General features: G+C 63.0%; 50 protein-coding genes, 1 tRNA gene, 3 rRNA genes and 2 pseudogenes (2 of these 56 running past the window's edge). 30 read left to right on the top strand and 26 right to left on the bottom strand.

The features are described from left to right. Positions 1-545: the beginning of a PGF-CTERM-anchored ABC transporter substrate-binding protein gene (locus CP556_RS19425; protein WP_098727111.1), read on the bottom strand. The gene continues 559 nt to the left of window position 1, outside the view; only the first 545 of its 1,104 coding nucleotides appear in the window; the start codon lies at positions 543-545; its stop codon lies off the left edge, out of view. A 61-nt stretch (positions 546-606) separates the two neighbouring features. Here CP556_RS19425 and btuC point away from each other — a divergent pair, with 61 nt between their 5' ends. Together btuC and CP556_RS19415 are read left to right on the top strand one after the other, a co-directional pair. Next, on the top strand, positions 607-1,710 hold the full coding sequence (gene btuC, locus CP556_RS19420; protein ID WP_098727110.1) for a vitamin B12 ABC transporter permease BtuC: 1,104 nt from the start codon (positions 607-609) through the stop codon (positions 1,708-1,710). Positions 1,711-1,820: 110 nt separating this feature from the next. Then, a pseudogene (locus tag CP556_RS19415) lies at positions 1,821-3,176 on the top strand (ATP-binding cassette domain-containing protein); the annotation flags it as partial. 2 nt (positions 3,177-3,178) lie between these two features. On the opposite strand, the gene CP556_RS26125 reads toward CP556_RS19415, so the two are convergent. Beyond that, the gene (locus tag CP556_RS26125; protein ID WP_176548249.1) at positions 3,179-3,325 is read right to left on the bottom strand and encodes a hypothetical protein; all 147 of its coding nucleotides are present in this window, start codon (positions 3,323-3,325) and stop codon (positions 3,179-3,181) included. A gap of 394 nt (positions 3,326-3,719) precedes the next feature. On the opposite strand from CP556_RS26125, the gene gatE reads away from it, so the two are divergent. Both gatE and CP556_RS19405 read left to right on the top strand, forming a co-directional pair. Further along, complete coding sequence (gene gatE / locus CP556_RS19410; RefSeq protein ID WP_098727108.1) at positions 3,720-5,588, top strand: Glu-tRNA(Gln) amidotransferase subunit GatE; 1,869 nt, start codon at positions 3,720-3,722, stop codon at positions 5,586-5,588. A 282-nt stretch (positions 5,589-5,870) separates the two neighbouring features. Then, complete coding sequence (locus tag CP556_RS19405; protein WP_098727107.1) at positions 5,871-6,524, top strand: HTH domain-containing protein; 654 nt, start codon at positions 5,871-5,873, stop codon at positions 6,522-6,524. A gap of 73 nt (positions 6,525-6,597) precedes the next feature. Here CP556_RS19405 and CP556_RS19400 read toward each other — a convergent pair whose 3' ends face one another. After that, the gene (locus tag CP556_RS19400) at positions 6,598-7,620 is read right to left on the bottom strand and encodes a hypothetical protein (protein ID WP_098727106.1); all 1,023 of its coding nucleotides are present in this window, start codon (positions 7,618-7,620) and stop codon (positions 6,598-6,600) included. An 88-nt stretch (positions 7,621-7,708) separates the two neighbouring features. Beyond that, positions 7,709-8,470 carry an RNA methyltransferase gene (locus tag CP556_RS19395; protein ID WP_098727105.1) on the bottom strand — a complete coding sequence of 254 codons (762 nt, stop codon included), beginning with the start codon at positions 8,468-8,470 and terminating at the stop codon, positions 7,709-7,711. A gap of 997 nt (positions 8,471-9,467) precedes the next feature. Here CP556_RS19395 and CP556_RS19390 point away from each other — a divergent pair. The 3 genes from CP556_RS19390 to CP556_RS19380 all read left to right on the top strand — a co-directional run bounded on the left by CP556_RS19390 (position 9,468) and on the right by CP556_RS19380 (position 13,023). Continuing rightward, positions 9,468-10,697, top strand: a complete 1,230-nt coding sequence (locus CP556_RS19390) for a Cdc6/Cdc18 family protein (protein ID WP_098727104.1) — start codon at positions 9,468-9,470, stop codon at positions 10,695-10,697. A gap of 85 nt (positions 10,698-10,782) precedes the next feature. Further along, positions 10,783-11,976: a dihydropteroate synthase gene (gene folP, locus CP556_RS19385; RefSeq protein WP_098727103.1), complete on the top strand. Its 1,194-nt coding sequence runs from the start codon at positions 10,783-10,785 to the stop codon at positions 11,974-11,976. Positions 11,977-12,315: 339 nt separating this feature from the next. After that, the gene (locus tag CP556_RS19380) at positions 12,316-13,023 is read left to right on the top strand and encodes a 6-hydroxymethylpterin diphosphokinase MptE-like protein (RefSeq protein WP_098727102.1); all 708 of its coding nucleotides are present in this window, start codon (positions 12,316-12,318) and stop codon (positions 13,021-13,023) included. Between the two features lie 41 nt (positions 13,024-13,064). Here CP556_RS19380 and CP556_RS19375 read toward each other — a convergent pair whose 3' ends face one another. Further along, on the bottom strand, positions 13,065-13,253 hold the full coding sequence (locus CP556_RS19375) for a hypothetical protein (RefSeq protein ID WP_098727101.1): 189 nt from the start codon (positions 13,251-13,253) through the stop codon (positions 13,065-13,067). Positions 13,254-13,501: 248 nt separating this feature from the next. Between CP556_RS19375 and CP556_RS19370 the strand changes: the two genes are divergently transcribed. The 3 genes from CP556_RS19370 (at position 13,502) to CP556_RS19360 (ending at position 15,993) form a co-directional block, all read left to right on the top strand. After that, positions 13,502-13,942: a hypothetical protein gene (locus CP556_RS19370; RefSeq protein WP_098727100.1), complete on the top strand. Its 441-nt coding sequence runs from the start codon at positions 13,502-13,504 to the stop codon at positions 13,940-13,942. A 208-nt stretch (positions 13,943-14,150) separates the two neighbouring features. Continuing rightward, the gene (locus CP556_RS19365) at positions 14,151-15,560 is read left to right on the top strand and encodes a cryptochrome/photolyase family protein (protein ID WP_098727099.1); all 1,410 of its coding nucleotides are present in this window, start codon (positions 14,151-14,153) and stop codon (positions 15,558-15,560) included. A gap of 124 nt (positions 15,561-15,684) precedes the next feature. Further along, positions 15,685-15,993: a HalOD1 output domain-containing protein gene (locus tag CP556_RS19360; protein ID WP_098727098.1), complete on the top strand. Its 309-nt coding sequence runs from the start codon at positions 15,685-15,687 to the stop codon at positions 15,991-15,993. Positions 15,994-16,005: 12 nt separating this feature from the next. On the opposite strand, the gene CP556_RS19355 is transcribed toward CP556_RS19360, so the two are convergent. The 7 genes from CP556_RS19355 to CP556_RS19325 form a co-directional block, all read right to left on the bottom strand. Continuing rightward, entirely contained in the window at positions 16,006-16,974 is a 969-nt protein-coding gene (locus CP556_RS19355; RefSeq protein ID WP_098727097.1) for a sugar phosphate isomerase/epimerase family protein, read from the bottom strand. A gap of 112 nt (positions 16,975-17,086) precedes the next feature. Beyond that, positions 17,087-17,332, bottom strand: a complete 246-nt coding sequence (locus tag CP556_RS19350; protein ID WP_098727096.1) for a DUF7127 family protein — start codon at positions 17,330-17,332, stop codon at positions 17,087-17,089. A 150-nt stretch (positions 17,333-17,482) separates the two neighbouring features. Next, positions 17,483-18,568, bottom strand: a complete 1,086-nt coding sequence (locus tag CP556_RS19345) for a Gfo/Idh/MocA family protein (protein ID WP_098727095.1) — start codon at positions 18,566-18,568, stop codon at positions 17,483-17,485. Positions 18,569-18,902: 334 nt separating this feature from the next. Next, positions 18,903-20,090: an ABC transporter ATP-binding protein gene (locus CP556_RS19340; RefSeq protein WP_098727094.1), complete on the bottom strand. Its 1,188-nt coding sequence runs from the start codon at positions 20,088-20,090 to the stop codon at positions 18,903-18,905. A 4-nt stretch (positions 20,091-20,094) separates the two neighbouring features. After that, positions 20,095-21,231 (bottom strand): carbohydrate ABC transporter permease, encoded by a 1,137-nt coding sequence (locus CP556_RS19335; protein WP_098727093.1) that lies wholly within the window; start codon positions 21,229-21,231, stop codon positions 20,095-20,097. Then, positions 21,231-22,181, bottom strand: a complete 951-nt coding sequence (locus CP556_RS19330; protein ID WP_394340747.1) for a carbohydrate ABC transporter permease — start codon at positions 22,179-22,181, stop codon at positions 21,231-21,233. Before CP556_RS19330 ends, CP556_RS19335 begins: the two co-directional genes overlap by 1 nt. A 130-nt stretch (positions 22,182-22,311) precedes the next feature. After that, the gene (locus CP556_RS19325; protein WP_098727092.1) at positions 22,312-23,778 is read right to left on the bottom strand and encodes an extracellular solute-binding protein; all 1,467 of its coding nucleotides are present in this window, start codon (positions 23,776-23,778) and stop codon (positions 22,312-22,314) included. Between the two features lie 97 nt (positions 23,779-23,875). Between CP556_RS19325 and CP556_RS26830 the strand changes: the two genes are divergently transcribed. After that, positions 23,876-24,004, top strand: a complete 129-nt coding sequence (locus CP556_RS26830; RefSeq protein WP_255291507.1) for a hypothetical protein — start codon at positions 23,876-23,878, stop codon at positions 24,002-24,004. Between the two features lie 50 nt (positions 24,005-24,054). Here CP556_RS26830 and trmB read toward each other — a convergent pair. After that, positions 24,055-25,121 (bottom strand): annotated as a pseudogene (trmB, locus tag CP556_RS19320) (HTH-type sugar sensing transcriptional regulator TrmB). 139 nt (positions 25,122-25,260) lie between these two features. On the opposite strand from trmB, the gene CP556_RS19315 reads away from it, so the two are divergent. Together CP556_RS19315 and CP556_RS19310 are read left to right on the top strand one after the other, a co-directional pair. Continuing rightward, positions 25,261-26,271, top strand: coding sequence for a mechanosensitive ion channel family protein (locus CP556_RS19315; protein WP_098727091.1), 1,011 nt, complete (start codon positions 25,261-25,263; stop codon positions 26,269-26,271). Positions 26,272-26,368: 97 nt separating this feature from the next. Next, positions 26,369-26,809, top strand: coding sequence for a universal stress protein (locus CP556_RS19310; RefSeq protein WP_098727090.1), 441 nt, complete (start codon positions 26,369-26,371; stop codon positions 26,807-26,809). A gap of 53 nt (positions 26,810-26,862) precedes the next feature. On the opposite strand, the gene CP556_RS19305 is transcribed toward CP556_RS19310, so the two are convergent. Then, positions 26,863-27,273, bottom strand: a complete 411-nt coding sequence (locus CP556_RS19305; RefSeq protein WP_098727089.1) for a universal stress protein — start codon at positions 27,271-27,273, stop codon at positions 26,863-26,865. Between the two features lie 182 nt (positions 27,274-27,455). On the opposite strand from CP556_RS19305, the gene CP556_RS19300 reads away from it, so the two are divergent. Together CP556_RS19300 and CP556_RS19295 are read left to right on the top strand one after the other, a co-directional pair. Further along, the gene (locus CP556_RS19300; protein ID WP_098727088.1) at positions 27,456-27,695 is read left to right on the top strand and encodes a DUF5816 domain-containing protein; all 240 of its coding nucleotides are present in this window, start codon (positions 27,456-27,458) and stop codon (positions 27,693-27,695) included. A 213-nt stretch (positions 27,696-27,908) separates the two neighbouring features. Next, complete coding sequence (locus tag CP556_RS19295; protein WP_098727087.1) at positions 27,909-28,217, top strand: DUF7116 family protein; 309 nt, start codon at positions 27,909-27,911, stop codon at positions 28,215-28,217. A gap of 36 nt (positions 28,218-28,253) precedes the next feature. Here CP556_RS19295 and CP556_RS19290 read toward each other — a convergent pair whose 3' ends face one another. Then, complete coding sequence (locus tag CP556_RS19290; RefSeq protein ID WP_098727086.1) at positions 28,254-29,465, bottom strand: pyridoxal-phosphate-dependent aminotransferase family protein; 1,212 nt, start codon at positions 29,463-29,465, stop codon at positions 28,254-28,256. A 258-nt stretch (positions 29,466-29,723) separates the two neighbouring features. On the opposite strand from CP556_RS19290, the gene CP556_RS19285 reads away from it, so the two are divergent. The 4 genes from CP556_RS19285 (at position 29,724) to CP556_RS19270 (ending at position 32,387) form a co-directional block, all read left to right on the top strand. Then, complete coding sequence (locus CP556_RS19285) at positions 29,724-30,713, top strand: metal-dependent hydrolase (protein WP_098727085.1); 990 nt, start codon at positions 29,724-29,726, stop codon at positions 30,711-30,713. Between the two features lie 110 nt (positions 30,714-30,823). Further along, entirely contained in the window at positions 30,824-31,441 is a 618-nt protein-coding gene (locus CP556_RS19280) for a hypothetical protein (RefSeq protein ID WP_098727084.1), read from the top strand. Continuing rightward, the gene (locus tag CP556_RS19275) at positions 31,434-32,093 is read left to right on the top strand and encodes a DUF2238 domain-containing protein (protein ID WP_098727083.1); all 660 of its coding nucleotides are present in this window, start codon (positions 31,434-31,436) and stop codon (positions 32,091-32,093) included. The genes CP556_RS19280 and CP556_RS19275 overlap by 8 nt, the downstream gene beginning before the upstream one ends. A 93-nt stretch (positions 32,094-32,186) precedes the next feature. Next, complete coding sequence (locus CP556_RS19270; RefSeq protein WP_006180927.1) at positions 32,187-32,387, top strand: dodecin; 201 nt, start codon at positions 32,187-32,189, stop codon at positions 32,385-32,387. Positions 32,388-32,537: 150 nt separating this feature from the next. Here the strand turns inward: CP556_RS19270 and CP556_RS19265 are convergent, their stop codons facing one another. From CP556_RS19265 to CP556_RS19240, 6 genes are all read right to left on the bottom strand, one after another. Next, positions 32,538-32,912, bottom strand: coding sequence for a HesB/IscA family protein (locus CP556_RS19265; protein ID WP_098727082.1), 375 nt, complete (start codon positions 32,910-32,912; stop codon positions 32,538-32,540). 110 nt (positions 32,913-33,022) lie between these two features. Next, on the bottom strand, positions 33,023-33,235 hold the full coding sequence (locus CP556_RS19260) for a hypothetical protein (protein ID WP_098727081.1): 213 nt from the start codon (positions 33,233-33,235) through the stop codon (positions 33,023-33,025). A 90-nt stretch (positions 33,236-33,325) separates the two neighbouring features. Then, positions 33,326-34,618, bottom strand: a complete 1,293-nt coding sequence (gene hisD, locus CP556_RS19255) for a histidinol dehydrogenase (RefSeq protein WP_098727080.1) — start codon at positions 34,616-34,618, stop codon at positions 33,326-33,328. 126 nt (positions 34,619-34,744) lie between these two features. Further along, positions 34,745-34,966 (bottom strand): hypothetical protein, encoded by a 222-nt coding sequence (locus CP556_RS19250; RefSeq protein WP_098727079.1) that lies wholly within the window; start codon positions 34,964-34,966, stop codon positions 34,745-34,747. A gap of 150 nt (positions 34,967-35,116) precedes the next feature. Then, complete coding sequence (locus tag CP556_RS19245; protein WP_098727078.1) at positions 35,117-35,959, bottom strand: ABC transporter permease; 843 nt, start codon at positions 35,957-35,959, stop codon at positions 35,117-35,119. Continuing rightward, entirely contained in the window at positions 35,956-37,065 is a 1,110-nt protein-coding gene (locus tag CP556_RS19240; protein WP_098727077.1) for an ABC transporter ATP-binding protein, read from the bottom strand. The genes CP556_RS19245 and CP556_RS19240 overlap by 4 nt, the downstream gene beginning before the upstream one ends. Positions 37,066-37,441: 376 nt before the next feature. On the opposite strand from CP556_RS19240, the gene CP556_RS19235 reads away from it, so the two are divergent. The 8 genes from CP556_RS19235 (at position 37,442) to glmS (ending at position 48,257) form a co-directional block, all read left to right on the top strand. Then, entirely contained in the window at positions 37,442-38,074 is a 633-nt protein-coding gene (locus CP556_RS19235; RefSeq protein ID WP_098727076.1) for a metal-dependent hydrolase, read from the top strand. A 697-nt stretch (positions 38,075-38,771) separates the two neighbouring features. Further along, positions 38,772-40,244: ribosomal RNA gene (locus CP556_RS19230) — 16S ribosomal RNA — on the top strand. Positions 40,245-40,415: 171 nt separating this feature from the next. Beyond that, positions 40,416-40,487: transfer RNA gene (locus CP556_RS19225), tRNA-Ala, on the top strand. Positions 40,488-40,713: 226 nt separating this feature from the next. Then, positions 40,714-43,634, top strand: a 23S ribosomal RNA gene (locus CP556_RS19220). 129 nt (positions 43,635-43,763) lie between these two features. Beyond that, a 5S ribosomal RNA gene (gene rrf, locus CP556_RS19215) occupies positions 43,764-43,885 on the top strand. Together the 16S, 23S and 5S rRNA genes with 1 tRNA gene alongside form the textbook arrangement of a ribosomal RNA operon. Positions 43,886-44,063: 178 nt before the next feature. After that, on the top strand, positions 44,064-44,546 hold the full coding sequence (locus tag CP556_RS27590) for a DUF7344 domain-containing protein (protein WP_486187778.1): 483 nt from the start codon (positions 44,064-44,066) through the stop codon (positions 44,544-44,546). Positions 44,547-45,279: 733 nt separating this feature from the next. After that, positions 45,280-46,467 (top strand): sugar phosphate nucleotidyltransferase, encoded by a 1,188-nt coding sequence (locus CP556_RS19205; RefSeq protein ID WP_098727075.1) that lies wholly within the window; start codon positions 45,280-45,282, stop codon positions 46,465-46,467. Then, positions 46,467-48,257 carry a glutamine--fructose-6-phosphate transaminase (isomerizing) gene (gene glmS, locus CP556_RS19200; RefSeq protein ID WP_098727074.1) on the top strand — a complete coding sequence of 597 codons (1,791 nt, stop codon included), beginning with the start codon at positions 46,467-46,469 and terminating at the stop codon, positions 48,255-48,257. Before CP556_RS19205 ends, glmS begins: the two co-directional genes overlap by 1 nt. Positions 48,258-48,279: 22 nt before the next feature. Here glmS and CP556_RS19195 read toward each other — a convergent pair whose 3' ends face one another. Beyond that, complete coding sequence (locus tag CP556_RS19195; RefSeq protein WP_098727073.1) at positions 48,280-49,167, bottom strand: glycosyltransferase family 2 protein; 888 nt, start codon at positions 49,165-49,167, stop codon at positions 48,280-48,282. Between the two features lie 132 nt (positions 49,168-49,299). Between CP556_RS19195 and CP556_RS19190 the strand changes: the two genes are divergently transcribed. From CP556_RS19190 to CP556_RS19180, 3 genes are read left to right on the top strand one after another with little or no spacing between them, the layout of a single operon-like run. Then, a complete protein-coding gene (locus CP556_RS19190; protein ID WP_098727072.1) occupies positions 49,300-50,517 on the top strand; it encodes a substrate-binding domain-containing protein in 1,218 nt (405 codons plus the stop codon). A 1-nt stretch (position 50,518) separates the two neighbouring features. Continuing rightward, on the top strand, positions 50,519-52,171 hold the full coding sequence (locus CP556_RS19185; RefSeq protein ID WP_098727071.1) for an ABC transporter permease: 1,653 nt from the start codon (positions 50,519-50,521) through the stop codon (positions 52,169-52,171). Between the two features lie 3 nt (positions 52,172-52,174). Continuing rightward, positions 52,175-53,338: an ABC transporter ATP-binding protein gene (locus CP556_RS19180; protein ID WP_098727070.1), complete on the top strand. Its 1,164-nt coding sequence runs from the start codon at positions 52,175-52,177 to the stop codon at positions 53,336-53,338. 91 nt (positions 53,339-53,429) lie between these two features. Here CP556_RS19180 and CP556_RS19175 read toward each other — a convergent pair whose 3' ends face one another. The 4 genes from CP556_RS19175 to CP556_RS19160 all read right to left on the bottom strand — a co-directional run. Beyond that, complete coding sequence (locus CP556_RS19175) at positions 53,430-55,259, bottom strand: asparagine synthase-related protein (RefSeq protein WP_098727069.1); 1,830 nt, start codon at positions 55,257-55,259, stop codon at positions 53,430-53,432. 1 nt (position 55,260) lies between these two features. Then, positions 55,261-56,628: a lysine N(6)-hydroxylase/L-ornithine N(5)-oxygenase family protein gene (locus CP556_RS19170; protein WP_098727068.1), complete on the bottom strand. Its 1,368-nt coding sequence runs from the start codon at positions 56,626-56,628 to the stop codon at positions 55,261-55,263. After that, positions 56,625-57,212: a GNAT family N-acetyltransferase gene (locus CP556_RS19165; protein WP_098727067.1), complete on the bottom strand. Its 588-nt coding sequence runs from the start codon at positions 57,210-57,212 to the stop codon at positions 56,625-56,627. The genes CP556_RS19170 and CP556_RS19165 overlap by 4 nt, the downstream gene beginning before the upstream one ends. Before the next feature lie 183 nt (positions 57,213-57,395). Beyond that, on the bottom strand, positions 57,396-57,671 hold the final stretch of the coding sequence (locus CP556_RS19160; RefSeq protein ID WP_176548248.1) for a DUF4330 domain-containing protein. Its footprint extends 846 nt past the window's final position; the window shows 276 of its 1,122 coding nt (coding positions 847-1,122); the start codon falls outside the window, past its right edge — the gene reads right to left on this strand; it ends in the stop codon at positions 57,396-57,398.

Here is a 57,671-nt window from a genome sequence, read left to right as displayed (position 1 = left end):
CAATCGATCGTCTCCTCGGCACCGGCACATTCACCGGTCACCTGCCCGGTTACGCGGACGTTCTCGCGAACGTCGTCGAGCGAGGTCGCGGTGTCGAGGACGACGACCGTGATCCCGGCGTCGTCGAGCGTCTGGAGGAGGTCCTCGTTGAACGTGGCGATGTTCGCGGCGAGGACGACGTCGGGGTTGAGCGCGACGATCTCCTCGGCGACGGGGGTCACGCCGTCGTCGCCAGTAATGTCAGTCCGATCGCCTGCGTCGAGCGACTCCGTGTATTCGCTGACCGGCATCCCGACCACTTTGCCCTCGGCACCGATGGAGTAGGCGAGTTGGGCGTCACCCGGATAGAGCGTCACGACCGACTCCGGCTCGCTCTCGATCGTGACCTCCTCGCCGGTCGCGTCGGTCATCGTGAGCGGGTATTCACACTGCGAATCCGATTCCTGAACGGCAGCGTTCGGTGCGGTAGTCGCGCCGGCCACGGCGGGGCCGATCGTGGATAGTGTCACCAGAAGTACTACTAGGACGGCTAGCTGTTGTCGCATCGTCGAATACGTGAGCCCTACTTCAACAAATATTTGCCTACTCCAACCGAGGTTGAGGTGTATGAAGCGATCGGTCCGGACAGCGGTCTGGTCGACGGGCCTCGCGGGCCTGCTCGTCGTCGCCGTCGTCGTCAGCGCCGCACTCGGACCGGTTCGGATCGATCCCCTGACCGTCGCGATGGCGATCCTGAACGGGATCGTCGTCCCGTCGGGCCTCGAAACCGGATCCGGAACCCTGCCGGTATTCGGCTGGTCGGTTCCAGTGGTGGGCCTCGAGTACGCGTCCGTCTTCTCGTTCGACGTTCCCGAAACGCACCAGTTCATCGTCACGCGGATGCGACTTCCCCGCATCGTCCTCGCAGCCACGGTCGGATTCGCACTCGCCGCTGCGGGGACGGTTATGCAGGGTTTCTTCCGGAACCCGCTCGCGGACCCCTCGATCATCGGTGTTTCGTCCGGCGCTGCAGCCGGCGCGGTCGCGCTGATCGCTTTCCCGGCAATCGTTCCGTTCGGAAACCTGCACCTCGCCGCGTTCGCGGGTGCACTCACGACCGCGTTTCTCGTCTACGCTATCGCCACCGAAGGTGGTCGAACGCCAGTCGCAACGCTGTTGCTCGCCGGAGTCGCCGTCCAAGCGTTCCTGGGATCACTGATTTCGTATATGCTCATCCACAGCGGCGACGGTCTCAGGGAAGCCGTCGTCTGGCTGATGGGGAGCTTGCGAGACCGGGGATGGAGCGACGTCGCGTTCGCACTGCCAGTCACCCTCATCGGCGTTCTCATTCTCGGCGCGTACGCGCGGGAACTCAACGTCCTCTTGCTCGGCGAGGAGGACGCACACCATCTCGGCGTCGATGTCGAACGGACGAAGCTACTGTTGCTCGCGCTGGCAAGCATCGTTACCGCAGCGGGCGTCGCCGTCACCGGCGTGATCGGCTTCGTTGGACTCGTCGTACCACACATCATGCGGCTGCTCGTTGGGCCCGACCACCGGATCCTCTTTCCGACGAGTGCCCTCGCAGGGGCCTCGTTTCTGGTCGTGACCGACACGATCGCGCGGTGGCCAGCCGGGCCGACCGAAGTCCCAGTCGGCATCGTTACGGCGGCGCTCGGGGCCCCGTTCTTCCTGTTTCTGCTCACTCGCCGGGAGGTGCATTCGGTATGACTGGAATCGATCGAGCGGGCGAGCGGGACGCAGTCAATCGAAATCTCGACCCGGCCACGATCACCGTCGAGGACTGCTCGCTCTCCTTCGGCGATCTCGAGGTACTCGATACCGTCTCCCTCTCGATCGAGCCCGGGGAGTTCGTCGGCTTCGTCGGGCCGAACGGGGCTGGGAAGACGACGCTCCTCCGCGCGATCAGCGGCGCGCTCGAGCCCGATTCCGGAACGGTCGCCATCGGCGGAGACGATATCCACGAACTCTCCTCGCGAGCCGCAAGCCGACTCGTCTCCGTGGTTCCCCAAGACACGACGCTCTCGTTTTCGTTCCCCATCCGTGACGTTGTCGAGATGGGGCGACATCCACACCGCTCGCGGTTTTCGTCGCCGACGTCGGAGGACTGCGCCGCGGTCGAGCGCGCCCTCGAGCGGACCCGGACGACGGAGTTGGCCGACCGGCCGATCGACGAAGTCAGCGGCGGGCAGCGCCAGCGGGTCGTGCTGGCGCGGGCGATCGCTCAGGAAACGCCGGTCATGTTGCTCGACGAGCCAACGGGGAGCCTCGACGTCAATCACCAGATAGAGACGCTCGAGTTGGTCCGCGAACTGGTCGACGAGGGACGGACCGTCTGCGCGGCGATTCACGATCTTGATCTGGCCGCGCGGTACTGCGACCGGCTCGTGATGCTCGCCGACGGCGACGTCTATCGCGACGGTCCACCATCGGACGTACTAACGGGTGATGCCCTCGGTGACGTCTTCGACGCGACCGCGACGGTCACCACACATCCGCTCACCGGGTCCGAAACCGTGACGGCGTTCCCCCGTTCAGGGGACGGTGCATGGAGCGGTGCCGATCGGAGTACCGTTCGAATCCACGTTCTCGGAACCGGGGCGATCGCTGCGCGCGTGCTCGCCCAACTCGAGAACGCGCGAGACGAGGACAGTGAGGCCAACCCTCCCGCCCTCGAGGTTAGTCTCGGTCCGGTCACCGACGGGGATACGGCGGCCGAAACCGCCCGCTCGCTCGCGGTCGACTGCATCGAAATCCCGCCGTTCGAATCGCTCTCACCGGCCCATCTGACGACGTTCGAGACCGTCGTTCGGGAGGCCGACGTGACCGTCGTTACGGAGAGCGTGCTCGACACCTCCGGCGGAGGAACACGTCGCCTTCTCGAGGTCGCGGATGCGATCGCCGACTCGATCGTGATCGCAACGAAGGGGGAATCAGAGGAAGACGAATCTCCGGAAAGCGACGCCGGTGCGTCGCGAGAGCGGGTATCCGCGGTTGAATCGAAATCCGCTCTCGAGGTGCCAGCGGAGCGGATACTCGAGGGGGTTGCGGACGCGCTCGAAACCGGCGGTGACGCGTCACGCTCGATTCCGGACGCGGAGTCGTCGAATACCGGGTCAACGTCGTCGGATGGTGACTCGAGTTCGGGCGTGTCGGCCGAGTCCTCGAGCGACTGAGATCACCACCCGAGGAACCGGAGGACGATTCCGAGAACGACGCCCGAGATACCGACGATAATCCCGACACCGGGGATGACGGGAATCGGAATGAGACCGATTGCGAAAACAATCGCGAGGACGATGACGATCGTCGAGATTCGAACCATACTCTGATATGTTGTTCACTTCGGGTAGACGTTGTGCTTGCTTGATACGGGTCCGAGACGCGGGATCGCGGTGAAACGGGTGATCAGTGCGGTGTTCTGTTCGGTGAAGAGATTCGCTCAGCTCGGTGCTTTCCAGTCGGATACGAACCCAGTCAGCAAGTGAACTACCCCGGCCTACTCGCTCACTTCGCTCGCTCCTTGAGGCCGGGGACTCCGCGCTACCGCTCGCTGAAACCGCCACCGAGAGCTGACGGCGGCTCGGTACTCCTTCCGGAGGGCGTTGCCCTCCGGAGTTCGTACACGGCCCTCAGATCGGGTCCGAGAGAATGCGGAGCGTCGACGATCCGGCCGCAACTGGACGGTTTTTTACCCCTCCGCCTCCGAGTGGCCGCCAATGACCGAGTACGATTACGAGTCCCTCGGACTCGTCGCCGGGCTGGAGATCCACCAGCAACTCGACACGGCGACGAAGCTGTTCTGCCAGTGTCCGACCGATCTCCGCGAGCCCGAGGCGTCGACGCGCCGGTTCACGCGCTACCTCCATCCCACCCGGAGCGAACTTGGGGAACTCGACGACGCCGCCGTCGAGGAGAGCATGGTCGAGCGCGAGTTCGAATACCTCGCCTACGACTCGACCTGTCTCGTCGAGGAGGACGACGAGCCGCCCCACGAACTCGACGCGGAGGCCCTCGAGACGACGCTCGAGGTCGCTCAGCTGATGGATATGAGCCCCGTCGATCGAGCCCACGTGATGCGCAAGATAGTCGTCGACGGCTCGAACACGTCGGGTTTTCAGCGCTCGTCGTTGATCGCCACCGACGGCGAGATCGAAACGAGCGACGGCACGGTCGGGATCGAGGACATGCTACTCGAGGAGGAGAGCGCCCAGCGCGTCGAAGAGACCGACGAGGGGGTCCGCTACAGCCTCGACCGACTCGGCATTCCGCTGGTCGAGATCGGGACGAGCCCGGACATTTCGAGCCCCGAACAGGCCCTCGAGGCGGCCGAACGGATCGGGATGTTGCTGCGTTCGACCGGGAAGGTCAAGCGGGGACTGGGAACGATCCGCCAGGACGTCAACGTCTCGATCGAAGAGGGCGCTCGCGTCGAGATCAAGGGCGTCCAGAGCCTCGACGACATCGACGACATCGTGCGCAACGAGGTCGCTCGACAGGCCGAACTCGTCGCGATTCGGGACGAACTTTCGGAGCTCGAGGCGTCGGTCGGTGACGTTCGGGACGTGACCGAGGTCTTCGAGGGTACCGAGAGCGGCGTCATCGGCGGTGCACTGAACAGCGGCGGGTCTGTGATGGCGGTACCACTCTACGGCTTCGACGGTATCGTGGGCCGCGAGATCGCCCCCGATCGCCGGCTCGGAACCGAGTTCTCGGATCACGCGAAGCGCCACGGCGCGGGCGGGATCTTCCACACGGACGAACTGCCCGCGTACGGAGTCACCGAAGACGAGGTCGCGTCGCTTCGAGACGCCGTCGGAGCGAGATCCGAAGATGCCGTCGCGATCGTCGCAGCCGACACCGAGATCGCGGAGTCGGCGATCGACGCCGTCGCGGAGCGGGCGGAAACCGCACTCGAGGGCGTTCCCGAGGAGACACGCGGTGCGAACGACGACGGGACGACCCGGTACCTGCGACCGCTGCCCGGCGCGGCGCGGATGTACCCCGAGACGGACGTGCCGCCCGTCGAACCGGACCCGAGCGACGTTCCGGAACCCGAGTTGCTGACCGCGAAGGTCGAGCGCTATCAGGACGAGTACGGGCTCGGCGAGGGGCTGGCCGAACAGGTCGCCTACGGCGGGTACATGCCGCTGTTCGAGGACGTCGTCGCGGATGGAATCGATCCGACGCTGGCGGCGACGACGCTCGAGTCGACGCTGACCGAACTTCGGCGCGACGGTGTGCCAGTCGAAAATCTGACTCGAGAGCACCTCGAGGCGGTCTTCGCGATGGCCGAGGGCGGAGACCTCGCGCGTGAGGGGGTTCCGGATCTGCTGACGGCGCTCGCGGAAGAGCCCGAACAGTCCGCCGACGAAGCTGCCGAAGCCGCCGGACTCGGTTCTGCGGGCGAGGAAGAGGTCCGGGAGGCAGTCGTCGAGGTCGTCGAACGAAACGAGGGTCAGGTCGAAGCAGAGGGAATGCAGGCCTTTTCGGGGCTCATGGGCGAGTGTATGGGCGCGCTACGGGGGAAAGCCGACGGCGATCTCGTGAGCGAACTCCTGCGCGAGGAGATTCAGAAGCGAGCATAGTATCAGCCGGAACCTTCGGACGCCTCGAGCGACGACGATGAGTTTTTGGACTGTTCCGAGCGACGACGATGAGTTTTTGGACTGTTCCGAGCGACGACGATAGATTCTCGGGACGACCGGTCCCGAAGCCGTCGCCATCACTCGGACCGACCGCCGCTCGGTCCTCGCGGTTTCCGGCGACTCTCCCATCCTAGTATGATATAAGACACCTTTAACCGATATAGAGTCGCCCCCAGAAACCTTTATCAGTTCTTCCGTTGGCAAACTTCACAACGATCCCACATGACTGACACCACAGCCGAAATTACGACCGTCTGCCACGTTCGCGCACCGCTGTTGCTCGAGCCGGTCGACGCCCAGGTCGAGACGCTTCAGGCCTGCGAGTCCGAGGGCGCGGTCGACGAGTTGCTCCTCCGGAGCTGGCCCAAGGAAGTCGCGCTCTCCGAGGAGAGTCCCCACCAGGAAGTCCTCGAGAACTTCGAGCGGTTCGCCGAGTGGGCCGACGAGCGCGGCGTGAGCGTCCGCCCGCCGTTCCGGAAGCGGACGACGACCTCGCAGGTGACCGGGACGACGCGACAGCGACTCGTGACGCCGCTGTTGTGCCTCGAGCTGTACGCGGACGACGAACTGATCGGCGTTTTCCCCCACACGAACGAGGCGGCAGAGGAAACGTACACGACAGACGAGGCGATCGCCACGCTCCGAACGGGCGAACTCCCGACGCCCCTCGGGTCGGTCAGGGATGCGGACGCGAGCCTGGAGTCGGCGATGTCGGATACCTGCCCCGACTGCGGCGGCTCTCTGATCGATGGCCAGGGACTGTTCGCCTGTAGCGATTGCGGGTGGATCGGTACCGTTACCGAATCCGGCCGATACGAGACTCGGCCGGACCGACCCGCACGAGAGCGCGAGTCGGCGCTCATCGAGTCTCGCTAACCCCGCACGGACCTCGGAAACCGAGCCGGCCTGAAATGAACTGCGGGGGAAACGAACCGCCGGGGACTTGTGACTACTCGCGAGCGAACTCCCCGCCGTACTCGGCTTCGATGTCGACCCCCGAGCCGTTCGTGACGAAATCGACCGTCTCCGCCTCAGTTCCCAACGACGATTTGAGGCGGGCTTCGTCGACGCGATCCTCGCTGCCGTAGGTGACGACGGCGTTTGCAGTCGCGTCGCTCCCAGTCACTGCGAGTTGCTGGTGGACGCCGTGGGATCCCTCGACGGACCCGAATTCGAACTGAAGGCCCTCATCGTCGGCCGCTTGATCGTTCGAAAGGGTCTCCGCGGCGAACTCGTCACTGTCGGTGTACAGACAACACGCGATCCCGCCGTTCTCGCCGGTGCGGAGCAGGCGGTCGAAGCCCTCGTCCGCCTCGTGTTTGGGCTCCCGATCGCCGGCCGCCGTCGCGACCGTTCGTTCGACGGCCGCGACCGGATCGAACTCGGAATCGGCTCCGTTCGGGTATGAGTACGCGTACACGCCGCCGGAGACGCCGACGACCTCGTCGCTCTCGCTGTCGGTGTAGACGACGTACGCGTTCCCTTCGCTCTCGACGGTATAGCTCGCAGCCTCGAGGTCCGTCTCGAGGCCGGTTCGGTCGTACGAGCCGACGAACGCGTAGACGCCGTCGGCGTAGACGAACTGTTCTTCGCCGTCGGCCGTCTCGTTGTTTTCGGTGTACGCGTTGCGCCCGGCCGAGTCGACGAGTTGCTGGACACCGAACGAACAGAGGAGCGCGACGACGACCGGATTGCCGACGAGCGGATCCGTCGGTTCCCGGCCGGCCTCGGCACCCTCGTCGTCGAGTAGGGTGTTCATGGTTTCGACATCGATCGCTCCGTAAAAGTACTCCGAACGCTCGTTCGTCGGGAGCGTCGAGGCGTACGACGGGAGATTGCCGTCGATCGAGTCACTCTCGGAACTGTCTTCGGTACCGTTGCCGTTCCCGTTTGACGACTCTGAACAACCGGCCAGAAGCGCCATCCCACCACCCAGTAAACTCAGTGCGTTTCGTCGGCAAAGGTCGGTCATCCAGTAGTGGTGGTTACTGGGTACGTATTACTGTACTGGCCCTCGAGAACGGCTGTGGTGGCTGATTTGACAAGTCTCGTTCGAGGAATCAGTCCTCGGCAGGCCGTTCGGTCGCCCGACGGAGGAGTCCCAGCAGCGTGTTCGCCTCACGCTCGGTCAGGTCGGCCCGACCGAACACCCGCCGCAGCATCCGCATCGTCTTGTCGCGTTTCTCCTCGGGGCGATTGATCTCCTCGAGTAGGGCCGCCCACTGGTCGTAGAGCCGATCGACAGTCGGTTCGGGAGCGCGGACGCGCTCGAGGTCGGGTAACTGCGTCTCGTCAAGGGTCAGGGTCCGGAGTTCGTAGAGCGTGATCGTGGCCGCCTGCCCGAGGTTGAGGACGGGATAGTCAGCGTTCGCGGGGATCGAACAGATCTCGTCGATCTGTGCGAGTTCCGCGTTCGTCAGACCGACGCGCTCGCGACCGAACACGAGCGCGGTCGGTGATTCGACGGTCGGCAGCCGATCGGCTAGCTCAGCGGGCGTCGAATAGGGAAACCGCATGTGACTGTGATCGTCTTCATTCGTGACGGCCGTACAACCGATCGTGTGGTAGTTCTCGACGAGCGAGTCGAAACCGATCTCATCGGCGTTCGGGAGGACGTCCTCTCGAGCGTGCCCTGCGAAGCCGTACGCTTCCCCGTCGGGGTCGAGTGTCGGCGGATCGATGAGCAGGAGATCCTCGAAGCCGAAGTTCTTCATCGCGCGAGCGATGGTTCCGACGTTGCCCGGCGACTGGGCGTCGACGACCGCAACCGCCGGCGTCGTTCGACTCGGAGGCGATCCGTCCGGGATCGATTCGTCGGTCATTGGGGCGTCGATGGCGAGAATTTCGGACGAAGTGTTTCCGGTAACAGTTCGGGTTCCGTCCCGACGATGAGTGTGAGCCGTAACGTCGGTGCTGTGACGATTGACGCGTTCATAGACGGAGTACCGAGCGCGAACGCAAAAAGAACGCGTTCACGTCTCGGGAATGCTAGCCGTCTCAGTTTTGCGATTGGAGTGCTCTTACTGTTACATTCGCTCTCTTCACTCTCTTTCTCTTTCTCCCTTCACTACTCTAGCTTACTCTAGCTAGTTCTAGTCTAGGCTAGAACTAGAACGGGACTATATTGACGACGATAGGCATCTCGTGCCTGTCGGCTCTATTCTGAATAGCGGTTCGATTGCGAAGAACGGCCCCATTGTGACTGCCAGTGTTACTGCATCTCTGAGAAGCGATAGCGCATGTGTCCGATTGGACCAGTGGCGGTTCTCGAGTAGCAGGTACTGATCTCGTAGAGAGTGAGAGAGGGACACACCCCCCTCGCGTTTGTAAGGCGAAATACGTGTGGAGGTCTCTCGTTGGAACACACCAGTGCCGCGGATGTAAATCGGGCCAGATGAAGTCCAATAGTGTGGAAGATCGAATATAACACTTGACCACCCCTCCATTATTCCCGTTACAAACGCGAGGGGGGTGTGGGTCCCGTGAAGTGATCGACGAATTGCTCGTTCGGTCCCTTGGGCCCTCGTTCGCCGTATTCATGTGGATCCTGTCCTCGTTCGTCGAACGGGATCTTCCCACCGAAACCGGGTATAGCGCGGTCGTTAGCCGGTCGAGCGCACGAGCTTTACATCCGCGACGGGGGTGTCCGTGGTGGGTGGCGGTCATCTTCGGCGGTTAGAAGCGCGAGGCAGGCGTTCAGGGCGAATTTTGGTTATGCGGCCGCGAGGTTCCACTCGAGTCGCTCTGTCGGGGTATTTACATCCGCGATCGATCCCCACACCTTTATTTCAATTCAGTTGGAAAGGGCGCGGTACCGCAATGTCCGCCAACGACGATCGAGACCCGCTCTTCCGGTACGACGATCCGGTCTTCGCCGACGAGCGCCTGCTCGAGATCACGCACCTCCCAGGCCCCGATCGGATCGTCGGTCGCGACGAGCAGATGCAACGTGTTGCGGACGCCCTGAACCCGGCAGTCTTCGGAAGCGAGCCGAACCACCTGTTCATCTTCGGCAAGACCGGCACCGGGAAATCGCTCATCTCGCGATCGGTCACCCAGCGCGTGATCACCGAGGCCCAGCACGACGACGTCACCGTCAAGTACGCCTTTATCGACTGCGGCGAGCAAAATACGGAGGCGTCGATCGTCAAGACGATCGCCCAGATCGTCAACGACCCCGACTCCAGCGGGGTTACCGTCCCCGATCGGGGACTGGGAACCGGCGACTACTACAAGCGTCTCTGGCAGTCCATCGACCACTGCACCGACGTCACCATCGTTATCCTCGACGAGATCGACATGCTCGAGGACGATGAGGTCCTCCGCAAACTCTCGCGGGCCGGCGAAAACCGACGAATCTCGGACTCCAGCATCGGTATCATCGGCATCTCGAACAAGATAGATTTCCCCGACCACCTCTCCGAACGCGTCAAGTCGAGCCTCTCGCGGGACGAACTCGTCTTCTCACCGTACGACGCGAATCAGCTCGTCGAGATCCTCGAGAAGCGCCGCGATGCGTTCCACGATGGTGTCCTTTCGGATGACGTGATCCCGCTCACGGCCGCACTCGCCGCCCAGGAACACGGCGATGCGCGCAAGGCGATCGACATCCTCCGGAACGCGGGCCGGATCGCGAAGAAGCGAAGCGACACGCGGGTGACCGCGGATCACGTCCGCGACGCCAAGGAGAAGACCGAGGCCGACCGGTTCAACGAACTGATCGAGGGCTCTCCCCAGCAGGCCAAGGCGATCCTCTACTCGCTAACGCTGCTGACGGAGAACAGTTCGGAAAAGGAGTTCACGACGAAGATCATCTACAACCAGTACAAGGAGATCGCCCGCCGGCTCGATTTCGACGTCCTCTCCGAGCGCCGCGTTCAGGAGATCCTGCAGGAACAGAACTTCCTCAACGTGATCCAGTCCGAGCGCGAGGGACGCGGCCGCGGCCGCGGCGCACATGCGAAACACCGCCTGCTCGAGAACCCCTCGATCGTCAAGAAAGTGCTCCTTCGGGACTCGCGGCTGGCAGTGCTCGAGGACGAGGAGTAGACCGCGCTCACTCCCGCGTACTGCTCGCTTCGCTCCGGCTCGCCGGAACCGCGATATCTTTTTGTCTCGCTTTCACAGTCCGGGTATGAACAGCGTCGACGCCGCCGGTCTGGGGATCGGAGACGACTACCCGCCCCGGATCATGGGCGTACTGAACGTCAGCGAGGAGTCTCCCTACGATCCGAGCGTCTTCGACGATCCCGGCGAGGCGGCTCGCTACGTCGACGAGGAGCTAATCGGAGAAGGGGCCGACATCGTGGATATCGGCCTCGAGTCCGCGAACAAACGCTTCGACGTGCTCTCGGCCGACGAGGAACTCGAGCGGCTACACGTCGCGCTCGACACGATCGAGAGCGTCTCTGGGGATGCGATCTTCTCGATCGAGACGCGCTACGCCGAGGTCGCCGACGAGGCCCTCTCGCAGGGGTTCGACATGGTCAACGACATCTGTGGCTTCGCCGACCGCGAGATGCCGCGGGTCTGCGAGGAGCACGACGTCGCCGTCGCGAAGATGGCGGGCCCGCCGGATCTCGAGCGACCGGGAGCGGTCGAGGAAACCGATTGGTCGGCCCGGAAGTCGCCCGACTGGGCGGAAACGGCCGACTACGTCGATCAGGTCTACGAGGCGTTGAAACAGAACGGGCTGACCGATAAGACGATCGTCGACCCCGCGTTCGGCGGGTGGAGCAAGGCCCAGACGCTCGAGGACGACCGCGAGACGTTTCGGCGGCTCCGGGAGTTCCGGGCGCTCGGACGACCGATGCTGGTCTCGATCAATCGGAAGAACTTCCTCGGCGAGATCGCGGACCGGGAGACCGAGGAGCGACTCCCGGTCAGCCTCGCGGCGACGGCGATGGCCGTCGAACGCGGCGCGCACGTGATCCGGACCCACGATGTGGCCGAAACGCGGGACGCAGCCCTGATCGGGAAGGCGTTCACCGAGCGCGCGAGCGTCACCGCGGACGGACTCACGATCTCGCAACTGGACGTCCACTCCACCCGGGAGTTTCGAACGCAGCTCCGGGAACGCGGCATCGATCCCGCGATCGCCGGCGACTGGCAGCCCCAACTCCTCGAGATCGATGGCCTTGCACCCGACGCGATCGACCGGCTTACGACGGTCGCACTCGAGCACGGCGCGGTCGTCCGACGGGTGACCGGCGGGAACTGCGTGATCGTGGGATCGACAGATGCGATTTCTGACGTTGCCACCGATCTCACGGCCAAAAATGACAGTCTCAGTGGTATCGGACGGAAGCTGTCAGGGGTGCTGCGTTAAGAGAAAGCTTATGCCGGATGCTTCGAAAAGGGAGACTGGACGCCGGGCGGCCTCCCGGGTAGGGGTACTTTGGAGGCGACCCCCGGCCCACAACACGGAATTATTGTGGTCTTACACCGACCAGTGACGACTCCCGGTTGGGATGCTGCGACCTGTCTTACGCCACAACCTGTCTTACGGCACAGTGACAACACCATCGCCCACGCGAGGAAACCGACGTGCTGGCCGATAGCCCACCCGGTACTCGGAACACGTAATATATTCGACACCTGAAGCCGGATGACCGGAAACGCGGGATCGAGACCGAACACACAAACCGATAGCGCGACGAGACCGAGCATGGAGTTCGACGAGTGGGAGCCCATCTACGAGGCGATCTGCAGCGATTTCGGCTACGATCGTGCCGGTGACGAACGAGGACGCGATCTCCTCGCGTCGCTTCTCGAGAAGTCGTTCGATCTCGCCGACCTCTCGTTCGTCGGCGGAGCGACCGCCGCTATCGCCGGAGCGGGCCCGTCGCTCGAGACCGAGCGGGACCTCGAGCGAGCGCGGGAGGCCGACGTCGTCCTCGCCGCGTCGACGGCCGTCGACACGCTCGCGAGCCGCGGTATCGACGTCGACTGCATGGTGACCGATCTCGACAAGAACCCCGACACCGTCGAGCGACTCACGGCTCGGGGCACTCCGGTCGCGGTCCACGGCCACGGTGATAATCTCGCCGCGATTCGCGACGTCGTCCCCGAGTGTAACACTGCGTACGTCCTCCCGACGACGCAGGCCGCACCCCGCGGACCGGTCCGAAACGTCGGCGGCTTCACCGACGGCGACCGCGCGGCGTTTCTCGCCGACCACGTCGGCGCCGCGCGCCTCGAGTTCGTCGGCTGGGATTTCGACGATCCGTCGGTCGACCCCGCGAAGGCTCACAAACTCGAGTGGGCCGAACGCCTCCTCTATTGGCTCGAGTCGCGCCGCGACGAGCGGTTCGCGGTGCTCGACGGCCGACGGGATTCGATCGACACCGACGGAATTCCCGTCGGCTCGCGGTAACTCCCCAGTGACCCCGATCGCTCGTCTCTCGCGGGCGGTCGTTACCGAATCCGATATTCGACGATGTCGCTTCCGCCACAGGACGGACACGTCGATACCGACTCGAGCGTCGTGCCACAGCGTCGGCACTCCTCGATGACTGTCTGATCGTCGCTTCGGCGAAAGACCGACTCGAGCGCGTTCCGAATCGTCGACTGTGCAGCACCGTTCGACTGTTCCTGGCCCCTCATGGCCGATCGGTTGCGACTGGCACAATTTGTTATCCCCTTCATACTGTGAACGACACGAGAGCTGATATGTCCCCGGCGTTCGATTTCCGTGGTAATCGGTTCCTATACTCCCGGTCGGCGCTCGTGGTTCACCGATCCTCGCCGGCGGATTCGTCCCCAACCGGATCGTCAGTCGTCCGTTCGATCCGCCCCGCTCGCTCGAGTCAGTGGTAATAACAGTTAAGATGAACAGGTGACCACCATACGATGTGGATCAACGACTCATCGTCACGACGCCGTTTCTCATCTACCTCGTGCTCTGTGGGTTGTTCGGGATGGGGCTGTCGACGGTTGACGCCCCGCTCACGCAGGGGCAACCGGCGTTTATCGCCATCGTCGGACTGCTCGGGCCGCTGGTCGCGATCGGGCTGATCTGGGCGCGCAACTACGCGTACGGCGCGCCCGTGCTGGTCTCGACGCTGCTCACGAACGCGTGGTTCGTCGTGTACTTCTTTTTCATTCACGACAACCCCGCGAACGTCTTCGCCGTCTCCGGCGACGGGTCGACCGCGTACCTGACTGCGACGCTCGGGATGATCGCCGGCTCGCTACTCACCGCGGGCGTCGGCTGCTGGCTGTGGTACCACGAGAGCCCGGGCTTTCGCTCGGCGATCGATCGGCTTCTCGAACCCACCGATACGAAGCACTAGTCGAAGACTGCAACGGTCCGGTGGCAGTCGTATTTCTGCGGTCTCGTTGGTACCCACGATGGTCGTTCCGCGGTCTCGCTGGTACCTGCGATCGTCGCGACGCCATCCTCTCGCTCGAGATGCGATACGACTCGCCACTCGAGTCGCACTGACGCTCGCGGGTTGCCAGCACCCCGGTACTTTCGGCTCTCGAATCCGTACTTCGACCGTGATCGTTCACTGGCACCGGCGGGACCTTCGGACGGTCGACAACCGCGGGCTCGCACGCGCCGCGTCGATCGACGAGCCAATCGTTCCGCTTTTCGTCCTCGACCCGACCGTTCTCGAGCACGCGTCGCCGGTGCGGGTCGCGTGCCTGCTCGAGGCGCTCCACGACCTGCGGTCTCGGTATCGGGAGTACGGGAGCGATCTGATCGTCGAGCGCGGGGAGGCAAGCGGGGTCGTCCCCGACGTCGCCGCCGAGTACGACGCGTCGAGCGTCGTCTGGAACGAGGACTACAGCGGTCTCGCGCGCGAGCGTGACCGGGCTGTTCGGGCGGCGCTCGCAGACGACGGCGTCAACTGCGAGTCGGTCCACGATTCGATCCACCACGAACCGGGGTCGATCACGCCAAACCAGGGTGAGCATTACTCGGTCTTTTCGTACTTCTGGACGAAGTGGCGCGATCGCGAGAAGCGGGTACCTGCGGACGAGCCTGCTGGGACCGATTTCGCGACCGTTTCCGGCGAGACGATTCCGTCGCTCGCGGAACTCGGATTCGACGACCCAGCGGCCTCGCCGCCCACCGTAACGACGACGGCCGCTCGAGAGCGAGTCGAGGACTTCTGTGACGGGCCGATTTACCGCTACGCCGCAGAGCGCGACTATCCGGCCACTGACGGGACGTCGCGGCTCTCTCCCCACTGCAAGTGGGGAACGATCGGTCCGCGGGAACTGTACGCGGCCACGGAGCAGGCCGCCGAGCGAGCCGAGACGGCCGACGATCGTGAGAGCGTCCGCGAGTTCCAGCGCCAACTCGCGTGGCGCGAGTTCTACGCGCACGTGCTCGCGTTCAACCCCGAGACAGTCGTCGAGAACTTCAGCGGCTACGCGAACGAGATCGAGTGGCGCAACGACCCCGACGAACTGGAGGCGTGGAAGGCCGGCGAGACGGGGTATCCCATCGTCGACGCCGGGATGCGGCAGCTCCGCGCGGAGGGGTGGATGCACAACCGCGTGCGGATGCTCGTCGCCTCCTTTCTGACGAAGGACTTGCTGACGGACTGGCGGGCGGGATACGACTGGTTCCGGCGACTACTCGCCGACCACGACACCGCGAACGACGTCGGCGGCTGGCAGTGGGCCGGGTCGACCGGGACCGACGCCCAGCCGTACTTCCGCGTGTTCAATCCGATGAAGCAGGGCCGCGAGTACGATCCCGACGGCGAGTACGTCCGCGAGTACGTTTCCGAACTCGGCGAGGCGAGCGCCGACGAGATTCACGGCTGGCACGACCTCGAGCCAGCCGAGCGGGAGCGAATCGCGCCAGCGTATCCGGCACCGATCGTCGAACACGCCGATCGACGGGAGCGGGCGATCGAACTGTTCGAGCGAGCGCGGGGTGAGGGGGACGCCTAACGGCGGAACACCGGTCCCTTCGACCGAGAGACGGTAATCACGTCGTCACGAGGATATAACTGCGACGTATCAGTTGCATATATTTGCCATCACCCTTATCAGCGGGACTCTCAAAGGGACAAGTATGTCCTACCTGGACAATACGTCGACGCCCGACGGGACTGGTCCGCCGTCCCAGGCCATCATCGAGGCCGTCGCAGCGCGCGAAGGCGTCGACGTCACCGACGTCGAGCCGCCGGCGTACGACCCGCTGTTTACGGTCGTCAACCCGGAAGCGCTCGACGAACTGTTCACGACCACCGCCGGTACCGCCAGCAGCGTGGTGGTCCGACTCGAGTACGAGGGCTACGAGCTCGTCGTTCGCAACGGCAGCGACGTTGAGGTCCGCGATCCCTCGGCCGACGACTCCGTCAACAGCCCGATCGAAGAGTAGCCCCGGTTCGGGTCATTCGGCCCAGTGTGCCTCCCCGGGTTGCGTTTCGAAGACCGCCCGCTCGAGCAGGTCGACCGCCTTCTCGAGGCCCTCTCGGGAGCTGGTTAGCGAGTCCTCGTGTTCGATGCTCAGGGCGCCGTCGTAGCCGATCATGCGAAGCGTCGAGACGATATCCTTCCAGTGGGCTTCGCCATGGCCGTAGCCGACCGACCGGAAGAGCCAGGACCGATTCGGCTCGTCGGTGTACGGCGTCGTATCCAGTACGCCCTTTTCGCGGGCCTTTGCGTCGTAAATTCTGGTGTCCTTGGCGTGGACGTGGTGGATCGCCTGGCGCTCGCCCAGATATCGGATCGCGTCGGTGATCGTGATCCCCTGCCAGTAGAGGTGCGAGGGATCGACGTTCGCGCCGATCCGCTCGCCCGTCTCTTCGCGCAGTCGCGCCATCCCGTGGGGCTCGTAGATCAGCATGTTCGGGTGCATCTCGATCGCGATATCGACATCGTGATCGGCCGCGTAGTCGGCGATTTCGCCCCAGTACTCGATCGCTCGCTCCCACTGGTACTCGAGGGCCTCGGCGTGTTGGGGCGGCCAGGGGGCGGTGATCCAGTTCGGGGTCTCATCGGTCGGACTGCCCGCCGGCAGTCCCGAGAAACAGGTGACGGTTCCGACCTCGAGCTGGGCGGCCAGGCGGATCGCCTCTCGGAGTTCGGTATCGGCTTCCTCGGCCCGCTCGTCGTCGGGATGAAGCGGGTTGTTGTGGGTCGCGAGCGCGCTGATCCGCATCTCGTACTCCGCGAGCAGGTCGCGGAGCTCGGCCTGACTGGTCTCGTTGTCGAGATACTCGGCCCGCGTGATGTGGTCCTGACCGGGATGGCCGCCGACGCCCGGCTCGATCGCACCGACGCCGATCCCGTCGAGGTAGGGGAGCGCGCTCTCGAGCGGTTCGTCGGCCAGCGGTGGGGTATGAACGCCGATCTCCATGGGGGGAGCGACCACTGCCGGAGCAATAAAATGGGGGCCGGCGAGCATCGGTCGTCGCAGTGCTTCGTCCGGGTATCGAACGATCGCCGTACACCGGGTCTGCCTTCGGGGGTCAGCCTTTGATCGTCAAAACCCCGTCATTGACGATCACGTCGCTCGCTTCCGTCGGCACGTCGAACTCGAACTGTCTTCCGCCGACGGTGACGATCGCCGTGTCGTCGACGACGTCGACCGACGGATGCTCGCCGGTCGGACCGAAATCAACGGCGATGACGCTCTCGTCGTCGTACTCGCGGTTGCTGATCGTGATCTCGTCCCCGTCGCCGGCGACGTCTTTCAGTTCGGGAGGCGTTTCCATATCCGACCGTTGGTGACTCCGCGACGTAAACGTCGTGCACGAAATGGCCCCGTCGGTGCGGCCACCCGTTCGCGTTTCGCTTCGGTGCTGTCACCGCGGTTGTCGGCTCGTACCGGTTGATATCGGTGGCAAACGGCGGACCAGACACGGCTATTCGCTCGAGTCGTTCATTTCGTCGATCGTGTACGTCCGTTCCTCCTCGCTCGAGCGATAGATGCCGTCGATGATCCGCTGGACCGTAAGCGCCTCCTCGACGCTGTTGGCGGGCCCGCCATCGCCGACGATCCGGTCGAAAAACGCCCGCTGTTCGTCCGTGTGGGTATCGTTCTGGCGCGTCTCGATCGTCGTGTCCTCGAGGTGGTCGGGGCCCTCCTTGCTCGCCGAATAGACGGAGAGGTCGCCCTCGAGGAGGTCGAACCGGGCCGCCGCGTCGGTCCCGCGGGCGACGAACTCGTGGGTCGCGGGTCGGTTGGTCGCCCAGGCGACCTCGAGCGAAATCGTTCGATTCCCCCCACAGCGGATGAAGGCGCTGGCGGAGTCGTCGACGTCGAAGCCGTCCGCTCCCGCGTCGTCGGCCCACATGTCGAGATAGGCGTACTCCTCGCGGGAGCCGAACTCGCTCCGCGCGACGCCGCTGACTTCCGTCACGTCGGGGTAGCCGAGCAGATACAGCGCGAGGTCGATGGCGTGGACGCCGAGATCGATGAGCGCACCGCCCCCGGCGATCCGTCGCCGGGTGAACCACGACCCTCGCCCCGGAATCCCGCGCCGCCGAACGTAGTTCGCTTCGACGTGGGAAACGTCGCCCAGCTCGCCTCGCTCGATGCGGTTTTTCACGATCCGGACGGTGTTGGCAAACCGGTTGTTGAACCCGACCATCGCGTACCCCTTCGACGCGGCGGCGGCGTCCGCGATCCGTTCTGCGCTTTCGATCGAGTGGCCCAGCGGTTTCTCGAGCAGGACGTGCAAATCTCGCTCGAGGGCGTCGACCGCGTACTCCTCGTGGTATTTGTTCGGCGTCGTGATGATGACGGCGTCGACGGCGTCGTACAACTCGTGGTGTTCGTCGTAGACGTCAACGTCGTACCGTCTGGCAAAGCGCGTTCGAGCTTCGGCGGCGATATCCATTCCGCCGGCCAGCGTGACGCCGAGTTCCACGAGTCGCTCGGCGTGGTACTGGCCGATGTTTCCCAGCCCGACGATACCAGTTTCGATATCTGCTCGGTTCGGTGTCATTTTCCTGTGATTCTGGAACTGCCGTCGTTCGTCTCGCACCAGTCTGATACACCCTGTGGCGCTATATCGAATATTCTCGCTCGAAGGACTTCGGTCCGTTGCCAAACGAGGCGCGGGGACCAACTGGAACTCGGTGAGAGCCGGTTGGAGACCGAGTCGTCAGCGGAGCCGATAGTGTCGGTACCGTTCCAACTCGACGGGAATCCGAGAGCGGTCGTCCGGTTTCCCGTCTCATACGGACTCCCGTCAGTCAGTTCCGGCCACTCGCGACCCGCAATGGGGTGGGCCGGGACACGGTGACACCAGACCGTCTCAACCATCGATGAACGGGGGATTAGCTGTCCACTTCCGTCCGAGTGGTGCCGGACTCGCGATCCGGGGAGTCAGTCAGGCCGTGAAGCAGCGCCTCTCCGGTGGCGGTATCGAAGAGGTGAATCTTCGACCGATCCAGCACGACATCGACGTCCTGACCCGCTTCGATATCCGTGTCGGGGGTGACGCTCATCAACAGCTGATTCGATGACGTCGAGGGATCTTGCTCCATCGACCCCGCCTCGGCCTCGGCGAGTAGCAGGTAGACGAAGACCTCGTCTCCCATCGGCTCGAGGACATCGGTCCGGGCGTCGATCGGTGCCGTCGGCGCGGTGAGCGAGTCGGCGTAACGGGTCAGATGGACGTCCTCCGGCCTGACCCCCAGCGTGACGGCGTCGCCGACTGTCACGTCCGGGATCCGCGTCGGATCGAGATCGACGGTGAAGTTGTTCGTCTCGAGGCCGTTTTCGACGAGTTCGCCCTCGGCGAAGTTCATCGACGGCGAGCCGATGAAGCCCGCGACGAACAGGTTCGTCGGTTCGTTGTAACAGACGAGCGGCGGCGCGATCTGCTGGAGTTTACCGTCGTTCAGGACGGCGATTCGGTTGGACATCGTCATCGCCTCGGCCTGATCGTGGGTGACGTAGATGACCGTCGCGTCGAGCTCCCGGTGAAGGCGCTGGAGCTCGGTCCGCATGTGCACCCGAAGCTTCGCGTCGAGGTTCGCCAGCGGCTCGTCCATCAGGAACACGTCCGGGTTGCGAACGATCGCGCGGGCGATGCCGACCCGCTGTTGCTGGCCGCCGGACATGTCCGCCGGCATCCGATCGAGCATCCCCTCGAGCTGGACGATGTCGGCGGCCTGCTCGACGCGACGTCGGACCTCCTCGTCGTCGTACTTCCGGAGGCGGAGTCCGAAGGAGATGTTCTCGTACACGTCCATGTGGGGGAACAGCGCGATGTTCTGGAAGACCATCGCGACGCCGCGATCTTTCGGGGCGAGATCGGTGACGTCGTCGTCACCGATGTACACCCGCCCCTCCGAGGGTGTCGTCAGCCCCGCGACGGTCTCCATGGTCGTCGACTTCCCACAACCCGACGGGCCGACGAAGGTGACGAACTCGCCGTCTTCGACCTCGAGGCTGACGTCCTCGACCGCCGTTTCCTCTCCGTACCGTTTCGTGATGTTCTCGAGTCGTACTCGTGCCATTGTGTTACTCTTTGAGCGCGCCGGCAGTCAGTCCGCTGACGATCTTCTCCTGTGCGATGACCACGAGGATCGCGACGGGGATGACCCCGAGGATGCTCGCCGCGGCCATGAGGTTGTACAGCACCTGGTACTGCCCCTGATAGGCGAGGATGCCATCGAGGATCGGTGCCCAGTTTTCGGGCTGGCCGTCCGTCATCAGGAACGAGAAGAAGAACTCGTTGTAGACCGCGATGAACGTCAGCACGCCGGCGGTCGCGACGCCGGGTGCCGACAGCGGAATGATGACGCGGAACAGCGCGCCCAGCCGAGTCGTTCCCTCGACGCGGGCCGCGTCCTCGAGCCCGTCGGGAATCTGCGAGTAGAACGTCGTGAGGATGAAGATTGCCAGCGGCATGAAGATCGCCGATAGCGGCGTCACGAGGGCGAAGGGTGTGTTGTAGAGCGTCCCGTTGCCGGTGATCGGCTCGAGGAAGAAAAACGAGGTGTTGAAGAGGTCGTTCAGCGGGATGAAGAAGGCCGCTGGCGGGAAAAAGGAAATGACCAACACGAGCAACATGAGCGGCGTCCGGCCGGGGAACTCGAGGCGGCCGAAGGCGTAGCCCGCGAGGCTGGCGATGACGAGGACGACGACCGTCGAGGCCAGCGCGATCACGAAGCTATTGAACATGTAGACGTGGAAGGGGACGACCTCGAAGACCTCGATGAACGCGCCAGGATTGAAGCCGTTAGGGGTGAAGACGATGTCCTGGAGCTGTCCCTCAGGCGTCAGCGCGACCATGAGCAGCCAGTAGAAGGGAAACAGGGTCGTAAAGAGGAAGAAGATCGCCGCGACGTAGAACATCGCACGGTACACTCGCTCGGGGTGGGAGATGGAGTCGGAGACCCACTGCTGGAGCGGGCCTCGATCGAGTTCAGCCTCGCGGGCGTCCTCGAGGACGTTCGTGCCGCCGTCGGGGCGGCCCGCGGACCGGTCCGTCGGCTCGCCGCCATCGGGCCGGCGGAGGGTTGGATCACGTGGTCGATCGTCTCCGCCGTCGCCGATACTGCCGCTATCATTCGGATCGGTGGAATCTCTCGGATCGGTGGAATCTCTCGGATCGGTGGAATCTCTCGGATCGGTGGAATCTCTCGGATCGGTCATCAGTACATCCCTCCTTCGGTGTCGCGGAAGAGCAGTACGTAGCCGCCGATAATCAGGCCGATCACCAGCGCCGTCGCGAACGCCACGGCAGCGGCCGTCGCGTAGATGCGCGTCCCGCCGAACATCGCCTCGACGACGAGACAGCTCAGCGATGGTACGGTGGTACAGCCGGCCGTCGATTCGATCAGCCCGAAGACTCGCATCGCGTCCATGGTACGGAACAGCATCGCAACCAACAGGGCCGGCATTATCAGCGGAAGCGTGATCAGTTTGAACCGCTGCCACGGTGAAGCCCCTGCTACGCGCGCGACATCGTACAGACTCCGATCGACGCTCTGGAGTCCCGCGAGGATCAGCAGGGCCATGAACGCCGAGGACTTCCAGATGTCGGCCACGAGGATGATGATGAACGCATCCCGGCTGTTCGCCAGCGGCGTCGCGCTAAAGATGCCGAGACTCTGCATGAGGTCGGAACCGAATCCGACCGTCGGCTGGAACAGCAAGAAGAAGATCATCCCCTGAATGACGATCGGCACCGCCCACGGGAGGATGATCGCCACGCGGACCCAGCGTCGGCCCCTGAAGTCCTGATCGAGCACGTAGGCCTGGCCGAATCCGACCACCGTCTCGACGACGACGCTGATGACCGCGAACGCGAGCGTGACGAACAGCGCCTGCTGGAAGAACGGGGTGCCGAGTTCGACGAAGGGGAACGACGACGTCAATCCGACGTCGAGGAACTGTCGAGCCAGCCGCGCGTTCCCGGTAAGAATGTCGACGTAGTTTTCGATGCCGACGAACGCGCCCAGCGGGTCCAACCCCCGCGTCTGGTTGGCTCGGAGCGAGATGACGAACGTCCGGATCAGCGGGTAGAACGCGATCAGCGTCAGCAAGGCGAACGCGGGCAGCAATAGCAGGTACGCGTACGCCGCTTCGCTCAGGTTCTCCATCCAGTTCATGACGGCGTTGCCGGTCCGCTCCCGGCTCCGTCCGGATTCGCCGCCGGTTAGCGTGCCGCCGTCGGTCAGCGGTTCGCCGGCGGGTACCAGGCCGTCGTCGGAGCGCTGCTCGTCGTCGGAATCAGTTCCCATTCGTTTGCACCTCCGCTTCGCTCTGCTCGAGTTCGTTCGCAAGATCGCTCATCGCAGCCTTGGGTGCTTTTTCGCCGCGGTACGCCGCGTTCACTTCCTGGTATATCAGCGCCGACTGCTCGGGCCAGAGGTCGGTCGCCGGTCGCGGAATCGCGTTCTCGCTGGCCGACTGGACCACGTCGGCGTAGCGGACGACGGGCCCGACATCGTCCGGACTGGCCTCCGCGACCAGCTCGAGGTTCGGCGGGAGGAAGCCACCCAGTTCGAAGACCGTGAGCATTACGTCCTCGCTGGCGAAGGCCTCGAGGACCTGCAGCGCTTCCTCCTGGCGATCCGAAAACGGGCTCACCGCGAGGTTCCAACCGCCCAGCGCCGCGGCGGTGCCGCCGACGTCCGCGTACTGGGCTTCCTCCCGGGAGACCGCGTACGGTCTCGTCATGACGCCGAGGTTCTCGCCGAAGGCCTCCTCGGTCCCGGTCTCCGCGATCGCGTACGACCAGTTTCGGTTCGAGACGGCCTCACCGCCCGAGAACGGGGCAAGCGACTGCTGTTCCGTCCACTGGACGATCGCTGACGGACAGATCTGGGGGTACCTCTCGAGGGTGTTTTGCTCCTCTCCTTCGATGAACGATCGCATCATCCGGATCGCGTCGATGACCCGCTGGTCGTCGACCGTGATCGGTCGGTCACCGGCGGTAAACAGGTTCTCGACCCCGCCGTAGTACGCGCCGCCCCATGTCGTCATCACCTCGTTGAACGTACAACACGACAGCCCCTCGTAGGCGGCCGCCTGTGTCGTGAGTCCGTAGTTGAGGTCGGCCCCGTCCCTCGCATCTCGGACCGCGTTCGCGAACTCCTCCCAGCGAGGTGGATCGGTCCCCCAACCGCTCGTGTCGTAGCCGGCGTCCTCGATGAGGTCCTCCCGGTAGAGGGTAAACCCCAGATCGGGGAACAGCGGCAGGGCGTGTAGATTGCCGTTTTGCGGATGGCGCGCCGTCTCGAGGATCGCCTCGAGATAGGTGTCGTTGACGTAGCCGAGGACATCCTCCGGGAAGCGTTCGGTCAGGTTGACCGTCTGCTCGCGAAGGATAAACGGGACCGTCCAGCCGCTGTCCATCATGTGAATGTCGGGGGGAGCCCGACCCGCCTCGAGCGCCGACTGGGTCGTCTGCATTCGCGATGCGGAGTCGCTGACAACGGTCTGAATCTCGACGCGGATGTCCTCGTCGAGACCGGCGTCCCACAGCGCTTTTTGAATCGACGGGTCGTCTCCGTCGCTGTGCATGATCCCCGCAACGTCCTGAGCGGCGGTCATCACCACCTGTCCCGGGCTGCGACCCCGACCGAGGCAGCCGGTGACGGCGACCGCTCCTGCTGTCGACGCCGATGCTGCCTTCAGGAACGACCGCCGCCTGAAGCGAGTCCGGTCGCGTCGGCCGGTGGATTCGCGTCCCATGCGGGGCAACGGACCACGTTCATCGCCTTAATTGTTAGCTATAAATTTGGTAATAAAATGTGAGTGTTCGAATCGCGTTTCAGTTATGGTCGCCCCAATGGCGGGCGCTGCGAGGATTGCCATCGACACGTTCGCAAAGCGGCTCGGAAAGGTGTCTCTACTCACCTGCTTCGCGCCGGCGGTCGGCAACTGCCGGCCGCCGGATTACCAGATTCTCCATCGGTGAGCAGATTTCACCGGACCGGCTCGAGGCCCGATTCCCCGCTCTCAAAGTGATCAGCGATCCTCGAGGGTCGGCGGCTCGTTCCGACCGATGCGGATCTCGTGGGCCTCGATGTCCTCGAGGGCGGCGACGCGACCACCGACGGAGAGTTCCTCACCCTCCGCTGTTTCGATCGTGATGCTAGCGACTTCCTCGCTGACCTCGAAGGAGATGTCGCGGACCCGACCGCGGACGATCCGCTTGCCGCCGACCTCGACATCGCGACCGTCGACGGTCGCGTAGAACTCACCGCCCTCGTCGAGCAAATCTTTCACGCACCGGCGGATCGAGGCGTACTTTCGTGGATACGATCTCGCGGTGTCGTCCTCGCCGAGCGTTTGGTCGGTGGTCGTCCAGAGAACGGTCCCGAAGAAACTGGAGACGAGAAAGCCCAGCGCCGACCGGTTGAAGATGACGCCGTAGCGATCCTGATCGTCCCGCAGGGCGTCTTGCGTCGCGTAGACTGAATAGCTGCCGTCGGCAACGGCGACGACTGGCGTTGTGATTCCCCGTCGGGCGCGGGCGGTCGACGCAACCTCACCGTACGCGAACTCCGCCGGATCGGGCGCCTCGCTCGCCGGCGTCACGATCAGATCGACGCTCACGCCGGTCTCGATCGCGTCGCGCAACTCCGCTTCGAACCGGGTCAGCAGGTCCGGCGTCAGCGAGAGCGCGAGTTCGAACTCCGCACCGTCGATGACCTCCTCGAGGTAGCGCAGGATCGTCGATCGCGATTTCACGAGGGAGACCGCCTCCGTGTCGCGCGCCGGCGCGGTGTAGCGGGCCTCGAGTTCGTCGATCATCTGTTCGAAGGAGGTCTGGACGTCGTCGAACGCCTCCCCGGGATCGATCGCGACGACCTTCATGGGACGGGATTCACGCAGTTCGACGAGGCCGCGGTCGCTGAGACTCCGGACGGTATCGTACACTCGGGCTGGGGGATGTCCGTTCGGTCCGCGATCTCGCTCGCCGTGAGCTGTCCCTGCTCCAATACGGTGAGATAGGCGTCGATTTCGTATTCGCCGAGGTTGAAGCGGTCCCCGACACGCTCGACCGTCGAGCGAAGTTCGTCTGGTGCCATATCCGACCCTACGATCCCGGCGGCTAAATGATTTATTATATTCTGAGTAGCACGCGTTTTCGAAATCGGGTTGTTACATGACCGGTGGCCGAAACTGATGGTCAGAACCCTTAACCACTACCGGCCTGAGAGTGTTGCCATGCGCAGGGTCCTTCAGGAGAACGCGAGCTCCGCGGGAGATGCGAGCTCGGCTGTCAACGCGATTCAGCGCAACATCCCTGGTGATCCTCCCGAGATCTTCATCGAGATCGCCCTCGCGTTCGTCGTGCTCGCCGTCGGCTGGTACCTCTCGAAGGTCGCGGTTCGGATCGCCGGTCGAACGGTCGCCCGTCGAATCGAACGACCGAGCGTCACGCGAACCGCTCTCCGCGGTGTCAGGGCCGCGGTTCTCCTCTGGGCGGCCGTCGTCGCTGCGACTATCCTCGGCGTCGGTGACACGCAAATCCTCCTCTCGGTGACCGTGATCTCGGCCGTCATCGCAGTCGTGCTCGCCCCGGTGGTCGGCAGCCTGATCAACGGTCTCTACGTTCTCGCCGACCGACCCTACGAGATCGGCGACATGATCGAGGTCTCCGATGCCGGTCACCGCGGGTTCGTCGAGGACATCACGATCCGGTACACCAAGATCTTCACGCTTCAGAACACCTTCATCGTCATTCCGAACTCCGAGATCCACGCGCGCGACGTCATCAATTACTCCGCGGAAGACGAGCGCACGCGGGTCTCGCTCAGACTCGATATCACCTACGAGAGCGACCTCGAGGCGGCGCGAAAGGCGACCGAACGAGCCGCCCGAGGCGTCGACGATGTCATCTCCGGCGGTCCGGACATTCGGATCGGCAGCGCCCGATACGCCGCAGCACCCTCCTGTTATATCTCCGAGTACGGCGACCACGGGATCGGCTTAGAGCTGTTCTTCTGGATGAAACACCCCTACAAGCAGACCGTCGTCCGGTCGGCGGTGCAAGACGCTATCGGCGAACGGTTGGCAGATCTCGACGTGGAGTTCGCCTACCCGCACCGCCACCACGTCTTCGACGAAACCAGCGGCGTCGCACGACTGGCCGTCAACGATTCGCGATTCGAGCGCACGGCCGCGGACTCACCCGTCGAACCGGGCGGGAGCCCCACGGACCCGGCCGACCGGTAACGACTGCGCTCTCGCTCACGACTGCACGCTCTTCTCCCGGTGTCCATCGTGGTGATGATTTATACGCCCCCCACACCAATCCCAACGTATCCGACAGATGTACGACAACGTTCTCATACCCACCGACGGAAGCGACACGATTTCCCAGACGCTGGATCACGGACTGCCGATCGCCGCGAACAACGACGCGACGGTCCACACGCTGTACGTGGTCGATAGCCGCGTCACCGCCGCTGCCGGCGAAGACACCAGTACGGACCTCGAGCGGACGCTCGAGGACGAGGGCCAGAAGGCCGTCGCCACCGTTGAGGAACGAGCGACGGCCGAGGGGCTCGAGACCGTCAGCGAGGTGCGTCAGGGAACACCCGCGAAAACGATCCTCGAGTACGCCGACGAGCAGGGGATCGATCTGATCGTCATCGGCACTCGAGGGAAGAGTCCGCGCGAGAAGGTGACCTCGCTCGGGAGCGTCTCGGAGCGGGTGGTCGATAACGCCTCTATTCCAGTGTTCGTCGTCCGAAACGCGGGTGACAAGTAACGGCGGTCGGCGGGGAATCGGAGACGGAGAATTGAACGCGGACGTCGAGGGGCCTACGCGCTTGCGCTTTCGACCGTAATGACTTCACAGTCGAGATGGCTCCGGAGATATCGATCGATATCGGGGTTGTCCGTAAAGCGCTGGAAGATGCGTCGGAGCCGACTCGCTTGCTTGCTCCCGATGACGACGGCGTCGGCTTGCTCCGCCGCGACTTCGTCGAGGATGCTCTCCTCGACGAGAAAGCCGGTCCGAACGACGTAGCGGGCGTTTTCCAGCCGTCCGAACGCTCTCTCGACGGCGTTTTTCAGGTCCAGACGCGTCACTTTTTTCCCGTTCTGGTAGAGGTCGACGTGGAGGATCGTCAACGCGGCCTCCCGCTCGCGGGCGACCTCGATCGCCCGCTCGAGCGTTCGTCTCGAATGCTTCGACAACGGATACCGAACGGGAACCACGACCAGCGACATTAGCCGTTCGAACGATTTCCGTGCGGGTAAACCTTTCAGTACGGACAGTCCACACTGCGAACCTGTCGCACACTATCGGTCGAACGCGTCGGTAAGGGGCTTCCCGGACACGGTGGCCGCTCGAGGAGGCGATATCGACCCGGACAGACAGTCATTTACCGCGAGCGACGGTACGAGCGGACATGCAAACTCGGTCGACCGACGATGACGGTACCGTCTATATTTCGGAGACGGACGGCGACAAGGGGTCGAAGGGGCCGTTCCTCGTCGCCTACGAATCCAGCGCTGCCGACAGCCGCTACGGCTGGTTCTGTACGAACTGCGAGACCCTCGACAACGCGATGGATTCGATGGGCCGAATTAAATGCAACCGATGTGGGAACTTCCGGAAGCCCACCGAGTGGGACGCCGCTCACGAGTGACGCCGTCGCCCCACCGGATACGCAAAACCAGAGAGTCGCGCGACGGGACGCTCCTAATAGACGATTACTGACGAAAACTCCTGATACCGGGACACAGCCGAACCGAAATCACTGGGTAGTTCCAACTAGTGAGGAAGTAACTGGGCATTCTTGTTACGTACTAACATTTATGGTGGATGCCGACATAGGTGGTAGTGAATGGGTCCTGTTAACATGCGACTCGCCGAGCAGGCCAGGTCGATCTTCGCTGAGCTGGGTTACACCGTCGAAGGCAACGGCCCCGAGTTTCGCGCCGAACGCGCGTGGAAAGTCGTCCACGTAAACGCCGTCCTCGAGGCGGACGAGCTTCCGTCCGCTTCGTCGGGACAGTTCCACTGTTTCGTCGCCGAACCCGAGGACGCGGACGATCTCGAGGCGCGACTCGAACGGACGAACCCGAACTACGAGTGGGCCATCATCGTCGTCGACGGAGAGGACTATCAGGTCGAACGAGCGCCTCCAGGACCGCGAGTAACAGCATAGAAACCGACGGTCCACGAGTGACCGTCGCGACGTTCCTTATTCTTCGAGCGCGTTGCGCGTCGCAGTCACGCCTGCACCCGGATCGACGGCCGCCCCCATCGACTCGAGGACGTCACCGAGCGCCGTCACCACGTAGATCACGTTCTCGGGCCGCGCTGAGTGGCCCATGCAACCGATTCGGAAGATTTCGCCGGCGAGATCGCCCAGCCCGCCGGCGATCTCGAGGTCGTACTGCTCGATCAGCGCGTCGCAGACCTCGCCGTCGTCGATGCCGTCGGGGACGCGGACGGCGTTCAGGCTCGGCAGCCAGTACCCGTCGGGCGCGTTCATCTCGAGGCCCATCGCCTCCATGCCGGCTTTCAGCGCGCCGGCCAGTCGCTCGTGGCGCGCCCAGCGGGCTTCGATTCCCTCCTCGGCGACGAGGCGCAGGGCCTCCCGGAGCGCGTAGACGTTCGTGATCGGCGCGGTGTGGTGATACGCGCGCTCCTCGCCCCAGTAGCCCTCGAGCAGTGAGAGATCGAGGTACCACGAGCGAGGGTCTTCCTCGCGCGAGAGGACCTTCTCCATCGCCTCGTCCGAGAGGGTTAGCGGGCTGGCACCCGGCGGACAGGAGAGACACTTCTGTGGCCCCGAGTAGGCCACGTCGATGTCCCACTCGTCGACCCGCAGCTCCACGCCGCCCAGCGACGTGACGCTGTCGGCGATCACGAGCGCGTCGTGGTCGTGAGCCGCCGCCGTTAGCTCGGGGACGTCGGGCTGGAGCACCCCGGTACTCGTCTCGGCGTGGACGAAGCCGAAGACATCGGGGTCGTGTTCGGCCAGCGCGTCCGCGACGTCATCGGGCTCGAGCGGTTCGCCCCACGGAGCGTCGACTTCGACGACCTCGCCGCCGGCCCGCTGGGCCATCGAGGCCATCCGGCCGCCGAAGTAGCCGTTCGTCGGGACGAGCATCGTGTCGCCGGGTTCGACGACGTTGCCGATCGCGGCCTCCATCGCGGCCGAGCCGGTCCCCGAGACCGGAATCGTCCACTGATTGTCCGTTCGGAAGGTGTAGCGCAACAGCTCCTGGACCTCGTCCATGATCTCGATGAAGGCGGGATCGAGGTGACCCACGAGCGGCGTGCTCATCGCCCGCAGCACGCGCGGGTTCACGTCGCTCGGCCCGGGCCCCATCAGGGTCCGATTCGGTGGAGTGAGTTCGCCAACGGATGGCGCGCGAGTCGCCTCGGTCGACGGTTGCTGAGCCATGGGCGTGTGCTCGCTTGCCATCCGCAAAGACCTACCGACAGCGGCGAACGACAGACCCGCGGTGGCCGTCTACAGGTATCGACGCTCGACTCGACGACAGGCCCAGTGTCCGTTTGCCGACAGGTAGAGCGTCCGTTCGACGACGGCCCGAGTTCGGTCATCGCCTCTCGAGTGGCACCCCGTTTCTCGAGTGGTAACTGCCACCGTTTGGCACTGGGGCGAGTCGCTTAAGCCCACGCATTCCGTATTCGACATGTTGTGTTCATCGGCCATGCCCTGTTCGCGTTCGCCGTCGCGGCGCTGGTCGCCGACTGGAGAGGCTGGGATCGGCGGCCGGCCCTGTTCGTCGGAATCGTCGCGGGCGCGTTCGCTGCGATTCCGGATATCGACGTCGCATACGCGCTCGTCGGCCTCCTCGAGTGGCACGCAGCGGACGGCGCGCTCGGGGCGTCGACGGCCTTCTGGGACGCGAGCCGGGTCGTCCACCGCTCGGTCACCCACTCGCTGGTCGTCGGCGTGATCGCCGCGCCGGCGTTCGGTCTGCTCGCCGTCCGCGGTCGCACCGCTCGGGCGCGAGCCCTTCAGACCGGTGCGATCGGCGCCCTCGGGGCCCTCGTCGCCGTCGCACTCGTCTGGGACGGCCCGCTCGCCGCGCTCGTGATGGGGCTATTCGCGGCGAGCGGCATCCTCGTCGCTCGCTGGGCCGCGCGAGCGTCGCCGCTCTCGCCGTTGACAGTCGTCCTCGCCGCGCTGTGGGGCCTCTGGTCGCATCCGTGGGGGGACCTCGTTACCGGCTCACCCCCGGATTGGCTCTTTCCGTTTGGCTCCCCCGCGCTCGAGTCGCGCGTCGTCTTGCATTCGGACCCGACGCTGCACTTGCTGGGCGCGTTCGCGATCGAACTCGCGGCGATCGCGCTCGCGCTCGCGACGATCTGCCGGCTCACCGACCGGTCGCTCCTCGGGTTCGTCGACCGTCGCGCCGGCGTGGGCGCGGCGTATGGCGTCGCCGCGCTCGCGGTGACGCCGCCGACCCTCGAGGTGTCCTATCACTTCGTCTTCTCCATCCTCGGCGTCGGCCTCCTCTGTGGCATCGTTCGGGAGACCCCCTCGCTGGCGTTCCCGCGAGCGAGCTATCGGCGGCTCCCGTCTTCGGACGCGTTCCTCGAGCGATCGCTTACGGCACTGGCAGCTATTGCGTTCGCTCTGGTTGCGTACGCGATCGTCTACCTGTTCGTCGTCCCGACGTGAAGAACGATCGTTGAAGGCCCGATGTTCCCGTTCCCTCGCTGCTCTCGTTCCGGCGTCATTTCAATCAGTGACAACATATGTTTTTGTGAGAACGCTCGATACGAATCAGTGTGTCTCAGACTCCACTCGAGGGATTGATCGCGGACGGGCGAACCAACGCGGCGATCGCGTGGTCGTTGGTCGCGGCGATCGCGATCGTCGGCGTCAGCGAACTGGTGACCGGCGGGTTCCTGTGGGCGACGTTCGCGGCGACGCTCGTGACCCTGGCACTGCTCCCGCCAGTTTCCTTCCGGTCGTCTCACGTCATGCTCCCCTGGGAGGTGTTATTGCTCGCCGCAGTGCCGGTCCTCGGGATGGCCATCGATGCGGATCGACTGACCGGTCACTTCGCCGCGTACCTCTCCGTCGCAGCCATCGCGCTGGTCATCGCCGTCGAACTCCAGTCCTTTACGTCCGTCCGAATGACGCCCGGCTTCGCCGTCGTCTTCGTCGTCGTCACCACGATGGCCGCCGCGGGTGTCTGGGCGGTGCTCAGATGGGGAGCGTCGCAGACGCTGGGTATCCCGTTTACCGCCGACCACGATGCAGTGATGTGGGAGTTCGTCTACTCCGCCGTATCCGGTCTCGGCGCGGGCATCGTCTTCGAACTCTACTTCAGACGCCTCGCCCGGCCGGAGCGGCGCTTCTCCGAGAACGCCATCGAGGTCGCGGAGGGTGACGATGCGTAATCTCACGAATTGGTTGCCGTCTCAGCATCGCCAGCGGCAGCTCACCTATCTCATGGAGATCGGGTTGGTCGGCATGCTGTTCGTCGGAATCGAGCGGGGCAACGGTGGGATCGTCATCAACACCGGCGTGGCGCTGGCCGTGACCCAGCTCCCGCCGCTGCTCGAGCGCGACTACGAGATCCCGATGGATCCGCGACTCACGCTGTGGATTACCACCGCCGTTTTCCTCCACGCGTTCGGTACCGTCGGGCTGCCCGGTGCCACCGCGACGCTCTACAGTCAGGTCTGGTGGTGGGACCACATGACCCACGCCCTGTCGGCGTCGCTGGTCGCGGGCGTGGGATACGCCACCGTCCGCGCGCTCCACGAGCACGCGGAGGGCATTTACTTTCCTCGCCGGTTCGTCGCCGTGTTCATTCTACTCTTCGTCCTGGCCTTTGGCGTTCTCTGGGAGATCCTGGAGTTCGTAATCGCGCTCTCGGCCGACGCACTCGGCGTCAAAGCTGTGCTCACGCAGTACGGGCTCGAGGACACGATGCTCGACTTCGTCTTCAACTCGATCGGCGCGATCGTCGTCGCGCTATGGGGCGGTGCCTACCTCACTGACGTCTCCGGTGCGATCCGCGAGCGCCTCGAGTCGCGGACCGAGTGACCCGTTCGCCGTCGCCGTTACCGACACCAGCGGGCTTCTCTCCGTGAAACCGACAGCAGTTTTACGTCGATATGGCTCGTAGGTGGAGGGGCGATGGTATTCAAGAAAATCACGCTCATCGGCACCAGTCCCGAGAGCTTCGACGCCGCAGCAGACGACGCGATCGACCGCGCGGAAGCTACCCTCCAGAACGTTCAGTGGATCGAGGTCGACGAACTGGGCGTCGAGGTCGCCAGCGCCGACGACCGCGAGTATCAGGCCGAGGTCACCGTCGCCTTCGAACTCGAGGAGTAAGCCCCGTCTCGAGTCCGGCCGGTTACTCGACCCGCTCCTGTTTTTTGTCGCTCGAGTTCCACGCTCTCCACTCCCAGCGCTGTCGGCGTTCGGTCGACTGGGCAAAACGGCGGAGGGGAGGGTGGCGGGAATCGCTGTCCGTGTGATCGATTACGTCCGGAACGATTCGCCACAGCCGCACTCGCTGACGACGTTCGGATTGTCCACGTGGAACCCTTCGGCCTGCAGGCCGTCCTCGTAGTCGAGGACGCTGCCCTCGATGTACTTCAGGCTCGCCGGATCGACGAACACGCGCAGCTCGTGGTGTTCGTAAATCGTGTCGTCGTCGTCCGGTGCGTCGTCGAACCGCATCCCGTAGGAGAGACCGGCACAGCCGCCCTGCTGGACGAACAACCGGAGGCCCGCCTCAGTCACGTCGAGGTCCTCGCCCTCAAGCAGTGAGAGGGCCTGTTCGGCCGCGTCCTCGGTCACTTCGATTTTCGGACGCGTGTCCGCCTCCCCGCCGTCCATACTGTCCGTGCTCATACCTCTCCATTCCGGCGCAACGATGTTAACTGTGACGCCATTCTCTGGGACTAGCCGACTCGGGTTCCGTCTTCGCTCGAGCGAGTGGGTTCCTCGGTTCTCGCGTTTGCTCACCAGTTCGAGCGCTGCCGGAACGAACGATAGTAGGGGCCGAACTGTCGTTTGTCGTTGCGCGAGAGCTCGATGTCGTGTTCCGCCAAGAGTTCGAGCATCCGTTCGAGCTCGCAGTCGTACCACATCGAGAGGAGCCGCACGTTCTTCTGTGCGTAATCGTAGTTGCGCTCGAGGACGCGCCTGTCCGTCGGATCGACACGCGGTTCCATCTCATTTCCCTTTCCGTTCTCTAGCCACGTAAAACCAGCTTGCAGTTCAGCGAATTGAGACACCGTCGATCGACAGTATTTCACCGATCCTTACCGATCCGCTTCCTCGTCGAGTCGGGTTCGAACGCTCTCGGCGTGGGCCTCGAGCCCCTCGGCGTCCGCGAGCGCCGTGATCGTCCCACCCAGTTCGGCGAGTCCCTCCCTGGAGAGTCGCTGGACCGTCGTCGACCGGAGGAACGTCTCCACGGAGAGGCCGCCGGTGACTCGCGCACCGCCGTTGGTCGGCAGGACGTGGTTCGTGCCGCTGGCGTAGTCGCCAGCCGCGACGGGCGTGTTCGGCCCGAGGAAGACGCTCCCCGCACTCTCGATCCGCTCGAGGATCGACTCGTCGTCGTCGGCGATGATCGAGAGGTGCTCGGGTGCGTACGCCTCGGTAAAGAGGATCGCCTCGCTCATCGACCGGGCGTGGAGGACCCCGCTCGCGTCGTTCGCGAGCGCCTCTCGGATCACAGTCTCGCGCTCGCGCGCGTCGATCTGGTTATCGATGGCGGCGGCCACGGCGTGGGCGGTGTCCTCGTCGTCGGTGACGGCCACGACCGAGGCGTTGGAGTCGTGTTCGGCCTGGGCGACGAGTTCCGCGGCGACGAGTTCCGGGTCCCCAGTCTCGTCGGCTACCACGACCACTTCGCTCGGTCCCGCGAGGAAATCGATCTCCACGTCGCCCCGGACTTCGGCCTTCGCCGCTGTCACCCACTTGTTGCCGGGGCCGACGATCTTCTGAACGCGAGTGATCGTCTCCGTCCCATACGCCAGCCCTGCGATCGCCTGCGCGCCGCCGACGCCGTAAACTGCGTCCGCACCCGCGATGTGGATCGCCGCCAGTGTCACCGGGTTCAGTTCGTCGGCCGGCGGCGTCACCACAGAGACGTGGTCGACGCCGGCAACGGTCGCCGGGACGATCCCCATGATCGCACTCGAGGGATAGGCCGCCGAGCCGCCAGGGACGTAGACGCCGACGCGTTCTATCGGTCGAAACCGTCGTCCCAGCGTCCGTCCTTCGCTGAACTCGCGTTGCCAGTCGTCGGGCAGTTGGGCCTCGTGAAACTCCCGGACGTTCGCGGTGGCCGTCTCGATCGCGTCCCGGATCCCGTCGTCGATTGCGTCTGCGGCACGCTCGCACTCGTCCGTGATCTCGAGGTTGCCGACTTCGATACCGTCGAACTCGCTCGTAAACTCGCGGACGGCGACGTCACCCTCCGTGTGGACGCGCTCGACGATCTCGCGAACGTCTTCCCTGACCGCCTCGATGCCGGCGTCGCGCTCGAAGAAGGCCGCGCGGTCGTCCGGCCCGAGGTCCGCGATCGCCTGAACGTCGATTGTCATACCTTCACGTTCGAACGGCGGTCGAAAAACGGTTTCCTTCCGGTGGTCGACTCGAGTGGAGAACGTGACCGGATCGATCGCATCACGGCGTTTCGATAGACGGAGGCACAGCGACGGCCGGCCGTCTCACGAATCGGGATTCTCGACGTTCCAGATTCCGACGAAGTCGAGGGTCGCTCTGACGAACAGATAGAGGAGGAGCCCGAAGCCGACGATCGCGAGCGGTGCCTGCAGGAGATTCGCGGTTTCCACGTCGAGGACGATCCGACTGATCCCACGCACGAAGAAGCTCGCGATGACGATCCCGAACCCGATGACCGCGAGTTTGACGAATCCCGATCGGTCCATGGCTACTCGTACGAGCACGGTCGCTAAATGGTATCGGTTATTCCCAGATCGGCGACCGTCGGGAGCCGCATACGGACTGCTGTCAGTCAGTTCCGGTGCGGCCGCGAAACCGTCCCACGGTCGCACCGGAAATCGTTACAGCAGACCGCATCAGCGAACGTCGGCGCTGGCTGCGCGGCCGATCGCGTAGACGGCGACCGATCCGAACGTGAACGCGAGTCCCACGAGAACAGCGAGTGCCGGCACGAGCGTGTCCCACATCCCGCCGAACCGGGTAACTTCGATCACGGTCATCGTATCCTCGCCGAGCATCACCGCGCGAGCGGCGTCGACACCGTAGGTGATCGGGTTGAACGTCGCGACCGTCCGAATCCAATCCGGAAGCGCCGGCAACGGGAGAAACGCACTCGAAACGAACAGCAAGGGCAACTGAAGCAGGTTCGCCCCGATAATCGTCGACTCCTCGTCGCGGGTCACCACGGCCAGTACGTTCGAGAATGCAGTGAACCAGATCGAGAACACGACGCAGATGGCCGCGATTGCAATCGCGCCCGCGATTCCGGTCGCGATTTCGGCACCGAGCAACACACCCAATCCGAGCACGATTACGACCTGTACGACGATGCGAACGACCTCGGCGAGCGTCTTCCCCAGGAAGACGGCGGTCCGGTTCATCGGACTGACCAGTATCTTCTCGAACATCCCGGTCTCGATGTCGTTGACCAGCCCGATTCCCGACGTCGCGGCCGCTACCAGCGCCACCTGGATCACGATCGCCGGCACGAGATACGTCTCATAGCTGATCCCCTCGAGGGTGGCCGTCGCGACGCCGCCGAACACCTGCGTGAAGAGCACGAGGAAGATGATCGGCTGGACGAGCGAAACGACGAGCACGAACGGGTTCCGAACCGACTTGATCGTCCACCGGACGAACGTGACCCACACGTCGCTCGCGAAGCCCCCACCGTGACGGTCGACATCTGGCGTACTCATCGGTTCACCTCGTCTCGATTGACACCGTTCCCGGTTTCGCTCTCGTCGCTCACCGTCGATTCTCTCGCGTCTCTCGAGTCACGGCCGCTGTTACCGATCGTTTCGGACCGTGCAGCGTCGGTCGTGTCCGACACGCGTTCCGTCGACGAGTCGTCTTCGTTCCCCTCACCCGTCACCGCGAGGAACACGTCGTCGAGCGTCGGCGCACGGACGTCGAACCCGATAACGTCGATTCCGGCGTCCCGCAGTGAGACTAACAACTCCGTCCCACGCGTGCGCGCATCGCGAGCCGTCACTGTGAGCCCCGGCTCTGTCGCTTCGATCGCCGCCCCGTCAGCGAACAGCGACTCATCGCGGGCGACCGCTACTGCGCGCTCGCTCTCGTCGGGCTCTGCCAGCTCGACCGCGAGTATCTCGCCGCCGACGCGACGTTTCAGCTCTTCAGGTGTCCCCTCCGCGACGACCGTTCCGTCCTGAATGACCGACAGCCGCTCGCACAACTGGTCGGCCTCCTCGAGATACTGAGTCGTCAGAAAGACGGTCGTTCCCTCGTCGTTGATCCGCCGAAAGTACTCCCAGAGCCGATTTCGCGCTGCCGGATCGAGTCCAGTCGTCGGCTCATCGAGGAATACTAGCGGCGGCCGGTGGACGAGCGCGGTCGCCGCGTCGAGGCGCTTTTTCATCCCGCCGGAGAAGTCGTCCGCGACTTTGTTCGCGACGTCGGTTAGTTCGACAAGTTCGAGCAGTTCGTCGATCCGGTCGTCACGCTGCGCTCGCGGCACGCCGTAGGCGTCACACGCGAACCGGAGGTTTTCTCGAGCGGTCAACTCGGGATCGATACTCGTCTCCTGAGCCATATAGCCGACCGTCGACCGCACCTGTCGGGGCTCCTCGATGGCGTCGAATCCGTTGACAACGATGGAGCCGTCGGTCGGTCGCAGGAGCGTCACCAGCGTCTTGATCGTCGTCGTCTTGCCCGCGCCGTTCGGTCCCAGAAAGCCGACGAACTCGCCGCGTTCGACGAGGAGGTCGACGCCGCGGACCGCTTCGGTCCCGTCCGCGTACGTCACCGCCACGTCGCGCGCTTCGATAGCGTAGTCGGTCACAGTCGTGCTATGGCAACCACGGGGATATATAGTAGCCACTGAAACGGTTTACATACTGATCGTATAGCTGTCGTTCGATCAGGTATGCAATGACGTTCAGTGGCTACTATCGTTATAAGACCAGACACACGTCGCCATGGCTCCTCGTGTCGGCCAGTGCCGTTTCACAAGGGCTCGTCAAACGGGAGTGACTTTCCGTTCCAACTGCCGGGGTGTCATCAACGCGTGACAACAACGCTGTCAATCACAGACGTTGTCTCGTAAGACGGGCTTATCGAGTACTGTATCGACCGTTGCAGCCCCCCAGACCCGGCTCAGCCGCGAGCGCCACGACAAGCGAACCATAACTATTCCTTGGACGACGGACCATCCAGCCATGTGGCCGTGGGAACACGCGATTGTCGGATATCTTGCATATTCACTGTGCTGTCACACCCTTTTTCGTGACTCGCCCACCGGACTCGAGGCGTTCGCGGTCGTCCTCGCGTCGGTTCTCCCGGACCTGATCGACAAGCCACTCGCCTGGGAGTACGGCGTGTTCGAAAACGGCTACGCGATCGGTCACTCGCTTTTCTTCGCGGTGCCGCTGGCGATTCTCGTTGGAACGATCGCGCACGTCGCGACACGGCCGCGGGTCGGTCTCGCGTTCGGACTGGGCTACCTGTCGCATCCCTTCGGCGACGTCGTGGACTCGGTGTTCCGGCAAGATGTTCTGCAGCCCGAACTCATGCTCTGGCCGGTCGAATCGGTCGAGGGTCACTCTCCCGGACCGAGTTTCTTCGAGGCATTTGTTGACCTGTTCGGTCGCTACTCGAGTGATATGCTCGCCGGCGATATCTCGACGTATCTGTGGGCACAACTCGGACTCGCCGGGGCGGCGCTGGTGGTGTGGCTCGTCGACGGCGCGCCGGTCCTTCGCGAGTGTCTGCTGGCCGGGGTGAGACTTGTCCGGTCAGTTCTCGGACGAGATCCCGACGCCTCGAGTTCGAATCCGCCGAATCGGCGGTAGCGTCGCCGGAGCATTCGGCCGACGGCACTCGGGCCAATCGAGTCACTTCGTGACTGTCCAACGTGGCGCAGTGGCCGCTCGAGACGACGGCCTTATATGTTCACTCGGACTTCGATTGTAATGCGAACGACGTGGCGCACGCCGCCACGTTCCCTCCGGCCGCAACCCGGCACGGGGGGATGAATTACATCCGTCCTCAGACACGTCGTCGGGTCGATCCGACGAGAGACTGCGTACTCGAGGGCTCCACACGAGTGATGGTCGTGATCGGAACTGCCGGTCGCGGCGATCCGGAGCCCTTATACGTGTCTGGGCGTTCAGTTGTGATCGTACACACCCCCGCTGGATGCGGTTTCTGGCGTGGGGGCGATCCGACGCCCTTATACGTTCGAGGGCATTCGGATGTGAACACGAAGATGTGGCGACGGGGCGTTTGGATACGCCGTGTCGACACGGACGATTTGGAGTCCGAAGGGGTTATGTACCCCTGACGGCTTATGAATACGTCCGAAGGAGATGAGGATCCTACCCCTGCGGTCCGCCGTACAGATGGGATCTGATGTGAGCCTTGGTAGTTCGGTGACGCCCGATCGGTCACACGATCAGTGTCATCGAACGTGGACCATTTATGTGTGAGTGTGTTTGCAACATTCACCGCCAACAGACCCTCCCAGCCAAGCTGGGAGTACATTATAGCATTCCGGTTGATCCTGCCGGAGGTCATTGCTATTGGAGTCCGATTTAGCCATGCTAGTTGCACGAGTTCAGACTCGTAGCAGATAGCTCAGTAACACGTGGCCAAACTGCCCTATAGACGGCGATAACCTCGGGAAACTGAGGCTAATAGCCGATACCGTTCACTGCCTGGAGTGGCGTGAACGCGAAACGTTCAGGCGCTATAGGATGTGGCTGCGGCCGATTAGGTAGACGGTGGGGTAACGGCCCACCGTGCCTATAATCGGTACGGGTTGTGAGAGCAAGAGCCCGGAGACGGTATCTGAGACAAGATACCGGGCCCTACGGGGCGCAGCAGGCGCGAAACCTTTACACTGCACGCGAGTGCGATAAGGGGACTCCAAGTGCGAGGGCATATAGTCCTCGCTTTTTTCGACCGTAAGGTGGTCGAGGAATAAGTGCTGGGCAAGACCGGTGCCAGCCGCCGCGGTAATACCGGCAGCACGAGTGATGACCGCTATTATTGGGCCTAAAGCGTCCGTAGCTGGCCAGGCAAGTCTATCGGGAAATCTGCGCGCTTAACGCGCAGGCGTCCGGTGGAAACTGCGTGGCTTGGGACCGGAAGACCAGAGGGGTACGTCCGGGGTAGGAGTGAAATCCCGTAATCCTGGACGGACCACCGGTGGCGAAAGCGCCTCTGGAAGACGGATCCGACGGTGAGGGACGAAAGCTCGGGTCACGAACCGGATTAGATACCCGGGTAGTCCGAGCTGTAAACGATGTCTGCTAGGTGTGGCACAGGCTACGAGCCTGTGCTGTGCCGTAGGGAAGCCGAGAAGCAGACCGCCTGGGAAGTACGTCCGCAAGGATGAAACTTAAAGGAATTGGCGGGGGAGCACTACAACCGGAGGAGCCTGCGGTTTAATTGGACTCAACGCCGGACATCTCACCAGCATCGACAATGTGCAGTGAAGGTCAGATTGATGATCTTACTGGAGCCATTGAGAGGAGGTGCATGGCCGCCGTCAGCTCGTACCGTGAGGCGTCCTGTTAAGTCAGGCAACGAGCGAGACCCACACTCTTAATTGCCAGCAACACCCTTGTGGTGGTTGGGTACATTAGGAGGACTGCCAGTGCCAAACTGGAGGAAGGAATGGGCAACGGTAGGTCAGTATGCCCCGAATGTGCTGGGCGACACGCGGGCTACAATGGCCAAGACAGTGGGATGCAACCCCGAAAGGGGGCGCTAATCTCCGAAACTTGGTCGTAGTTCGGATTGAGGGCTGAAACTCGCCCTCATGAAGCTGGATTCGGTAGTAATCGCGCTTCAGAAGAGCGCGGTGAATACGTCCCTGCTCCTTGCACACACCGCCCGTCAAAGCACCCGAGTGGGGTCCGGATGAGGCCCTGATTCCAGGGTCGAATCTGGGCTCCGCAAGGGGGCTTAAGTCGTAACAAGGTAGCCGTAGGGGAATCTGCGGCTGGATCACCTCCACAGACCGGGATCAGGCCGTCGCGCCTGACCCACCTTAGCGGATTACGAATTGCGATCTCTGATCGCAATGCGGTTCCACGTTCGATCGACCACCGTTTGGCCGATCGGGCACCTTAGAACTACCAAGGTTCACACCAACTCCCGTGCCCGTCTCGTTATTGAGACGGGCGTGGGCCCATAGCTCAGTGGTAGAGTGCCTCCTTTGCAAGGAGGATGCCCAGGGTTCGAATCCCTGTGGGTCCATGTCTCGTACTGATCATCGAATCGTGCCCCTTAAGTGGGAGACGGCGCGATGATTGAGTACGACAGAACCGATGCACCACCCCGTGTAAACGCGGGTGGGAAGGGTTAATGCATGCCGCGTCTACGGCGTGCAGATGAGACCGTGTGTACGTGTAGTCCAGGCGTCCACTGGACCCGTTCCCGGGTCACTCTTGAATTACAACTGCAGGTTGCAATTCAGATCCGATGAACGTGGCTACTGTGCCAGCTGGTGGATCGCTCGGCTTGAGAGCTGAAGAAGGACGTGCCAAGCTGCGATAAGCCTGAGGGAGCCGCACGGAGGCTAAGAACTCAGGATCTCCGAATGGGAATCCCCACCGCAATTGCTTCGCGCAATGGGGAACGTCGAGAATTGAAACATCTTAGTATCGACAGGAAAAGAAAGCAAACGCGATGTCGTTAGTAATGGCGAATAAACGCGACAGAGTCCAAACCGAAGCCCTTACGGGCAATGTGGTGTTCGGACTGACGATCACTTCCCGACACTCGACGCGAAGTCTCTTGGAACAGAGCACGAGACAGGGTGACAGTCCCGTACCGTCGACGAGTAAGGAACGAGTCAGCTCCAGAGTATCGGGGGTTGGATATCCCTCGTGAATATCGCGGGCATCGACCGCGAAGACTAAACACTCCTCAAGACCGATAGCGAACAAGTAGTGTGAACGAACGCTGAAAAGCACCCCACGAAGGGAGGTGCAATAGGGCGTGAAATCAGTTGGCGATAGAGCGACGGGGCTTACAAGGTCCGCTGTTCAATGAATCAGGTGCGAACCTGTAGTAAGCGACAGGGGAAGCCGAAGTTCCGTCGTACGTTTTGAAAAACGAACCAGAGAGTGTGCCTGTTTGACGAGTCTAACTCGATTATCGAGGAAGGCGTAGGGAAACCGATATGACCGCAGTGCTTTGCACCAGGGTCACCGTGTTCAAGCGCGGGGAGTCAAACGGGCACGACCCGAAACCGGACGATCTAGGCGTGAGCAAGATGAAGCGTGCCGAAAGGCACGTGGAAGTCTGTTAGAGTTGGTGTCCTACAATACCCTCTCGTGACTTACGTCTAGGGGTGAAAGGCCCATCGAGTCCGGAAACAGCTGGTTCCAACCGAAACATGTCGAAGCATGACCTCTGCCGAGGTAGTTTGTGGGGTAGAGCGACGGATTGGGGGATCGCACTCCGAGAGGAGTGCGCCCCCCTGTCCAACTCCGAACCTACAAACGCCGTTTGACGCAGGGAGTCCGGTGCACGGGGTAAGCCTGTGTACCGTGAGGGAGACAACCCAGAGCTGGGTTAAGGTCCCCAAGTGTAGACTAAGTGCGATCGAAGGTGGTCTCAAGCCCTAGACAGCCGGGAGGTGAGCTTAGAAGCAGCTACCCTCTAAGAAAAGCGTAATAGCTTACCGGCCGAGGTTTGAGGCGCCCAAAATGATCGGGGCTCAAGTCTACCACCGAGACCTAGCAGTGCGGTTCATACCGCAATCTTGTAGGTTGGCGTTCTGTTCGGGTGGAAGCACGGTCGAGAGATCGTGTGGACCGTTCAGTAACGAAAATTCTGGTCATAGTAGCAGCGTTAGTCGGGTTAGACCCCTGACGACCGAACGAGTAAGGGTTCCTCAGCAATGCTGATCAGCTGAGGGTTAGCCGGTCCTAAGTCAATCCGTAAGTCGAAATTGACAAAAGGGAAATAGGTTAATATTCCTATGCCAGTGTGCACTCAAAGCCAACGCTTTGGGGCCGCCTCTGCTGGGCTTTCGCCCAGTCTAACTATCGAAATCCGTGGAAACCGTAATGGTACGAAGCGGACGAATGGTAGGATAGCGTAAGAGAGGCCAACCTAGAGCCCGTGAAAAGGCGAGCACACTGTCCGTACCGAGATCCGACACAGGTACTCATGGCGGCGAAAGCCAAGGTCTGTCGGGAGCAACCGACGTTAGGGAATTCGGCAAGTTAGTCCCGTACGTTCGCAATAAGGGATGCCTGCCTCGCGAAGAGGCAGGTCGCAGTGACTCGGGCGCTCCGACTGTCTAGTAACAACATAGGTGACCGCAAATCCGCAAGGACTCGTACGGTCACTGAATCCTGCCCAGTGCAGGTATCTGAACACCCCGTACAAGGGGACGAAGGACCTGTTAACGGCGGGGGTAACTATGACCCTCTTAAGGTAGCGTAGTACCTTGCCGCTTTAGTAGCGGCTTGCATGAATGGATCAACGAGAGCGCCACTGTCCCAACGTTGGGCCCGGTGAACTGTACGTTCCAGTGCGGAGTCTGGAGACCCCCAAGGGGAAGCGAAGACCCTATAGAGCTTTACTGCAGGCTGTCACTGAGACGTGGTCGCCATTGTGCAGCATAGGTAGGAGGCATTACACAGGTAGCCGCGCTAGCGGCCCACCGAGCCAGCATTGAAATACTACCCGATGGTGACTGCGACTCTCACTCCTGGCGGAGGACACTGGTAGCCGGGCAGTTTGACTGGGGCGGTACGCGCCTGAAAAGATATCGGGCGCGCCCCAAGATTTCCTCACTCGGGTCGGAGACCCGAGGAAGAGCGCAAGAGCAAACGGAAGTCTGACAGTGTCGAACACAACGATCGACGCTGACGCGAAAGCGTGGTCTAGCGAACCAATTAGGCTGCTTGATGCGGCCAATTGCTGACAGAAAAGCTACCTTAGGGATAACAGAGTCGTCACCCGCAAGAGCACATATCGACCGGGTGGCTTGCTACCTCGATGTCGGTTCCCTCCATCCTGCCCGTGCAGAAGCGGGCAAGGGTGAGGTTGTTCGCCTATTAAAGGAGGTCGTGAGCTGGGTTTAGACCGTCGTGAGACAGGTCGGCTGCTATCTATTGGGGGTGTTACGGTATCTGACGGGAACGTTCGTATAGTACGAGAGGAACTACGAATGGGTGCCACTCGTGTACCAGCTGTCCGAAAGGGCACGTGCTGGGCAGCGACGCACCACGGGGTAAGAGCTGAACGCATCTAAGCTCGAAACCCACCTGGAAAAGAGATACCACTGAGGCCACTCGTAGAAGACGAGATCGATAGACTCGGGGTGTACGCACCAAGGCAACGAGGTGTTGAGCCCGCGAGCACTAACTGGCCAAGCCACACATTCATACATTACATCGCATTGGATCCGTGACGCGAGAACGGGTCCGGACGTAAACTGGACTACACATACACACGGTTTGAGACACACCACCGATATTGGCATGACAGCGGTTCGATTCCGTTGGTCGGCGTTAGGGCGGCCACAGCGGCGAGGTACCTCCCGTACCCATCCCGAACACGGAAGATAAGCTCGCCAGCGTTCCGGGGAGTACTGGAGTGCGCGAGCCTCTGGGAAATCCGTTTCGCCGCCTCCACTCATAATTCATACTTTCACCCCCTACAGAGCCACCGCGTCGGCGCTGGCTGTGTGGGGTTTTCTGCAGTTATACACGTCATCGGTTGGCATACTATACGAAAGCCGCCGAATCGTTATCCAACAACATCAAGTATTTTTCGAACGGAACTTATGTAGTAGCATCCAAAAGCCGAGACATGGATACAGGGGTAAACGCTGCGGATTTCGACACACTTTGCGAGCTTCTGTCCGATTCATATCGTCGATACGTTCTGTATTATTTACTGGATCGTGAGTACACAAACGCCAACGGAGTATCACTCCAGATTGCTGGGTGGAAACAGGATATTCCGATCGAGACAGTTTCTGAAGACGCGGTGAACACGGTGGCGCTGTCGTTAGTACACAACCATCTTCCGCGATTGGTTGATCATGGGTTGGTGAACTACGACCGCCGAAGTGGCGATATCAACGCGGATGATCGATTCGATGCGATACGGTCGACAGTGGAACGTGCACGAGCAGTTGAAGGGGTCGATATAACCGTCAGCAACTCTACTGAGTCGTTTCTTTACAGCAAACTATTAACTGAAGCGACGACCAGAGTCAAACGTAGCTACTTGTGTGTTGGAACCGTCCCTCGTATCGATTGGTATCGGAGAGGACCAGGTAACCGATGATGGCTGGAGAAGTCGTGTGTTGACGAACGAGAGCGATCTCTCTACGCGATCGATGTACGCCCGGAACACTAACGTCCAGCCTCATCCCGTGGCGGCGTGCCGCGTCGGCTGGCTAACCCTCGTGCCGGGCGGGAGAACTCGTGGGAGTTCTCCGGAGTACTATTGTCGCGTGCCCGGGTTCGCCGTACTGTCATCGCACCCGAATGGGTCTGCTCGGACGGGGACTAAAGGCACGCATCTCCCCTAGGAACGCGGCCCGTTTAACTCTTGCAGACTCGAGTCCCAGCGCGTCGTGTGTAGAATACCAACTGAACCGAGATTGAACAGCCCGCGGTGCTCACTCACTTCGAACGCTTACGGCTCGCTTCGCTCACCGTTCGCATTCCTGCGGTTCTCGCTCACTGTGTTCGCTCCGAACCGCACTCGCTCCGAACCGCACCCGCTCCGAACCGCGCTCCAGTCGTGCGATCAGATGTGCAGTGACTGTCAGTGGCTACTATAGGTATCCGACACGGTCAGGCGGCTATCGAATCACGGTCGATGGGTGCCGCACGTTCGCAGTCCGCCTGGGATCTCGGAACGAACTATTCGTTCTGTCGACGGGAACCGGCCGGGCCGTGCCACACAGCACGTACTCACGTCGCCCGGTGGACGTGATTGCTGATACCCACCGTAACAGGCGGTATTCGACCGAGACAATAGTACTAAGGAGTTACCGTCATCTGATACGGTCATGAACTCGGTCTCCGCTGTCGTCCTCGCCGGGGGCGAGGGGACGCGGCTTCGCCCGCTGACACAACACCGGCCCAAGCCGATGCTGCCGGCTGCGACCACGCCGATCCTCGAGCACGTCTTCGATCAGTTGCTCGCGGCCGGCGTGACGGAGATCACGATCGTCGTCGGCTACGGACGGAACCGCGTCCAGACCTACTTCGGTCCGACGTATGAGAACGTCCCGTTGACGTACGTCACACAGAAGAATCAGTTCGGGAGCGGCCACGCACTGCTCGCCGCCGAAGATGAGGTCGACGGTCCAGTGTTAGTCGTCAATGGCGATCAACTGGTCGAGCACGGAATTATTACCGACGTTCTCGACGCGCACAGGAAGACCACTACGGCGGCGACGCTCGGCCTCCTTACTCACATAGATGTCGGCGAGTACGGTGGTGTCCTCCTTCGTGACGGACAGGTTACGACGATCGTTGAACACCCCGAAGACGAGCGCCCATATCGTCTCAACGCTGGCGTCTATCTGTTCGATTCCCGTATTTTCGATGCGATTCGCGCCGCCGATCCGCGTACCGGCGAACAGTCGTTGATCGACGGGATCCAGGAACTTCTCGCGTCGGACGCCGTCGTGCAAGGCGTCATTTCGGACGGGCTCTGGACCGATGCAACGTATCCGTGGGACCTACTCGGTGTCTCGTTCGAACTATTCGAGGCCGGCATCGTCGACGGCAGCAAGGGCGCGACCACCGAGACATCCGCGACGATCCACGAGTCGGCGGTCATCCGCGAGCCGATCGTCCTTGGCCCCGACTGCGAAATCGGTCCCGGAGCAGTCGTCGGTCCGTACGTCTGTTTGGGCGACAACGCGACGGTCGGTTCGAACGCGGTCGTCGAGCGAAGCGTCGTCGATGCGGATACGCGCATCGGAGCCGGAGCGACCGTCGTCGATTGCGTCACTGGGGTCGGCGTAACGATCGGTAACGGGACGACGATCCCCGGCGGACCCGGAGATGTCCGCGTCGGCGATCGTATCTTCGAAGACGAACACCTCGGTGCATTGCTTGCCGATCACGTGACGGATCGGGGTGGAAACACGTATGTCCCAGGCGCGATTGTCGGCTCGGATGCGGTGGTCGAAACCGGTGCGACCGTCCGCGGAACGATACCCGAGGGGACGGAGGTACGGCCCTGATGTGTGGCATTATCGGCTACACCGGGACCGAGAGAGTCGCCAGTGATATCCTGCTGACTGGCTTGTCTGGACTCGAGTATCGCGGCTACGATTCCGCTGGACTGTCAGTTTCGGGCGAGTCGTTGATGGTCTACAAGCGTCGAGGCGAGGTGTCGGCCCTCGAGGCCGCCGTTCCGGACGAGGGAATCGACGGCACGGCCGGAATCGGGCATACTCGCTGGAGTACGCACGGGCCACCGACTGACGAGAACGCCCATCCACATACGGACTGTACCGAATCGGTCGCCGTGGTCCACAACGGTATTATCGAAAATTACCAGTCGCTCCGAGACGAGCTCGAGGCCGGTGAGCACACGTTTGAGAGTGCGACGGACACCGAAGTCATCCCCCATCTGATCGAGAATGCACTCACGACGGGGGCCAGCCGCGAGGAAGCGTTCCGTGAGGCAGTCTCCCGACTCGACGGAAGCTACGCCATCGCGGCGGTGTTCTCCGACAGCGAGACGGTATACGCTGCGCGTCACGAGTCACCGCTCGTGCTCGGAATCGGGGACGACGGTCACTATCTGGCGAGCGACGTGCCAGCGTTCATCGAGTACACGGATCGGGTCGTCTACCTCGATGACGGGCAGTTCGCGCGGATCAACCCTGCAGGTATCGTCGTCACCGACGCACAGGGTGCCATCGTCGAAACCGCTATCGAGACGGTCGCGTGGGATCCCGAGGACGCCGGCAAGAGCGGGTACGACCACTACATGCTCAAAGAGATTCACGAACAGCCACGGGCGATTCGCCAGTGTCTTCGCCAGCGCGTCACTGAACTAGATGGGGACGTGACGATCGAGGAATTGGCATCCCTCGACTGCGACGGGCCGGTACAGTTCGTCGCGTGTGGAACCTCGTATCACGCTGCCTGCTACGGCGCGCAACTGTTGCGCGAGTGGGACGTGTCGGCTCAGTGTTTTCTCGCCAGCGAGTACGACGCAGCCTCGATACCAGTGTCCGACGGGACGCTCGTCGTGGGTGTAACCCAGAGCGGCGAGACGGCCGATACGATGCGTGCACTCCGCGCTGCGAATCGCACCGGTGCGACGACGCTCGCGCTAACGAACACTGTCGGCAGTTCAGCCGTCCGGGAGTGCGATCACGCGATGCTCATCCGTGCGGGCCCGGAGATCAGCGTGGCCGCGACGAAGACGTTCGCGAGTCAGCAGGTCGCGCTGGCGATGCTCGCCAGCGTGCTCTCGGAGACGTGTTCAGCACCCCCGGTCAAACGATTGCGTACCCTTCCCGATCAAGTCCAATGGGTCTTGGACACGTCGAACGCCCGGTCCATCGCGGAGACGTACGAAGATGCCGACGCCTACTTCTTCATTGGGAGAGGGTACAACGCGCCCGTCGCCCGCGAGGGTGCGCTGAAGATGAAGGAAATTACGTACAAACACGCCGAAGGGTTTGCGGCCGGCGAACTGAAACACGGGCCACTCGCGATGGTGAGCGATCGGACGCCTGTTTTCGCGCTCGTCACCGGCGACGCAACCGCCACGAGGACGCTCGGGAACGTAACGGAAGTCGAGGCGCGCGATGCACCCGTCATCGCGGTAACTGATTCGCCCGCGGACGTCGATCGGTATGTAGACCACGTCTTGGAGGTGCCAACCGCGGGACCACGTCTCACTCCGATCCTCGCGAACGTGCAGTTACAGCTGGTGGCGTACTGGGTGGCGAATCGATTAGGTCGGTCGATCGACAAACCACGGAACCTGGCGAAGAGCGTGACCGTAGAATGACGGCTACTATACCGCCTCACGGTCAACGAGGATCCGGTGCGTCCATCGGCGAAGAGACGGTCTGTCGCAGATAGCCCCCCGTGATCGACCACTTCTGGATACACGCGAGCAGATACCACAGGAGAAATTCAGTGAGTGAGCGGTACGCTCCGGACACTCTCTCGTGGAACGCAATGGGATTTACCGGGAGATAGTGTCGCGGATTCAGGGTTGTTTGCACACTGAACCGATCGCCGTGATACGCCCGGATCTCTCCACGACCCCGGCCGATCCGAGTACTTTGTGCGATAAGTTCACCGACCGTCGACCGAGCGGGATGATAGAGCGTGATGTCGGGCTCGAACACGAGGTCGAAGCCGGCCTCGTGGACGCGGCGGCCGAACTCGAGGTCCCCGTTTGAACGCAATCGGCTGTCGAAGAGCCCGACGGCGTCGAACACCCGCTTGCGGGTCACGACACAGCACGTCGGTGCGAACCGCTTCTCTCGGACGTATTTTTCGACGTCGAAGCCGGTGGTAGATCTGTAGCGGCCTATCGTGCCGTCGTCGGTCACAAGTTCGACGTTACACCCCATGTAGTCCCGGTCGTCGGCCGTCATCTTGTCGGTGATCGACTCGACGTAGTCGGTCTCGACCCACATGTCCGCGTCGACGAACCCGAGGATGTCCCCACGTGCAACTTCGATACCGGCGTTTCGAGCCGCGTAAGAGCTTTGAACGTCCTCTTCGACGACGTGGCGAACACGGTCCGACTGCGCGAACTCCCGGCCGACGGCCGCTGTCTCGTCGGTCGATCCGTTGTCCGCGATGACGACTTCGTAGTCGGTTGCAGTCTGGTTCAGGAGCGAGTCGACGGTCACTCCTAGCCCCTCTGGATCGTTGTACACGGGGATGATGATGCTCGTTTTCACGCGCGTTCATGGCCGGATCGATAGGCTCACGAGTTAAGTTCATCGTTTCCGAAGACGGACGCCCGTCGACTGATACCCCTGACCGGCGGCGAATGTAAAGTCATTTTAGGGTAGCCAAAAAATACGGCGTATATGGCCGAATACGAAGGCGGCGACCACCGGAGTGACGCGACCGGACGGGGCCGGCGACAGTTCCTGAAACTCACCGGAACGGCGACCGGAGCCGTGTCGCTCGTGGGGTGTGCCAGCAACAGCGACGAGTCGACGTACGAGCGAGAGGGATCGATACCCGATCCCAAGACGTACACGGTCGACGAACTCTTTTCCCTCGAAGAGTGGCGGGGGTCCGGTCCGCTGATCGACGACCGCCCCTCGGAGTACACCGGCCGGTCGATGCTCGATCTTCCGGATCTGCGGGGCGAACTAACGGTCTACCTCGGCGGCGGCGAGGGCGGACTGTACGCGAACCTGATGAAGCGGGTCCAGAACACGTACCAGGACTTCATCGTGAACATCCGAGAGGCGCCCTCATCCCAGCTTGCGAACACCATCAGCGAGGAGGTCAACGCCGGCCAGAGTCCGGCGGACATCTTCTGGGCAATCGACGCCGGATCGATCGGCATCGTCGCCGAAAACGACGCGACCGTGTCGCTCCCGGACCACCTCGTCTCCGAAATTCCGGACACGTACCACCCGACGGATCAGTGGGTCGGGGTCATGGGTCGAGCCCGAAGCATTCCCTACAACACGGAGGAGTTCTCGGAGTCGGAGATTCCAAACGACATCTTGACGTTCGCGCAGGATTCACGATTTAACAACGCGATGGGCTGGGCTCCGACTTACGGCGCGTTCCAAGCGTTCGTCACCGCGATGAGACTCATCGACGGGGAAAGCGAAGCGCGCCAGTGGCTCAACGGGATGCAAGAACAGGGCGTCAACACGTACGACAACGAGTTGGTCGTCGCCAACAGGGTCGCGAGCGGCGAGTTGAGCGCTGGGTTCTCAAATCACTACTACTCGCGACTCGTGTTCGAAGAGCGTCCCAACGCCCCGATCGATCTCGCGTTCACGCAGGGCGACGCGGGCGCGCTCGTGAACTGCTCGGGAACCGAGATCATCAAGAACACGGCAAACGAGACGCTGGCGGTGGATTTCATCCATCACCTGCTCAGCATCGAGGCCCAGGAGTTCCTGGCGACGCGGGGGTACGAATATCCGCTGCTCCCCAGCGTCCCGCCGATCGGAGACCTCCCGACTATCGACGAATTGAACCCGCCGGATTTCGATCTCTCCCAGCTCGCGGACCTCGAGCCGACGCTGCAACTCATGCGCGAGGTAGGCGCACTCTAACATGTCCGTGGGCGATAGACTAGTGTCACGGTTTGACCAAGGGGAGACGGACGGCTATCCGACCGGCCTGACGCTCCTGAGCGGTGCGATCGCCGCAGTGGTACTCTCACCGATCGTGTGGATCGTCATGCGCGTGCTCCAGGTCGACACCGACTACGCGCTGTCGATCGTCGCGCGCCCGATGACCGTCGAGATCCTGTTGACGAGCCTCGGCCTCGTCGCCGCCGTCACCGGCGCATCGATCTGCATTGGCGTTCCGCTCGCCTTTCTCACCGTCCGCACGGATCTCCCGTTCCGGCGGTTCTGGACCATCGCCGTCGCCCTGCCGCTGGTCATCCCGAGTTATCTGGGGGCGTTTACCTTCATCTCCGCGTTCGGCCCCGGCGGACAACTCGCAAACGCTCTCGCGCCCCTCGGCATCGAGTCGATTCCACCGGTCTACGGGTTCTGGGGCACGACGCTCGTGCTCACGCTGTACACCTATCCGTACGTGTTCATCACGACTCGGGCGTCGCTGCTGTCTTTCGACCAGCAACTCGTCGAGGCCGCACGGACGCTCGGGACGACACGCTGGCGAGCATTCAGTCGCGTAACGCTTCGACAACTCCTACCCGGGATCGCATCGGGGTCTCTCCTGGTCGCGCTGTACACGCTCTCGGATTTCGGTACTCCGTCGCTTATGCGATTGGACGTATTCACCCGCGTCATCTTCGTCGAGTACAACGCGTTCGGTCGCGAGACAGCCGCCATGCTCTCCTTGCAGTTGCTGGCGATCACCGCAGTGATCCTCTCGATCGAGTCGCGAATCGGTGACTCGAGTCGCGGGGCCTACGTCGGCACAGGCGCGAGTTCAGGGAGCGACACGACGGTCTCACTGGGCGCGTGGAAAGCCCCCGCGCTCGCATTCTGTACGAGTATCGTCTTCCTCTGTCTCGTCGTGCCACTGGCCGTCCTGACCCACTGGCTGGTCCGGAGTCCGAGCCAGGCCACCCGACAGGGCGTCGGCTTCCAGTGGCAGTTCGCGATTAACTCGGTGTCCGTCTCACTGGCGGCGGCAGTCGTCTGTGCGGCCGCCGCGGTTCCGGTTGCCTACCTTGCCGCGAGACATCGGTCCAGGCTGTCTGAGCTGTTCGACCGGATGACCTACGTGGGGTACGCGATGCCCGGAATCGTCCTCGGTCTCGCGCTCGTGTTCTTCGCCGTCTATTACGAATCGTCCGTCGGCGACCTCTTGCTTTTCGGCGTCGACGTCACCCCAACGCTGTACCAGACGCTCCCACTGTTGATCTTTGCGTATGTCATCCGCTTTCTCCCGCAGGCCGTCGGGTCGACGCGGTCGTCGGTGCTGCGCGTCGACCGGAGTCTGACCGAAGCTGCGCGAACGCTCGGTCGGACGCCCGCGGGCGCGTTCCGCCGGATCACGCTCCCGCTGATCGCACCCGGCGTGATCGGCGGCGCGGCGCTGGTCTTTCTCACCACGATGAAAGAGTTGCCCGCAACACTGGTGCTTCACCCAACAGGCTTCGAGACGCTCGTCACGTACATCTGGAGCGTCCGCGAATCCGGCTACTACGGGTTCGCAGCCGTCCCCGCGCTGGTGTTGATCGTCGTCTCGGGTCTTTCGATGGTCGTCATCCTCTCACAGGAGGAGTAATTCATGTCAGAACACAACTACAACCGCGAATCGCTCGCATCGTCTGAACCGGCGATATCGACCGCCGACACCGACGACGATCCTCGACAATCGACAGTACTCGAACTGGACAACATCGCTCGGTCGTACGCGACCGAGACGGCGGTCGAGGACCTTTCCGTTTCCGTCGGCGACGGCGAAGTGCTGACGCTATTGGGTCCGTCAGGCTGCGGGAAAACCACGACACTACGGTTGATCGGCGGGCTCGAACGTCCAAACGATGGAACCATCAAACTGGGCGACCGCGTCCTCGCTGACGTCGACGGGACGTTCGTACCGCCCGAAGAGCGCGGTATCGGGCTGGTGTTTCAGGATTTCGCGCTCTTTCCGCACCTGACGGCGGCCGAAAACGTTGGATTTGGGCTCTCAGAGTGGTCCGAGAGCGAGCGTCAGGCCCGCGTCGAGCAATTGCTCGACCTCGTCGACCTGTCGGACCACGGCGACGATCGCCCGAGCGAGCTCTCGGGCGGACAAAAACAGCGCATCGCGCTCGCGCGCTCGCTGGCACCTGAGCCCGACGTTCTCCTGCTGGACGAACCGCTTTCGAACCTCGACGTGAGCCTTCGCGTCTCCATGCGCGAGGAGATCCGACGGATCATCGACGAGACGGGCGTCACGACGATCTGGGTCACCCACGATCAAGAAGAGGCGCTGTCGGTCGCCGACCGTGTCGGCGTGATGCACGATGGCCAACTCCAACAGGTCGGGCGGCCGGCAAAAGTGTTCGAGCGTCCGGCTTCGCGGTTCGTCGCCTCCTTCCTCGGTCGTGCCGGGTTCCTCTCGGCGAGCGTCGAGGACGGCGTGCTCGTGACCGATGTCGGCCAGCTCGACACCAACGCGCTCGTCGGCGTCGATCGATCGGACTGGGGGGCGCTGTCCGACGAGGCGACGGTCGACGTGCTGGTTCGCCCCGACGACCTCCGCGTGAGCCCGACGACGACCGATGAGGCCGACGGCACGATCACGCGACGCCAGTACCAGGGCCCGTCGTTCATCTACCGCGTCGAGACCGACAGCGGCGATACCATACAGTGTCTTCACGGTCACACGGAGGTGTTCGACATCGGCGAGTCGGTTCGCGTCGAACTCGTCGCGAACCACCCGCTGGTGTGGTTCCCGTCGGCCTGAGATCCGTCAATCGTCCCCACATACGGTCTACTGTACCGATGTGCCGCGAACCATTCTGCGGTCACGCCTGAACTGACCGGCAAAATCCGTATCAATCGCCGACAATTCGTCCCGTAAGCGGCATTTCGAGGACGGTGACCAGCCGGTATAGTTCCTCGGCGGCGTTCGTCTCGCCCGCGCGGTGACGTCGATACGTGTCACGCACCGCATCCCAGTCGAGGCCGGGTAGCCGTCGACCGGTCTCCTCGTGTCGCTCCAGCGCCCGACCCACAAAGTCGTGGGTTCTGATCACTTCGTTTTTGTCCTGCCACGGTCCCTGCGTCCGATACGAACCGGTCCAGTCGAGTTTGTCGAACAGGTTCATCGCGCGATTGCCGACCACGTGCGCCGCCTTGGGATGTTTCAACGGGACGCGCGACGAAGCGTGCGGAATATCGGCCAGCGAGCCGTCGAGTCGGTCCACTGCTCGGTGCAGCGGGTCGCGGCGCAATCGGTGCTTCAGGGGCATCGAGAGGGCCAGATCCACCAGTCGGCGGTCGAGGAACGGGTTCCGCGTTGGCGCGATCTGTACTGCGCTGAACAGGTCGAATCCGATCCCGTTCGTGATCGGATACAACGTCGAATTGAGGCTGAGCTGTTCGACCGACTCGTAGCCGACGCCGTGGAACTCCACCTCGCCGTTCTCGAACCGGATGTTCTCGCGCAGGATCTCCTCGAGCGGTGCCGCATCGAGAAAGTCGGGCCGGCGCGTGGGCCCAGCGGTCACCTGCTCGCATACGAAGTCGTCGATGGTCGACGGTAGGCGCTCGAACGGGAACCAGAACTGGATGTCGAAAGGGAGCTGAAGCGTCGCCTGCGAGATGCTCCAGGATCCGAAGAGATCGTCGCTGTATAGACCCGTCAGTAGCGTGTCGACCTCGGCGTCGATTTCATCGGCGAACCCGAGTGCGTGACCCGTATGAAATGGCCCGACGAACTCCTGAATCGGTCCGGCCCGCTCCAGTAGCGTGGCGTGGTAGTTTGGCCCGCGATTCAGCAGTTCGAATCGGGAGTCGGCGGCGTCGGCCGCCCGTTGGGCGATCCGTGCCTCGCGATTCCAGCCGTCGCCCAGGTGAAAGGCCGTGAGTGGCTCGTCGGCAGCCGCCAGCACCGCTCGAGAGTCGCTCCCGCCACTCAGCAGGAGGCCGTGGTCGCGGTCGTCTCGCGTCCGGTCGTGGACCGCCCGTTCGAATCGGTCGGTGAGTTCCCGCACGAAGTACGAGAACGGTCGGTCTTGGGGCCGGTATCGGGGCTCCCAGTAGCGACGGCGATCGGTGTCGCCGCTCTCGATATAGCAGGTCAGGATCGTCGCCGGCGGCAGTTGCTCGAGTCCCGTGATCGGCGTCTTGGTGCCGAACGTGCGCCGACAGTAGAGATACTCCGCGAGGAATCGCTCGTCGAACGCCGGCTCGAACCCCGGCAGTACGGGCACCGTCTGGACGGCCGTCGAGAACGCGAGGCCGTCATCCCCGCGGGCGTAGTACAGCGGCCGCGCACCGAGCCGATCGGTGAAAAACGAAACGGTGTCGGCGGCCGGTTCGTAGACGCAACCGGTGAACTCGCCGTCGAGACGGGACACGAAGTCGAGACCGTGGGCGCTATACTGCCGGGCACAGACCTGTGCCGATTCGTTAGGGTCGACCGAGCGCCGCTCGCCGACCTCGTCGGTGACGCTATACACTTCGCCCCAGATCCACACGAGCGACCCGTCGTCGGTCTCGGCGGGCTGGTCGGTTGCCGTCCCCTCGTGGAACGCCGCGCGAATGACGACCCCGTGTTCGCGGTAGGTGTCGGCCACCTCGCCACCGGCGATGGTCTCGGGGACCGTCTCCACCTCGACGCTGTGAGCGTCCCCGCCGAATACACCGGAGAGACCGACCATCTCAAGCCCCGTCGCTCGGCTTCGGCGCGGCCGACTCGAGCCGGTGTGCCCCGCGTTCGGCCACGAAATCGTCGACGGAGAAGCGCTGGAACGTGTCGGCGCTACGGGGTTCGTAGACCTCCTCGTCGGCGACCGCGTTGACGATGGTGGCGTTTCGGTACGGTCCCAGACCCAGATCGGGCGCGTTGAGGCCGTGGGTGTGCAACTCCGCGTTCTGGACGAAGATCTCGCCCGCGAGCCCGTCGGTCTCCAGACGGAAGTCGCGAGTGATTGTGAGTCGCCCCTCGTCGTCGCGCCGGATCCGGTCTTCCAGCGGTGCGAGGAAGGGCGGATCGGTCCGGGTGTAGCCGGTTGCCAGGATCACCACCTCGCTCTCGTGAAGGAACCGGTCGCCTTCCTGCCACTGCTCGCAGATCAACTGGTAGCCCTCGCCGGGCGACCGGGCCGGCCCGATATCGGTGATCTCGGTCGCCGCGAGCAGTCCGACGTCGGGCTCGGCGTCACCGATGGAGTTCCGGTAGAGCGCGTCGTAGATCTTCGCGCTCGTCTCCCCGTCGATCCCCTTGTAGAGGAGGTCCTGTGACCCGAGCAACTGGTCTTTTGTCTCCTGATCCAGATCGTAGAAGTAGTCGATGTAGTCCGGCGTGTAGATCATGTGGCCCAGTTTGGCGTCGGCCATCTGGAAGAAGCCACGCGACCGGGTGATCCAGTCGATGCTGTAGGCTCGGTCGGGCTGGCGCTCGACGAGGTCGCGAAACACCTCCGCCGCGCTCTGTCCGGAGCCGACGATCGTGATGGAGTCGGCGTCGAGACACCGGTCACGGTTGTGAAGGTACGACGCCGAGTGGAACACGTCGGGGCCGAGGAAGTCCTCGAACTGATCGGGGATATGACGTTGGGTACCGATCCCCATGACTACGTCCTCGGCGGCGTAGCTCGCCCGGTCGCCCGTCACCGAATCGACGGTCTCGACGACAAACACCCCGTCGTCCTCGCGCACGTCGGTGACCCGCTGGTCGAAGCGCAGGGACGGGAGCTGGTCGGCCACCCACCGGCAGTAGTCGTTGTACTCGCGGCGCGGGATGAAAAACTCCTCGTAGAAGTAGAACTCGTAGAGGCGGTTCTGCTCGCGGAGGTAGTTGAGGTAGCTGTAGGGGTTCGTCGGGTCGACCATCGTAACTAGGTCCGCGAGGAACGGGACCTCGAGTGTCGTCCCCTCGATGAGCATTCCCTCGTGCCAGTTGAACGCCGGCTTCTGCTCGAGGAAGGCGACGTCGAGGTCGGCGGCTGCGTCGTCGATCAGTGCCGCGAGTCCGAGGTTGAACGGGCCGACGCCGATGCCGAGGAGGTCGTGGACGTGGTCGGTCATGCGCCCCCCTCCTCGAAGCGGTCCCGGTCACAGAACATGAGCAGTCCAGTTTTGTCCGGCAGATCGACCTCGTGTGCGGCCTCGAAGCCGCATTTCTCGAACACGCGGATGGCCCGCTCATTCCGGATGTCCGGTTCGGTGACGATGCGCTCCGTCTCGGGGTGCTGGAACTGGAAGCCAACCATCGCCCGCACCAGCGGGGCCCCGTACCCCTCGCCGAGGTACTCGGGGGGGCCGATGAGTAAGTGGATCCCCTGATCGGTCTGGTCCGCGTCGTAGTAGTCGCCGATCCGATCTCGGGCGGCCCAGTACGATTCCCAGTAGCTCATTGGCGTGTGGTCCAGATAGCCGATGTAGAGCGTCTGGTCCTCGTTTCGCGCCCGTTCGTTGATCGTCTCCCGTACCTGCAACAGCGGATCGTCCTGCTCCCAGTAGGGGAGGACGTGATCGCTGTTGAGCCACGCGTGAAGGCGACCGAGGTCGCGGTCCGGATCCACCTCCCGGAAACCGATGGACTTCTCGAGGTCGGGATCGGTTGTGAGATAACTGTACCCCGACCGCACCGTCTCCCGCGGTCCGGTCATACTGCTTCACCCCGTCGGTCCACCCGCCGGACGACGGCTCTGAACGGTCGGTTCATCGTGTGAGCGTTCATCTCTCGATCTCTTGCCCGCACATTTTTAGGCAAGCCTTAAAAGTATTTAGATTCCACAGTCGACGCCTCAGACGGCCGAATACCCGTAACGGAGGTTCCGGGAATTTCACTACTATTGAACTTCTAACACCTCTCCCACGACCGAGACAGTGTCGAAGTCCAGGGACAGGGTGGTCCCTGCCCGCACTCGACGCGTCCGGAACCGAAGATCGTCGCCGGTGGATCGCGCTCGCAACTCGACGGTGAGGAACACGTCTTCATTCCGGGGGTGTTCGCGTTCGTAGATGTTCCCGTCCGCACTCGTGAGAACGACCGACGCCGGTTCGGTCCGTACGTCCATGACGCGTGCAATCGTCGCGTTCCCCCGGCGCTCGACGATCCCCGCTTC

Origin of the sequence: Natrinema sp. CBA1119 (genome assembly GCF_002572525.1) — an archaeon.
Lineage (GTDB): Archaea > Halobacteriota > Halobacteria > Halobacteriales > Natrialbaceae > Natrinema.
Note: the sequence above shows the minus strand (reverse complement) of the source record. Positions and strands in the feature narration are given on the sequence as shown.

Bases quoted from the DNA above. Each gene is read 5' to 3' on its own strand.
- btuC (WP_098727110.1), top strand. From the start codon at position 607: ATGAAGCGATCGGTCCGGACAGCGGTCTGGTCGACGGGCCTCGCGGGC.
- CP556_RS26125 (WP_176548249.1), bottom strand. From the start codon at position 3,325: ATGGTTCGAATCTCGACGATCGTCATCGTCCTCGCGATTGTTTTCGCA.
- gatE (WP_098727108.1), top strand. From the start codon at position 3,720: ATGACCGAGTACGATTACGAGTCCCTCGGACTCGTCGCCGGGCTGGAG.
- CP556_RS19405 (WP_098727107.1), top strand. From the start codon at position 5,871: ATGACTGACACCACAGCCGAAATTACGACCGTCTGCCACGTTCGCGCA.
- CP556_RS19400 (WP_098727106.1), bottom strand. From the start codon at position 7,620: ATGACCGACCTTTGCCGACGAAACGCACTGAGTTTACTGGGTGGTGGG.
- CP556_RS19395 (WP_098727105.1), bottom strand. From the start codon at position 8,470: ATGACCGACGAATCGATCCCGGACGGATCGCCTCCGAGTCGAACGACG.
- CP556_RS19390 (WP_098727104.1), top strand. From the start codon at position 9,468: ATGTCCGCCAACGACGATCGAGACCCGCTCTTCCGGTACGACGATCCG.
- folP (WP_098727103.1), top strand. From the start codon at position 10,783: ATGAACAGCGTCGACGCCGCCGGTCTGGGGATCGGAGACGACTACCCG.
- CP556_RS19380 (WP_098727102.1), top strand. From the start codon at position 12,316: ATGGAGTTCGACGAGTGGGAGCCCATCTACGAGGCGATCTGCAGCGAT.
- CP556_RS19375 (WP_098727101.1), bottom strand. From the start codon at position 13,253: ATGAGGGGCCAGGAACAGTCGAACGGTGCTGCACAGTCGACGATTCGG.
- CP556_RS19360 (WP_098727098.1), top strand. From the start codon at position 15,685: ATGTCCTACCTGGACAATACGTCGACGCCCGACGGGACTGGTCCGCCG.
- CP556_RS19355 (WP_098727097.1), bottom strand. From the start codon at position 16,974: ATGGAGATCGGCGTTCATACCCCACCGCTGGCCGACGAACCGCTCGAG.
- CP556_RS19350 (WP_098727096.1), bottom strand. From the start codon at position 17,332: ATGGAAACGCCTCCCGAACTGAAAGACGTCGCCGGCGACGGGGACGAG.
- CP556_RS19345 (WP_098727095.1), bottom strand. From the start codon at position 18,568: ATGACACCGAACCGAGCAGATATCGAAACTGGTATCGTCGGGCTGGGA.
- CP556_RS19340 (WP_098727094.1), bottom strand. From the start codon at position 20,090: ATGGCACGAGTACGACTCGAGAACATCACGAAACGGTACGGAGAGGAA.
- CP556_RS19335 (WP_098727093.1), bottom strand. From the start codon at position 21,231: ATGACCGATCCGAGAGATTCCACCGATCCGAGAGATTCCACCGATCCG.
- CP556_RS19330 (WP_394340747.1), bottom strand. From the start codon at position 22,181: ATGGAGAACCTGAGCGAAGCGGCGTACGCGTACCTGCTATTGCTGCCC.
- CP556_RS19325 (WP_098727092.1), bottom strand. From the start codon at position 23,778: ATGGGACGCGAATCCACCGGCCGACGCGACCGGACTCGCTTCAGGCGG.
- CP556_RS26830 (WP_255291507.1), top strand. From the start codon at position 23,876: ATGGCGGGCGCTGCGAGGATTGCCATCGACACGTTCGCAAAGCGGCTC.
- CP556_RS19315 (WP_098727091.1), top strand. From the start codon at position 25,261: ATGCGCAGGGTCCTTCAGGAGAACGCGAGCTCCGCGGGAGATGCGAGC.
- CP556_RS19310 (WP_098727090.1), top strand. From the start codon at position 26,369: ATGTACGACAACGTTCTCATACCCACCGACGGAAGCGACACGATTTCC.
- CP556_RS19305 (WP_098727089.1), bottom strand. From the start codon at position 27,273: ATGTCGCTGGTCGTGGTTCCCGTTCGGTATCCGTTGTCGAAGCATTCG.
- CP556_RS19300 (WP_098727088.1), top strand. From the start codon at position 27,456: ATGCAAACTCGGTCGACCGACGATGACGGTACCGTCTATATTTCGGAG.
- CP556_RS19295 (WP_098727087.1), top strand. From the start codon at position 27,909: ATGCGACTCGCCGAGCAGGCCAGGTCGATCTTCGCTGAGCTGGGTTAC.
- CP556_RS19290 (WP_098727086.1), bottom strand. From the start codon at position 29,465: ATGGCTCAGCAACCGTCGACCGAGGCGACTCGCGCGCCATCCGTTGGC.
- CP556_RS19275 (WP_098727083.1), top strand. From the start codon at position 31,434: ATGCGTAATCTCACGAATTGGTTGCCGTCTCAGCATCGCCAGCGGCAG.
- CP556_RS19270 (WP_006180927.1), top strand. From the start codon at position 32,187: ATGGTATTCAAGAAAATCACGCTCATCGGCACCAGTCCCGAGAGCTTC.
- CP556_RS19265 (WP_098727082.1), bottom strand. From the start codon at position 32,912: ATGAGCACGGACAGTATGGACGGCGGGGAGGCGGACACGCGTCCGAAA.
- CP556_RS19260 (WP_098727081.1), bottom strand. From the start codon at position 33,235: ATGGAACCGCGTGTCGATCCGACGGACAGGCGCGTCCTCGAGCGCAAC.
- hisD (WP_098727080.1), bottom strand. From the start codon at position 34,618: ATGACAATCGACGTTCAGGCGATCGCGGACCTCGGGCCGGACGACCGC.
- CP556_RS19250 (WP_098727079.1), bottom strand. From the start codon at position 34,966: ATGGACCGATCGGGATTCGTCAAACTCGCGGTCATCGGGTTCGGGATC.
- CP556_RS19245 (WP_098727078.1), bottom strand. From the start codon at position 35,959: ATGAGTACGCCAGATGTCGACCGTCACGGTGGGGGCTTCGCGAGCGAC.
- CP556_RS19235 (WP_098727076.1), top strand. From the start codon at position 37,442: ATGTGGCCGTGGGAACACGCGATTGTCGGATATCTTGCATATTCACTG.
- CP556_RS27590 (WP_486187778.1), top strand. From the start codon at position 44,064: ATGGATACAGGGGTAAACGCTGCGGATTTCGACACACTTTGCGAGCTT.
- CP556_RS19205 (WP_098727075.1), top strand. From the start codon at position 45,280: ATGAACTCGGTCTCCGCTGTCGTCCTCGCCGGGGGCGAGGGGACGCGG.
- glmS (WP_098727074.1), top strand. From the start codon at position 46,467: ATGTGTGGCATTATCGGCTACACCGGGACCGAGAGAGTCGCCAGTGAT.
- CP556_RS19190 (WP_098727072.1), top strand. From the start codon at position 49,300: ATGGCCGAATACGAAGGCGGCGACCACCGGAGTGACGCGACCGGACGG.
- CP556_RS19185 (WP_098727071.1), top strand. From the start codon at position 50,519: ATGTCCGTGGGCGATAGACTAGTGTCACGGTTTGACCAAGGGGAGACG.
- CP556_RS19180 (WP_098727070.1), top strand. From the start codon at position 52,175: ATGTCAGAACACAACTACAACCGCGAATCGCTCGCATCGTCTGAACCG.
- CP556_RS19175 (WP_098727069.1), bottom strand. From the start codon at position 55,259: ATGGTCGGTCTCTCCGGTGTATTCGGCGGGGACGCTCACAGCGTCGAG.
- CP556_RS19170 (WP_098727068.1), bottom strand. From the start codon at position 56,628: ATGACCGACCACGTCCACGACCTCCTCGGCATCGGCGTCGGCCCGTTC.
- CP556_RS19165 (WP_098727067.1), bottom strand. From the start codon at position 57,212: ATGACCGGACCGCGGGAGACGGTGCGGTCGGGGTACAGTTATCTCACA.